Here is a 54,543-nt window from a genome sequence, read left to right as displayed (position 1 = left end):
TGCGCGCCGCGCGCCGTCGTCCCCGCATCGGGTCGAGGAGCCGCTCCGCCAGGACGAGGACGCCCTCCACGGTCAGGGCGAGCACGGCCACCAGCAGTGCGCCCGCGACGACTTGAGCGGTGTCGTAGTTGCCGAAGCCGGCGGTGATGATCCGGCCCAGGCCTCCGCCGCCGGCCAGCGCGGCCAGCGTCGCGGTCGCCACCACCTGCACCGTGGCCGACCGCAGACCGGTCATGATCAGCGGATAGGCGAGCGGTATCTCGACCCGCAGCAGGAGCTGCGGCCCCGACATGCCCATCCCGCGTGCCGCCTCGACCACATCGCGGTCCGCCTCCCGCATGCCCAGATAGGCGTTGGTCAGCAGTGGCGGCACCGCGAACAGCACCAGCGCGATGATCGTCGGCCAGTCGCCCCGGGTGCCCAGCGGGCTGAGCGTCAGCAGCACCAGGACCGCGAACGTCGGTACCGCGCGCCCCACGTTGGAGAGATTGACGGCCAGTGCCCCGCCCTTGCCGAGGTGCCCCAGCCAGAGCGCCACCGGCAGGGCTATCAGGCAGGAGAGGGCCAGACACAGCCCGCTGAGCCAGAGATGCTCGGCCAGCCGGTGCCCCACCCCCTTCTCCCCGGCCCAGTGGGCGGCCGTCGTCAGCCACTGCCATGCGCCCGCGATCGCCCCCATCGCTCAGCCCCCCGCCTTCGCCACACGGGCGCCGCGCCGCGCACGGGCCGCCGCCCGCCCCTGCGCCCTCGTCCAGGGCGTCAGCAGCCGCTGCAGCCCCATCAGCAGCAGATCGGCGAGCAGTGCCAGCAGCACACACAGCACCGAGGCCGTCAGCACCTCCGCCTTGAAGAAGCCCGCCATACCGCTGGCTATCAGATTGCCCAGTCCCCCGTAGCCGACGACGGAGCCGATGGTCGTCATCGCCACCGTCGAGACCGTGGCGATCCGCAGCCCGGCCACCAACGCGGGCAGCGCGAGCGGGACTTCCACCTCGCACAGCAGCCGCGCCGGGCCGTACCCCATCCCCCGGGCGGCCTCCCGCACCTCGGCGGGCACGGCCTGCAGACCGGCGAGGATGTTGCGCACCAGGATCGTCAGCGAATACAGCACCAGGCCCGTCACGACCACGGCCGCCGAGACCCCGAAGACCGGGGTCAGCAGGGCGAACATCGCGAGCGAGGGGATCGTGTAGAGGACCGTCGTGAGCCCCAGGACCGGTCCGGCGGCGCCCCGCCACCTCCGGGCCACCAGCGCCAGCGGAAAGGCGATCAGCAGGCCGATCGCCACGGACACGGCCGTGATGCCGAGATGCTGGACCGTCGCGTCCACCAATTCCTGGCTGCGGGTGCGCAGATACTCACCGCAGATCCAGTCGTTCGTCTCCAGGCAGCTCGGCCCGGCAGCACTGCCCCGCATGGCCCGTCACCCCCCGCCCCGGTCGCTCACCGATCCGGTGACTGTCTGCGACCCTAAACCCGGCCACTGACAATCGGCCCGCTCCCGCAGCTCACCGGCCACTTCGCCATCCACCCGCAACACCGCGTTCACGACCGCCCGGCCACAATGGGCCGTACACCACTGGGGGGAAGCATGATCCGGTTCGAGCACGTCACCAAGAGCTACCCCGACGGCACGACGGCCGTGGACGACCTCACCTTCGAGGTCGCCGAGGGCGAACTCGTCACGCTCGTCGGGCCGTCGGGCTGCGGCAAGACCACGACGATGAAGATGGTCAACCGGCTCATCGAGCCCACCAGCGGCCGCATCCTCCTCGACGGCGAGGACATATCCGGCCTCGACCCCGTCCAGCTGCGGCGCCGTATCGGCTATGTCATCCAGCAGGTCGGCCTGTTCCCCCACAAGACCGTCCTGGACAACACCGCCACCGTCCCGCACCTCCTCGGCCGGCCGCGCCGGGAAGCAAGGGCACGCGCCGCCGAACTCCTCGACCTGGTCGGCCTGGACCCGTCCACCTATGGCGACCGCTACCCCGAGCAGCTCTCCGGCGGCCAGCGCCAGCGGGTCGGGGTGGCCCGTGCGCTCGCCGCCGATCCGCCCGTCCTGCTGATGGACGAGCCGTTCGGCGCGGTCGACCCGGTCGTGCGCGAGCACCTCCAGAACGAGTTCCTGCGGCTGCAGTCCACGCTCCGCAAGACGGTCCTCTTCGTCACCCACGACATCGAGGAGGCCGTGCGGCTCGGCGACCGGATCGCCGTCTACGGGGCGGGGCGCATCGAGCAGTTCGACACCCCCGCGACGGTGCTGGGCGCCCCCGCGACCCCGTACACCGCGGAGTTCGTCGGCGCCGACCGGGGCCTGAAGCGGCTCTCCGTCACGCCCGTCGAGCCCGGCGACCTGGAACAGCCCCCGGTCGTCCGCCTCGACGACCCCGCGGACCGCGCCGCCGGCCGGCTCTCCGCCGACGGTGCCTCCTGGGCGGTCGTCCTGGACGCCGACGGTGCGCTGCACGGCTGGGTCCCGGCCGCGGCGCTCACGGGCGCCCCCGCGGCGCCAGCGGACGGCACCGGGCCGGGTCTGAGGAAGCGCGCCCCGCAGGGCGCCACCGTCCGCGATCACGCCCGGCGGATGGATGCCCGGCTGCCGCTCGGCGCCCCGCTCAGGCAGGCGCTCAGCACGATGCTGCAGCACGATGCGGGCTGGGTGGCGGTCCAGGACGGCGACCGTTTCCTGGGGGTCCTCACCCCCGCGCGGCTGCACACCGCGCTGCGCCGTGCCACCACCGCGGACGCCGCGAACGTCGCGCGCGATGAGGTGTCGCTCGATACGGTCCCGGGCCCCGGCGTCCCGGCCCCGGGCCCGGCCGGCTGACCGGGGCGGCGGCGGCCCGCTGCGGCGCCCGGCCCACCAGGGCACCGCGGCCCGCCACAGCGCCACAGCCCGCGCTGCGGGCCCGGACCGCGGGCCCGGACCGGCGTCAGACCGCCGCGTCCACCCCGCCGTTGCCGTCATCGTCCGGCAGCTTGCACACCCGCTCCAGGAAGATCGCCGCGGCGACCACCGCCGCTCCGGCGAGCACGGACAGCCCGGCGTAGATCGCCTGGTCCCGGCGCGCCGTGACCTCCAGCCCGGCGGTCAGCAAAAAGACGCCGACACCGCCGTACAGCCCGGCCACCAGCGACGCGACCAGCGCGCTGGCCTGCCCGAAGACCACCGCGCGGGCGGCCACCAGCGGATCGACGCCCTTGGCGCCCGGCCGGCGCTCGCGCTGTGCGCGCAGCCGCGACCGGAGCGAGAACGCGGTGGCGGCGAGCACCGCGGCGATCAGCGCCAGCACGATCGGGGCGGCCACCGGAACGCTGGGCAGGGTGCCGAACGAGTCCCACAGCCGGGCGCCGCCCCAGGCGAGCACCCCGGCCGCCAGAAACAGCCCGACCAGCACCTTGATGTGTAGCTGCTTCACCGAGCGATCGCCCCTCGCGCCGTCATACCCTTCTCTGCCGTCACAACCATCCTTGTCGTCATGGCCGCCGTGTCCGTTCCGTACGGATGCATCCCGCAGGGAGCCGGCCCGCAACCCTAACGACTACTCCGGCAGCCGCAGTTCCAGGTCCGCCCGCGGTTCCACACCGTCGCGGCCGACCGCGGACAGGAGCTCGGCCACCGCGCCCCGCCCGGGGACCACGGCCTCCGGGTCGATGTCGTGCCACGGCACCAGCACGAACGCCCGCTCGTGGGCGCGCGGGTGCGGCAGCGTCAGCCGCGGGTCGTCGGAGATCACGTCCTGATACGCCAGGATGTCGACGTCGATCGTACGGGGGCCCCAGCGCTCGTCGCGGACCCGCTCGAAGGCCTCCTCGATCGCCTGCCCGCGCTCCAGGAGGGAGTCCGGCGGCAGCGTCGTCTTGATCAGCACCACGGCGTTGAAGTACGACGGCTGGGAGCCGGGGTCCACGCCCCACGGCACGGTCTCGTAGACCGGGGAGACCGCCTTGACCCGCAGACCGGGGGTGTCCTCCAGCGCGTCGACGGCGCCCTGGAGGGTCTCCAGGCGGTTGCCGAGATTGCTGCCGAGGGAGATCACGGCGCGTTTGGGGTTGGAGAGCGTCACATCGGCGGCGTCCACCTGCTCCACTACGGAGGCGGGCACCGGCTGCACGGTCGGGTCACCCAGGCCGGGGCGGTGCGCGGCGGCGCCGTGCGGGGTGGCGGTCGGGTGGCGGGTGGGCTTCATACTCGGCTCCGAGTGATGGTGATGGTCACGTCGTCAAAGGGGACGGTGATCGGTGCGTCCGGCTTGTGCACCACCACCTCCACCTCCTGCACGCCCTCGTGCTTGAGGCACTGGTCGGCGATGCGCTCGGCCAGGGTCTCGATGAGGTCGACGGGCTCGCCCTCCACGACGGCCACCACCTCCTCGGCCACGACGCCGTAGTGCACGGTCTTCGCGAGATCGTCGCTGGCCGCTGCCTGGCGGGTGTCCAGACCGAGCGCCAGGTCGACGATGAAGGTCTGGCCTTCCTCGCGCTCCCGGGGGAACACCCCGTGGTGGCCTCGGGCCTTCAGCCCACGCAGCGCGACACGATCCACGCGAATCACTCCCACTGGTCCACGGCACCTCTGGCGCCACTGTTCGTCGGATCCGGGCAGCCGCCGGAGCGATCCGGCAACACTGCCCCGCCGTCGAATCTACCTTCGAGTACCGACAGTCCTCGCCCACGGGGGCTATGGACAAGACCCCGTCCTGCTGCTAAGCGCTGCCCCGTGGGACAGCAGCCAGCGGGCCGGGAGATCGTCCGCGCGGCCCTCTTACCCCCCTGCCCACGCCCCACCCCTACCCGTGCCGCACTTGGCTCGAACGGGTGCGCCCTCACCCAAATGGCTGACGCCGACCACTGACGGTGGCGCAGCCCCTGGCTCCGGATGCAAGGGCGCGTGGCCATGGCAAGGCTCACACCCCGCCCGCGCCCGGATCCGCCCCCGTCCGGCGCCCGCCTCCCGGAAGGCGCTCAGAGGGCCTCCTCGCCGCCCTCGCCGGCTCCCCCGTTCCCGTCGTCCTCGTCCTCGTCCTCGCGGTCCGCCAGCACCGGCGAGCCGTGGTGCGACCACACCCGCCAGCCGTCCTCCGTACGCCGGAAGACATTGGTCGCCACGACCAGCTGGCCGATCAGCGGCCCCACCGAGCCGTCGTCCTCGGCGGGCCCGCCGCTGAGGATGTTCTCTGTGCAGGTCACCAGCGCGGTGTCCCCGATGACGTCGATCTCCACGTCCGTGAGGAAGAACTGGATGTACTCGGTGTTCGCCATGATCAGGGCGTACGAGCGCAGCACCTCGCCGCGCCCCCGCAACACCGGCCACCCCGGGTGGACCACGCTCACCTGGCCGTCCAGCCACAATTCGGACAGCGCCTCGTGATCACCGCGCTCGATGGTCTCGTACAGGGTGGTGTTCGCCTGCTCGACCAGCTCGATGTCCGTCCGTGGGCCCAAGCCGCTCACACCGTTCCCGTCGTCTTCGCCGTCGTCCCGTTCGCCTCACTGCCGGCGGCCGTCACCGCCGTGCCACTACTGCCGGCCGCTGCCGCGCACTCCACGGCACGGGCCACCCGTACCGCATCCGCGCTCGCCCTGACCTCGTGCACCCGCACCGCCCAGGCCCCCTCTCGCGCCACGATCGCCGACACCGCCGCCGTCGCGGCATCCCGCTCCCGGGCCGGCGGTGGGGCGGCTCCCTCGCCACCTGCCAGCACCCTGCCCAGGAACCGTTTCCTCGATGCGGCCACCAGCAGCGGCCGGCCCAGCGCCCGCAGCCGCGCCAGCTGGGCGACCAGGGCGAGATCGTGCCCGGCCTCCTTGGCGAAGCCCAGGCCGGGGTCGATGACGATCCGGTCCGGGTCGATCCCGCCGGACACCGCGCGCTCCATGCTCCGCCCGAGCTCGTCGACGACCTCGGCGACCACGTCCCCGTAGACGGCGCGGTTGTTCATGTCGATGGACTGGCCGCGCCAGTGCATCACGACGAACGGCACGTGGTGCGCGGCCACCGCCGGCACCATCGCCGGGTCGGCGGCGCCCCCGCTGACGTCGTTGACCAGCCGCGCACCGGCCGCCACGGCCTGCTCGGCGACCGAGGCCCGCATGGTGTCCACGGAGACCGTGACACCGGCGGCGGCCAGCTCCCGGACGACCGGGACGACCCGGCGCAGCTCCTCGGCCTCGTCCACCCGCGCCGCGCCCGGCCGGGTCGATTCACCGCCCACGTCCACCATGTCGGCGCCCTGCGCCACCAGGTCGAGACCGTGTTTGACGGCGAGTTCGGTATCGAACCAGTCGCCGCCGTCGGAGAACGAATCGGGCGTCACATTGACGACGCCCATCACCGCGCAGCGTTCCCAGTCCGGCAGTCCGGCCACCCGGCCACGCAAGGTACTCATGGCACCAGCGTAGGCCGTGTGCCGACCGGCCGGATTGCGGCCACCGCATGCGGGGACGTCAGGGGCGACGGCCCGCCGGACGCCGTACGGGACGGTCTGCCCGCGCGGCCGTCCGGGCCTTCGTCAGGCGGCCCGCTCGACCGCGCCCTGCGAGGTGACCGGCCGCGGCACATGCGCGCACGGCCGGGGCTCCACGGCCTTCCTGCGCCGCAGTACGCGCGGCAGGCCCAGCTCCAGATAGCCCTCGGCCTGCAGCGCCGCCAGGCCGATCCGGGGGATGTCGCGGCTGTTGCGGAAGACCACGAAGCGGGGCTCCCAGCGCGGCCGGAACTTGTCGTTGAACTTGTACAGCGACTCGATCTGGTACCAGCGGGACAGGAAGATCAGCATCCCGCGCCAGACCCGGATGACCGGCCCCGCACCGAGCTTCTCGCCGCGCTCCAGGGAGGAGCGGAAGACCGCGAAGTTCAGCGACACCTGCTTGATCCCGAGGTCCGGGGCGGCCTGCAGCGCGGCGACGATCAGCAGCTCGTTCATGCCGGGGTCGGCGCTGCGGTCGCGCCGCATCAGCTCCAGGGAGATCCCGCTGTCGCCCCACGGGACGAAGTGCTGCATCGCCTTGAGGTCGCCGTACGGGCCCGGCTCCTCGCCCTCGGCCGCCGGCAGATGCGCGGTGGCGATCACCGCGTCGCCGTCGGCCACCGCGTCGATCCGGCCCAGCGCCATGGAGAAGCCGCGCTCGGTGTCGGTGTCCCGCCAGGCGTCCGCGGCCTTCTGGAGCTGGGCCAGCTCGTCCGGCGCCAGATCGCGCACCCGCCGCACCCGGGTCTCGTAACCGTTGCGCTCAATGCGCTTGACCATCTGCCGTACGTTGCGCATCGCGCGGCCGGTGAGGGTGAAGTCGGCGACGTCCACGATCGCCTCGTCGCCGAGCTCCAGCGCGTCCATACCGGTCTCCCGGGTCCACACCTGGCCGCCGGTCTCGCTGCAGCCGGTGACCGCCGGGGTCCAGGAGTGCGCCTTCGCCTCCGCCATGAAGCGCTCGATGGCGCCCGGCCAGGCCTCCACATCGCCGATCGGGTCGCCGCTGGCGAGCATCACACCGGAGATCACCCGGTAGCAGACCGCGGCCTTGCCAGTCGGGGAGAAGACCACGCCCTTGTCACGGCGCAGCGCGAAGTAGCCGAGCGAGTCCCGGGCGCCGTGCCGCTCCAGCAGCGCCCGCAGCTGCTGCTCGTCGTCGTCGGTCAGCCGGGCCGCCGGGTGCTCGGGGCGGAAGGCGAGGTACGCGGTGGTGGCGACGGTCAGCAGGCCGAGCGCGCCGAGCGAGTAGCCGACGGTGTAGTCGACGTGGTGGGTGTAGCCGACCGGGCCCTCGAAGCCGAACAGGCCCCACAGGACGTGCTGGGCGCGCTCCCAGACGGAGGGCGAGCCGATGGTCTTGTGGGGGTGGGAGCTGACGATGACCATGCCGATGGCGAAGCTGACCCCGCCGAGGACGACGAGGTTGGCCACGGCCTTCCAGCGGCTGCGCGGGTCGGGCAGCGCGGCGAACTCGCGCCGGTGCCACACCAGGTACACCAGGAGCGCCAGCGAGAGCACCGCTCCGAAGACGGAGTGGCGGTACACGAGCTGGGCGGCGATCCCCACCGGAAGCAGCGCCACGGCCGCTCCCCAGGCCCGCCGCTTACGCCGCTTGAGCCCGTGGGCCAGAAGGAGCAGCAGGATGCCGACGACGATGGAGGCGGCGGCCGCCAAGGGGCTCACCGCGCCCGGCAGCACCTCCGCCAGGGCGTGCATCCGGCTGTGCCGGAACCGCGGGAACACCCCTGCCGCCAGGTTCAGCAGGCCGACGACCGCGCCTGCCGTACCGACGACCGCCGGCACCGCTTCGGGCCGCGGGCCGCGGAGCCAGCGTGGTGTTCGCCACGCAACCGTCTCCGAGTTTTCGCCATCTAGCCTGTCAGACATCACTTTCCCGTCGCCCCGGTCGAGAGAACGTGCGAGCCTTGTCGCAGCATCTGGACTTTTTGCGCCCTGTATGACGGCGTTTCAGGGCTCGGGGTTCCACTAGCGGTACGGATGGCCCGGCCGCCCGGAAGAAAGCACCACATGGGTCTCACCAGTAAGAAAGTGCTGCTTCTTGCCGTCCTCGTCGCGGTGGCACTGTTCGTCCTCACCATTTGGCTCTGGCCGCGCCTGTCCAAGAAGAACTGGCGCGCCGTTCTCGGCCGTATCGGGCTCCTGGTGGCGACACAGCTCTCCCTCTTCGCCACGATCGGTCTGTACGCCAACAATTCCTTCGGTTTCTACGCGTCCTGGGCCGACCTCTTCGGTCAGGAGCAGGAGCCGGGCGTGGTCACCGAATACCAGACCGGTCCGGGCGGCACCAAGCTGCGGATGCTGGGTACCCAGCGGGTCAGCGTCCAGAACGGCGCCCGGCCGGCGGCCGGCGGCCGCATCGACAAGGTGCTGGTCCGCGGCGAACACTCGCAGATCGCCAGCCCCGCGTATGTCTATCTGCCGCCGCAGTACTTCCAGAAGAAATACGCCCACCAGAAATTCCCGGCGGCCCTGGTGCTCACCGGTTACCCCGGCACCGCCGAGGCGCTCTACAAAAAGCTGCATTTCCCGCAGACCCAGCACGAACTGCTCAAGCAGCGCAAGATGCGGCCGACCGTCCTGGTGATGATGCGCCCGACCGTCGCACCGCCGCGCGACACCGAGTGCATGGACATACCGAACGGCCCGCAGACCGAGACCTTCTTCACCAAGGACCTGCGCGCGGATATCTCCGAGCACTACCGAATAGGCCGCGAAGCGAAGAGCTGGGGTGTCATCGGTGACTCCACGGGCGGCTACTGCGCGCTGAAGATGACGATGCGGCACCCCGAGGCGTACTCCAGCGCCGTCGCCCTCTCCGGCGCCTACAAGGCCCCGCGCGACGCCACCACCGGCGACCTCTTCGGCGGCGACCGGCAGCTGGAGCGCGAGAACAACCTGCTGTGGCGTCAGCGGAATCTGCCCGCGCCCCCGGTGAACCTGCTGGTCACCAGCAGCAAGCAGGGTGAGGGGAATTACCAGCAGACGCTGCGGTTCATCGAGCAGACGAAGTCGCCGAGCCGGGTCTCGTCGATCATCCTCGACAGCGGCGGCCACAACTTCAACACCTGGCGCCGGGAGATCCCCGCCGCCCTGGAGTGGCTGGGCAACCACCTCAAGGCCTGACGGGCCGGCGCCCGCCCCCACAGACACGGCAGCGGCCGGGTCCCTCCTACGAGGGGCCCGGCCGTCCGGTTTACGCGTGCGGGGCCGGCCGTCCGAGGGCGCTCGACGGGCCGGCCGTACGGGCCTGGGCCCGGTGCCTCAGCGGGCCAGTATCAGGCTCATCGCCTCGGCGCGGGTGGCGGCGTCCCGCAGCTGGCCGCGCACGGCCGAGGTCGTCGTCTTGGCGCCCGGCTTGCGCACCCCGCGCATGGTCATGCACATGTGCTCGCACTCGATGACGACGATCACGCCGCGCGGCTCCAGGATCTCCATCAGCGAGTCCGCGATCTGCGTGGTCAGCCGCTCCTGGACCTGCGGGCGCCGGGCGTACACATCGACCAGCCGGGCCAGCTTGGACAGGCCGGTGATCTTGCCGTCGGTGGACGGGATGTAGCCGACATGGGCCACACCCACGAACGGCACCAGGTGATGCTCGCAGCTGGAGACCAGCTCGATGTCCTTGACCAGCACCATCTCGTCATGACCCAGGTCGAAGGTGGTCGTCAGCACGTCCTCCGGCTTCTGCCACAGGCCGGCGAAGATCTCCTTGTACGCCCGTGCCACCCGTGCCGGCGTCTCCAGCAGCCCCTCACGGTCCGGGTCCTCGCCCACCGCGATGAGCAGCTCGCGGACGGCGTTCTCGGCGCGCTTCTCGTCGAATGTGCCGATCTTGCCGCCGACGTCCAGCGTCACAGGGTCCGTCATGTGGTGCCTCGTTCCTTCTGCGCCCGCTCGAATTCGCGGTGGAATCGCGGAATGCCGCGCCCCCCAGGCTAAACCTGGGGGGCGCGGCATTTATTCCGGGGCCCCGGGGGACCGCCGGGATCAGCTCTCGGGGCGCTGCTCCTCGGGTGCTTCCGCCTTCTCCGTGGAGACGGTGGCGGTCGTGGTCACCGAGCCGTTGGCCGGGGCCAGCTCCTTCGGCGACAGCACCGGCGGGCGGCTGGAGGGCGTACGGCGCGACGAGCCGGTCCAGGCCGGGCGGGCCGGGCGCTTGACCACGTGCTTGAAGAGCTCGGCGATCTCCTCCTTGTTGAGGGTCTCCTTCTCCAGCAGCGTCAGCACCAGGTTGTCGAGCACATCGCGGTTCTCGACCAGGATCTCCCACGCCTCGTTGTGCGCGGTCTCGATGAGCCTCTTGACTTCCTCATCGACCAGCGCGGCGACCTCTTCCGAGTAGTCGCGCTGGTGACCCATCTCACGGCCCAGGAAGGGCTCGGAGTTGTCGGTGCCGAACTTGATCGCACCGAGCCGCTCGGTCATGCCGTACTGCGTGACCATCGCGCGGGCCGTGGCGGTGGCCTTCTCGATGTCGTTCGCGGCGCCCGTGGTCGGGTCGTGGAAGACCAGCTCCTCCGCCGCGCGGCCGCCCAGCATGTACGCCAGCTGGTCGAGCATCTCGTTGCGGGTGGTGGAGTACTTGTCCTCGTCGGGCAGGACCATGGTGTAGCCCAGGGCCCGGCCGCGGGACAGGATCGTGATCTTGTGCACCGGGTCGGAGTTCGGTGAGGCCGCCGCGACCAGGGCGTGTCCGCCCTCGTGGTACGCGGTGATCTTCTTCTCCTTCTCGGACATGATCCGGGTCCGCTTCTGCGGGCCGGCCACGACGCGGTCGATCGCCTCGTCCAGGAAGTGGTTGTTGATCAGCTTCTCGTCGCTCCGGGCCGTCAGCAGCGCGGCCTCGTTGAGGACGTTGGACAGATCGGCACCGGTGAAGCCGGGGGTGCGCTTGGCGACGGCCGAGAGGTCGACGTCCGGGGCGACCGGCTTGCCCTTCTGGTGGACCTTGAGGATCTCCAGACGGCCCTGCAGGTCCGGACGGTCGACGGCGATCTGCCGGTCGAAACGGCCGGGGCGCAGCAGCGCCGGGTCGAGGATGTCCGGGCGGTTCGTGGCGGCGATCAGGATCACGCCGCCCTTCACGTCGAAGCCGTCCATCTCGACCAGCAGCTGGTTGAGGGTCTGCTCACGCTCGTCGTGGCCACCGCCGAGGCCCGCACCGCGGTGCCGGCCGACGGCGTCGATCTCGTCGACGAAGACGATCGCCGGGGCGTTCGCCTTGGCCTGCTCGAAGAGGTCACGGACCCGGGAGGCACCGACACCGACGAACATCTCGACGAAGTCGGAACCGGAGATCGAGTAGAACGGGACGCCCGCCTCGCCGGCGACGGCACGCGCCAGCAGCGTCTTGCCCGTACCGGGCGGGCCGTACAGCAGCACACCCTTGGGAATCTTGGCGCCGACGGCCTGGAACTTCGCCGGCTCCTGGAGGAACTCCTTGATCTCGTGGAGCTCCTCGACCGCCTCGTCCGACCCCGCGACGTCCGTGAAGGTCGTCTTGGGGGTGTCCTTGGTGATCAGCTTCGCCTTCGACTTCCCGAAGTTCATCACCCGGGAGCCGCCGCCCTGCATCTGGTTCATCAGGAACAGGAAGACGACCACGATGAGGACGAAGGGGAGCAGCGAGAGCAGCACACCGACGAACGGGTTCTGCTTCGACGGGGAGACGGTGTACCCGTCCTTGATCTCGCCGGTCTGGTACTTGGCCTGCAGGTTCTTGGCCACGTCGACGCCCTGGTCGCCGATGTAGCTCGCCTGGAGCTTGTTGGAGCCGTCGATCTTGTAGGAGCCCGACAGCTCAATCTTGATCTTGTTCTCGTCACCGGTCGTCAGCTCGGCGGATTTCACCTTGTTGTCAGCGATCGCCTTGACGACCTGACCGGTGTCCACCGTCTTGTAGCCGCCGGACGAGCCGACGACCTGCATCAACACGACCACGGCGAGGACGGCCAGCACGATCCACATGACCGGCCCACGGAAGTATCGCTTCACGTCCATCCATACGGAGCCGCTGAGGCCCCGTCCCTCCTGCCACAGTGAGGCACAACGCCCTTGGGAGGGCTGGTCGTGCGTACGGTGTATTACTGGCCCGAAAAAGAACTGCCTTCGGACGGTACCCCAGCATTGTCACCCGGCGCCTGCGCCGACGGTGAACATGCAGCCGAGGATTCCGTTCTCCCTGCTCCAACGGCGGGCGGCCCCGAAGGGTTCCCGCCGGGCCGCAGCGGACGGTCCGAGGCTCGCCCGGCCACACCGGCCGGACGAGCGCGGGGACGCCCTCAGCCGCCGTAGACGTGCGGCGCGAGAGTACCGACGAACGGCAGATTGCGGTACTTCTCCGCGAAGTCGAGTCCGTACCCGACGACGAACTCGTTGGGAATGTCGAAGCCGATCCACTTCACGTCGATGGCGACCTTGGCCGCGTCCGGCTTGCGCAGCAGCGTGCAGACCTCCAGCGAGGCCGGCTCGCGCGAGCCGAGGTTCGACAGCAGCCAGGACAGCGTCAGACCGGAGTCGATGATGTCCTCGACGATCAGGACGTGCTTGCCCTTGATGTCGGTGTCGAGGTCCTTGAGGATGCGGACCACACCGGAGGACTGGGTGCCCGCGCCGTACGACGACACGGCCATCCAGTCCATCGTGACGGGGGTGGACAGCGCGCGCGCCAGGTCCGCCATCACCATCACGGCGCCCTTGAGGACACCGACGATGAGCAGGTCCTTGCCCGCGTACTCCGCGTCGATCTTCGCGGCCAGCTCCGCCAGCTTCGCGTCGATCTCTTCCTTGCTGATGAGTACCGACTGAAGGTCGGAACCCATGTCCTTGTCGTCCACCCGTGCCACTCTCGCTCTGTTCGGTGTTCGCGTCAGTCGTGAGACTTCGGATGCGGGGCAGCGTCTGCGGCTCAGCCCTGCCGAATCACCAGTCTGCCACCCTGCCGTCGCACACCCACTCGCCCGGGGAGGTTGATGGCCCCCTGCCCCCTCCAGGCGGTGATCAGCCGGTCCACTTCTTCGATGTGGCGGGCGAAGAGCGAACCGGCCGGGGAGCCGGCGCCGATGACGGCCCGGCGCAGCACCCGGCGGCGCACCGCGGGGGGCAGCGCGAACAGGGCGGCGATATCGAGGGAGCCGCTGTCGTCGAGCACCGAGCCCTCGGCGTCGGCGGCCCAGGCGTCCAGGGCGTCGGCGTCGTCGCGGGAGAGCTGGGCGGTACGGGCCAGCGCCTCGACGACGCCCTTGCCGAGCGCCTTCTCCAGGGCGGGCAGGCCTTCGTGGCGCAGCCGTGAGCGGGTGTAGGCGGGGTCGGCGTTGTGCGGGTCGTCCCAGACGGGCAGCGCCTGGATCAGACAGGCCTTACGGGCGGTCTGGCGGTCCACGTCGAGGAAGGGCCGGCGATAGCGCCCGTCCCGGCCGCTGGTCGCGGCCATACCGGAGAGCGAGCGGGTCCCGGAGCCGCGGGCGAGACCGAGCAGCACCGTTTCCGCCTGGTCGTCGCGGGTGTGGCCGAGGAGGACCGCGGTGGCGCCATGCCGCTCGGCGACGGCGTCCAGGGCGGCGTAGCGGGCGTCACGGGCGGCGGCTTCCGGGCCGCCGGCCGGGCGGCTGCCGCTCCCCCGGTACGCGGTGCCGTGCGCCACCTTGTTCGGTTCGCCCACGTCGACGGCGACGGCCTCTACGGGATCCAGCCCCAGGGCCCGCAGCCGCAGGGCGACCTCGGCGGCGCGGAGGTCCGAGCCCTCCTGGAGGCCGTGGTCGATGGTGACGCCCCCGGCACGGACCCCCAGCTTGGGGGCCTCGAAGGCGAGGGCGGAGGCGAGCGCCATGGAATCGGCGCCGCCGGAGCACGCGACGAGCACGAGCGGGGGCTCGTGCCGGTCCTGCGCGCAGTGGTGGTTGAGCACGTCGTGGAGTACGCGGCGGACCGCCAGGCGTATCGCGGCGACCGCTGGATGGGGACCCATGTCCGTTTCCAATCGTTCAGCTGGGGAGCCTCGGGCCGTGGACGGCACTTCGTCACACAGAGTGCCTAGATGGTGACAGAGGCGAGCGGTTCCCCGAGCATTGCACGCCTATCCATCGGTAACGGTCCCTCAGACGGGTGATTGAAGGGGCGCTCTACTGCCACGTGGCGTGCCCAGCTCACGCCGTTCGCTTACGGTGCCCCGTCCGCCTTGCGGTGCACCCGCGCGATCCAGTCCGCCGGTTTGGCGATCTCTTGTTTGGTCGGGAGGGTGTTCGGTGACGTCCAGACCCGGTTGAAGCCGTCCATGCCGACCTCCTCGACGACCGCGCTGACGAACCGCTCGCCGTCGCGGTACTGCCGCAGCTTGGCGTCCAGGCCGAGCAGCTTGCGCAGCGCCTGGTCCAGCCGGCCCGCACCACTGGCCCGGCGCTTCTGGAACTTCTCCCGGATCTCGGCGACCGACGGCACGACATCGGGCCCCACGCCGTCCATCACATAATCCGCGTGCCCCTCCAGCAGGGACATCACCGCGGTCAGCCGGCCGAGGATCTCGCGCTGCGCGGGCGTCTGGACGAGATCGACGAGGGAGCGGCCCTCGTCCTCGCCCTCCTCGCCCTCGGGCTTGGCGCCGGCCAGCGACTGGGCGGCCTCGCGCAGCCGCTCCAGGAGGGTGCCCGGGTCGATGTCCGTCTCACCGAGGAACGACTGGATCTCGCCCTCGATGTGGTCCCGCAGCCACGGGACGGCGGTGAACTGGGTGCGGTGGGTCTCCTCGTGGAGGCACACCCACAGCCGGAAGTCGTGCGGGGCCACTTCGAGCTCGCGCTCCACGTGCACGATGTTCGGCGCGACGAGCAGCAGCCGGCCGCCCTGTGCGGCGGCCGGCAGATCGCGGGAGGCCGGCGCGAACGTCTCGTACTGGCCGAGGACCCGCGAGGCCAGGAACGACAGCAGCATGCCCAGCTCCACGCCGGTCACCTTGCCGCCGACCGCCCCGAGCACCGCGCCACCGGGGACCGTCGAGCGGCGGTCCTCCATCTTGGCCAGCAGCGGCTTGAGCACGGCCCGGAACCCGGCGACGTTCGCCTTGATCCAGCCGGGCCGGTCCACGACGAGGACCGGCGTGTCATGCGGCGCCTCGCCCGTCGCGTCGGGCTGCGCCATCCGCGTGAACGCGCGCACATGCGCCTCGGAGGACTTGGCGTGCTTGCGCAGCTCGGCGACGATCGCGCGCGCCTCGTCCCGGCTCACCTCTGGGCCCGGCCGCACGAACCGGGTCGCGGTCGCGACCGCGAGGTTCCAGTCGACCATCTCGGTTCCACCGATGCTCGTCATGAGTTCACCGTACGTGGGCGTTTGGCGTGGGGGTAGCCGGTTCGCTGCGCTTTGCCGTTGTCCCGCGTGTTCGGCTGGCCCGCCGTGGGGGCTTCTCGTTGTTGCGGGTCCGCTGCGCGGAGCTTGGGGGCGGGTGATGCTTGTGGGTTTCCCGTCGTTGCGCCGTGCGCTGCGCTTTGCCTTCGGGCCGCGTTTTCGGCTTTCCCGCCGTGGTGGTTTCCCGCCGTTGCGCCTGCGGCGAGCGGTCCGCTGCGCGGGGCTGTCGGGGTGCGGTGACGGGCCTCCGGGGCAGGGGTGTGGGACTGCTTCGCTTTACGTCCCACACCCCTGCCCCTCCGGCCCGTCCCCTCCCGTGGGTGGGTGGGAAAAGAGGGGTGGGTGGGGGCGGTTGGTGGGCGGGCGAAAGGTTGGGGGTGGGAAACCCCTCAGGGCCGGGGGGCTTGTCGGTGGGCCTTGGGGGTCGGTGGTCGGTGGGGGCTCGGGGGTTAGCGGCAGCCGCAGTTGGCTACTGCTGAGGCGAGTTTGTCCAGGGCGGTCTGGGCGCCTTGGGGGTCGGTGGTGCCGGTGGTCATGAAGGAGAAGGCGAGGAGGCGGCCGTCGGCGTCGACGACGGTGCCGGCCAGGGTGTTCACGCCCGTGAGGGTGCCGGTTTTGGCGCGTACGGCGCCGGCGCCTGCGCTCTGGCCCCGGTAGCGGTTGCTGAGGGTGCCGGTGAAGGCGGCCACCGGGAGGCCGGTGACGACGGGGCGCAGGGCCGGGTGGTCGGGCGACGAGGCGTGCAGCAGGAGGCGGGAGAGCAGGGCGGCGGTGACCTTGTCGTCGCGGTCCAGGCCGCTGCCGTCCTCGAAGACGGCGCCGGACAGCGGGAGGTGCTCCCGCTGGAGGGCGGTGCGCACGGCCTTGCCGGCACCGGCGAAGCTGGCCGGCTGGCGGGTGGCGAGGGCGGTCTGGCGGGCCAGCGCCTCGGCGATGTCGTTGTCGCTGTGGGTCAGCATCCGCTCGACGAGCGCGGACAGCGGCAGGGAGTGGACGGCGGCGATCCGGTCGGGCTTCTTGGGGGCCTTGGCGCCTCCGGGGTCGCCGTCGACGGTGATGCCGCGGTCGTGGAGCAGATCGGCGAAGGTGCCGGCCGCCGTGCGGGCCGGGTCCGCGTCGCGTGGGGCGGTGCCGTGGTCGGAGTCGTCGAGGCGGGCCTCGTCGGTCATCAGCGCGGTGACGGGGGCGATGTTCTCGTTCGGGCCGATGGGGTGCTGGACGGGGCCCGAGTAGGCGCTGGCGTCGTAGCCCAGGCTGATCTTGGTGAGGTGGCGCTTCTTGAGGGCGCGGGCGGTGGCGTCGGCGAGGGTGCGCAGATTCGCGGGCTGTTCCTCGGCGCCGTGCCGCGGGGCGCGGGCGGTCAGGGTGGGGTCGCCGCCGCCGACCAGGACGATGCGCTTCTTGCCGGCCAGGACGACGGTGGTGTCGATGCGGTGGTCGGGGCCGAGCGCGGAGAGCGCGGCGACGGCGGTGGCGAGCTTGACGGTGGAGGCGGGGGTGGCGGCCTTGCCCTGGCCTTCGCCGAAGACCTCGCGGCCCGCGGCCACGTCCAGGACGGAAGCCGTCCGCAGCGGGCCGAGCGCCGGGTCCTTCAGCAGCGGTTCCAGGGCGTCGGCCAGGCCCGCGTCAGTGGGTGCGGGGGCCGCGCCACGGCCCGCGGCGCCGGGCGCGCGGCCGCCGAGCGCGGGCAGCACGGGCGGTGCGCTGGGCGCCGGCCGGGAGTCCGGGGCGTGATGCTCGCCACTGGCACCGTCCATGGCGGCCGCCTCCGCACGCTCGGCCGTACGCTGACCCGAGTCCCACGGCCCGGACGCCGCCACCGCGACGATCGCGACCGCCAGGCCGGTGGCTGCGGAGACCGCCGTCAGCCGCCAGGTCTGCTGGGTATGGCGCGGTGTGGCGTGCCATACCTGCTGCGTGGTCGCGACCGCCGTCTGCGCCGACCGGACCGCCGCGCGCGTCGCCGACCGCGCGGACCGTGCCGCCGACTGCCATCTGACCTGCCACTTTCCGGTCTCCGGCATCTCGGACCAGCCCCTTTCGCCACCACACACCTGCGTGGGGGACACTTAATCACCAGACGTATGTGTTGATCATGGAGGAGCCACCCGTGGAGTTCGACGTCACCATCGAGATCCCGAAGGGTTCGCGGAACAAGTACGAGGTGGACCACGAGACCGGTCGGATCCGCCTGGACCGTCGACTCTTCACCTCGACCAGCTACCCGGCCGACTACGGCTTTGTCGAGAACACCCTGGGAGAGGACGGCGACCCGCTGGACGCGCTGGTCATCCTGGACGAGCCGACCTTCCCCGGCTGCCTCATCAAGTGCCGCGCCATCGGCATGTTCCGCATGACGGACGAGGCCGGCGGCGACGACAAGCTGCTGTGCGTGCCGGCGTCCGACCCGCGAGTGGAGCACCTGCGGGACATCCACCACGTGTCGGAGTTCGACCGCCTGGAGATCCAGCACTTCTTCGAGGTCTACAAGGACCTGGAGCCCGGCAAGTCCGTCGAGGGCGCCAACTGGGTCGGCCGCACCGAGGCCGAGGCGGAGATCGAGGCCTCGTTCAAGCGCCTCGAGGCTCAGGGCGGCGCGCACTGACGCAGCGTCGTCGGCCCGGCGTCCGGCGGGGTTTCCCTGACCGCGGCGCCCGGGCCAGCGCGCGCTGATTTTCGTACGCGAACGGGCGGCACCCAGTCGGGTTGCCGCCCGTTCGTGCGTGTCGGGGCCGGGCCACGGCCCCGACACGACCGTCTAGAAGCCGCGGGTGCGCTTGGCGGCCCGGCGTGCGCCGGCCTCCTCGACTCCGGGGGCGCGCAGGAACAGCCGGGCGACCTCGGCACCGAGGTTGACTCCCACGGCGATGGCGAGCGCCAGCGAGGCGGCCTGTACCAGGGAGGTGAGGCCCTCCGGCAGATGGCCCTGGGCGAAGTTGAGCAGCCCGAAGTACGTGGCGCTACCGGGCAGCAGCGGGCCGATGGCCGCGGTGACGTACGGCAGGGCCGACGCATAGCGGTAGCGGGAGAGCAACTGGCCGAAGAGGCCGACCAGTCCGGCCCCGATCGCGGTGGCGGGCACCGGGTTTATCTCGGCGACGTAGTGGAGGGCGCCGTAGACGACCCAGGCGACACCGCCGTTCAGGGTCGCAAACGCCACGGTGTGACGTTCCTGCTGGAGCAGCACACAGAACGCCAGCGCCAGCAGCATCGACGCGGTGATCTGGACCACCGGCTCGTTGTACGCCCCCAGCGCCTCCTCGGGGTTGAGCCGCCGCAGGCCGGGGTTCAGCTGGAGTCCGATGTAGAGCACGCTGAGGACGCCGACGACGATGCCGACGATGAGGTAGCCGACCTCCAGCAGACGGGCGGCGGCGGTGATGTAGTAGCCGGTCAGCCCGTCGTGGACGCCGGCGACCAGGGCCCGCCCCGGGATCAGCGCGAACAGCCCACCGGTGATCACCGCGGACGCCTGCACATTGGCGTGGGCCAGACCGAAGGCGACGCCCACCGCCGCCGGCGGCATCGCCGCGACCACGAACTGGTAGAACTCCGGCAGCCCGCGCCCGGACGCGAGCCAGGCCAGCCGGTCGCCGAGCATCGAGCCCAGCGCGGCCGCGAGGAACACCAGCAATTCGCCGCCGACCAGCATCGAAGCGGCACCGGAGAGCAGCCCGGACGCGACCGTCAGGGCCCAGCTCGGGTAGGGGTGGCGGTTACGGCGGATCTCGGCGAGGCCGCGGTAGGCCTCTTCGAGGGTGATGCCCTCGGAGGCGATGTCGTCGACGAGCCGGAAGACCGCGGACAGCCGGGTGTAGTCGACACCGCGGCGCCGTACCGTCCGGCTGGCCGTGACGGGGTCGTCGACCAGCGACGGCTGGTAGGAGATCGACAGCAGGGTGAAGGTGACGGTCGGCTCGACCCGCTCCAGCCCGTAGGCGTGCGCGACACCGAACATCGCGGCCTCGACGTCCTCCGCGCCCTCACCGCCGGCGAGCAGGATCTCGCCGATACGGAGCGTCAGGTCGAGTACGCGGGGGACGGCCGGGCCGGTGTCCTCGTCGCCGCGCTCCGGGCGCTCGGGGACCGGGCGCTCGTGGACCGGCATCCGGAGCATGGTCCGCATCCGGTCCTGCCAGGGAGCTTCCTTGGTGAGGCTGACGGCGGGGATGCCGTGCGGCGGGGTGAAGGCGCTCATCGCCGTGGCGCCCACGGGGGCGGGCAGCGGGGTCTGGCCGGTGGTACTGCTCGGCTGGCTGAAGGCCGAGCCCTCCTGCTCGGCCGGCGTCTCCGGACGCAGGCCCGCGGGCAGCGCGAACTCGGAGGTGGGGTGCTCGTCCTCGGGAAGCGGCGGGTAGGGCACGCCCAGTGGCGGGGTGAAGGCGCTGTGGGCCTCGTCCGACTGGGGCTTGCGGTCCTCGGCACCGGTCTGATCCGAGGCACCGCCGCCGCTGCTGCCGTTCGTGCCGCGCTGGCCGCGCTGGCCGCGCTGTGGGTCCGACGCCACGGGTCTTCGCTCTCCTCGTAAGCCTCCTGACGGATGTCAAGGACACGATGCCTGATGAGGGTGCGGGACGCGTGCACGGGGGCGTTGTTTTCGGGCGGCCGTCGCCGTCGCCTCGCGTGGTGGGTGCGGGTGGAGTTGGGGGGAGTGGGTGCGCGCGGTCTTCTTCCGCCTGGTGTCAGCGCTTGGCGTGGCGGCCGCGGCGGGCGTCGGCGGGGGCGCCCTGCGGGCGGTCCGCGGGGTGGGGCGGGGCGGACTGGGCCTTCTTCGACTTGCCGCGGGCGCGGAAGTACTCGATGGCGATCGGCACGACGGAGATCAGCACGATCGCGACCAGGATCAGCTCGATGTGCTTGTGGACGAACTCGACCTTCCCCAGCGAGGCCCCGAGCAGGGTGACACCCGCGCCCCACAGGGCGCCGCCGATGACGTTGAAGGTGATGAAGGAGCGGTAGTTCATCCGGCTCACACCGGCGATGATCGGCGTGAACGTACGCACGATCGGGACGAAGCGGGCCAGGATCAGCGACTTGGGGCCGTGCTTCTCGAAGAACTCATGCGCCTTCTCGACGTTCTCCTGCTTGAAGAGGCGGGAGTCGGGGCGCTTGAAGAGCGAGGGGCCGACCTTACGGCCGAAGAGATAGCCGGCCTGGTCGCCGAGGACGGCGGCCAGGACGATCAGGGAGCACACCATCCACAGCGGCCGGTCGAGCTTGTTCGTCGTCACCAGCAGACCGGTGGTGAACAGGAGCGAGTCGCCCGGCAGGAAGAAGCCGATCAGCAGGCCGGACTCCGCGAAGACGATGACCAGGACGCCGATCAGGCCGAATGTCGCGATCAGGTAGTCCGGGTCCAGCCACTGGGGGCCGAGCGCGAGAGTATTCACGGGGTGAAGGCTCCTGGGTCGAGGGCGCCGGATCGTGCGGTGCGACGGGCGAAGCGACGGGATACAGGCGCGTGTGCGGCCAAAACTATCAACGCCGAGCGACCCGCCATGGTTCCAGGCGGCCCCCGGGCCCCCACCCGACGGCCCCCGACCGCTGGCCGCCCCCACGGGGCCGGGTGATGCTGGCCGCAAGGAGGTGTGCGCCATGGGCATCGAAGAATACGGCGGCGGGCAGCGGGCGCAGTCCGACGTCCTGGTGGTGACGACCAACGACGTCCCGGGGTTTCACGTGGAACGGGTGATCGGCGAGGTCTTCGGCCTGACGGTGCGCTCACGGCACCTCGGCAGCCAGATCGGCGCGGGCCTGAAGTCGATGATCGGCGGCGAGCTGCGGGGCCTGACCAAGACCCTGGTCGAGACCCGTAACCAGGCGATGGAACGGCTGGTGGAGCAGGCCCGCTCGCGCGGTGCGAACGCGGTGCTGATGTTCCGCTTCGATGTCACGGAGGCCGCCGACGTGGGCACCGAGGTGTGTGCCTACGGGACGGCCGTGGTGCTCTCGCCGCAGGGCTGACCCCGGGCAGGGCTCCGTACGGGCCAGGGGCGCGCTCCCCGGCCCGTACGGATCACACGTGGCGGACCGCGTTGGCCAGAATCGCGTCCCGCATGTAGACGGCGAGGCCGGGCCTGATCGCCTCGTAGGTGGCGGTGAAGCGCTCATCGGTGACATACATCTCGCCGAGGCAGGTGTGCATCTCGGGGGAGCAGTCGTAGTACGCACCGCAGATGAACTGCCGGTGCTCCTCGGCGACATCCATGGCCGCCGCGGAATCCGCCGCAGCCCCTTGCGCGAGCAGGTCCGCCATCTTGCGGTGGACGGCGTCGAGCCCCTCCGTCACCCGCTTCCAGTCCTCCTTGGTGTACGCGGCCGTCCTGCGCTGCGACTCCTTGTAGGCCTCGGTGTGGCCCCAGCGCTCCTCGACCTCCGCCGCGTGCTCGTCGGGGTCGAAGTCCCCGAAGACCTCGAACTTCTCCTCCGGTGTGAGCCGTACGTTCATCCTGCGTGCCTCCATCGCGTGTTCGACGGCGGCGGCCATCTTCTGGAGCTTGTCGATCCGTGCGGTCAGCAGGTCGTGCTGGCGCCGCAGATGCTGCTGCGGGTCCGTGTGCGGATCGTCCAGGAGGGCCGCGACCTCGTCGAGCGGAAAGCCGAGCTCCCGGTAGAACAGGATCTGCTGCAGCCGGTCCAGGTCGTCATCGCCGTAGCGCCGGTGACCTGCGTGGTTGCGCTCGCCGGGCTGGAGCAGCCCGATCTCGTCGTAATGGTGCAAGGTGCGCACCGTCACACCGGCGAACGCCGCTACCTGCCCTACCGAATGGCTCACTTCCGCTCCCTTGTGGGTACGCACTCCACGATGAGACCTCACGCCGCGTGAGGTGCAAGTCCGCATCCTGAAAACCCGGTGAGGCGGCGGATCGGGGGGTGAGATCCTGCCGCACATGCTGGGGATAACGGATCTGTCCACGTATCTGGTGGGGCTCGCGCTGATCATTCTGCTGCCCGGGCCGAATTCGCTGTACGTCGTGTCGGTGGCGGCCCGGCGCGGCCCGCGGGTGGCGTACCGGGCGGCGGCCGGGGTGCTGTGCGGTGACACGGTGCTGATGACGCTGTCGGCGGGCGGGGTGGCCTCGCTGCTGCAGACCACTCCGGTGCTGTTCACCGTCGTCAAGTTCGCCGGTGCGGGCTATCTGACGTGGCTGGCGGTCGGGATGCTGCGCGGCGCCTGGGCGCTGTGGCGCGGCCGGGAGGCCCGCCGGGCCGAGCGGGGCGACGGGGCGTCCGAGGTGCCGAAGGAGGCCGTGGAGCGGCCGTTCCGCAGGGCGCTGGTGGTCAGTCTGCTCAACCCGAAGGCGATCCTGTTCTTCATCTCCTTCTTCGTGCAGTTCGTGGATCCTTCCTACGCCCACCCGGTGCTGTCGTTCCTGACGCTGGGCGCTTGGGCGCAGCTGTTCAGCTTCACGTATCTGTCGGTCCTGATCTTCAGCGGGACGTTCCTGGCGGCGACCTTCCGCCGCCGCAGGCGGCTGACGGCCGGGCTGTCCGCGGGCGCCGGCGCGGCGTTCCTCGGCTTCGCCGCGAAGCTGTCGCTGGCCAGCGCGAGCTGACGGGAGCCCGGCGGCAGGAGCTGGCCTACGGGCGGGTGGCGGTCCTTCGGGGCGGCCGCCCGCCCGTTGCGCTTCCACTGGGTGAACCCTGGAGGCCACGTACCCCCTATGCCCTTATTGTCGGGTTCGAGGAGGTACGCCGATGCCCGTGCATGACGTCCATGTCGCCGTCATCTACTACTCGTCGACCGGTACCGTCGCCGAGCTCGCACGGCTGATCGCGGACGCCGCCGAGCACGCCGGGGCCGATGTCCGGCTGCGCCGGGCCGCGGAACTCGCCCCGCAGACCGCGATCGACGCCAACCCGGCCTGGGCGGCCAACGCCGCGGCCACGGCGGACATCATGGAGGCCACCCACGAGGACATGCTCTGGGCGGACGCGGTGATCTTCGGGACCCCCACCCGCTTCGGCAATGTGACCTCTCAGCTCAAGCAGTATCTCGACACCCTGGGCGGCCTCTGGCAGCAGGGCAGGCTGGCCGACAAGGTCTACAGCGGCTTCACCGCGAGCGCCACCAAGCACGGCGGCCAGGAGTCCACGCTGCTCGCGCTCTACCAGACCGTCCACCACTTCGGCGGCATCCTCGTGGCGCCGGGCTACACCGACCCGGCGAAGTTCACCGACGGCAATCCCTACGGCACCTCCCATGTCGGCGGCCCCGATACCCCGCTCGACGACGAAGCCCGCACCGCCGCCCGCATCCAGGCGGAGCGCGTGGTGAAGTTCACCAAAGCCATCAAACACGGCCTTTCTCCAGCCAGTTGACGGGTAGGCGCGACAGATGACTCTGCACAAAGGCGCATCGCCTTCCGACCGTAAGCAGACCGGCCACCCGGTCAATCCCTTCTACGGCGAGGCCGACCCGGTCGCCGGTATGGAGTCCGCCCCACCGCGGCACACCCTGCCCGATGGCCCCGTCTCCCCACGTACCGCCTACCAGTTCGTGCACGACGAGCTGATGCTGGACGGCAACTCCCGGCTGAATCTGGCGACGTTCGTCACGACCTGGATGGAGCCGCAGGCCGGCGTCCTGATGGCGGACTGCCGGGACAAGAACATGATCGACAAGGATGAGTACCCGCGCACCGCCGAACTGGAGAAGCGGTGTGTGGCGATGCTCGCCGACCTATGGCACGCCCCCGACCCGGCGGCCGCCGTCGGCTGCTCCACCACCGGGTCGAGCGAGGCCTGCATGCTCGCCGGGATGGCCCTCAAGCGCCGCTGGATGCAGCGCAACCAGGAGCGGTATCCGGGGCAGGCCCGGCCGAACCTCATCATGGGCGCCAACGTCCAGGTCTGCTGGGAGAAGTTCTGCAACTTCTGGGAGGTCGAGGCGCGCTTGGTCCCGATGGAGGGCGACCGCTTCCATCTGGACGCCGCCTCCGCCGCCGCGCTGTGCGACGAGAACACCATCGGCGTGGTGGCGATCCTCGGCTCGACCTTCGACGGGTCGTACGAGCCGGTGGCCGAGATCTGCGCGGCGCTCGACGAGGTCCACCGGCAGCACGGCTGGGACATCCCGGTCCATGTGGACGGCGCGTCCGGCGCCATGATCGCCCCGTTCCTCGACCCGGAGCTGGTCTGGGACTTCCGGCTCCCCCGGGTCGCCTCCATCAACACCTCGGGGCACAAGTACGGCCTGGTCTACCCGGGCGTCGGCTGGGCGCTGTGGCGCGATACGGAGGCGCTGCCCGAGGAGCTGGTCTTCCGGGTCAACTACCTGGGCGGCGACATGCCGACCTTCGCCCTCAACTTCTCCCGCCCCGGCGCCCAGGTCGCCGCGCAGTACTACACCTTTCTGCGGCTCGGCCGGGCCGGCTTCCGCGCCGTCCAGCAGGCCACCCGTGACGTGGCCCGCTCGATGGCCGAACGGATCGGCGCGCTGGACGACTTCAGGCTGCTGACCGAGGGCGACCAGCTGCCGGTCTTCGCCTTCACCACCGCGGACCATGTCACCGCCTTCGACGTCTTCGACGTCTCCCGGCGGATGAAGGAGCGCGGCTGGCTGATCCCCGCGTACACCTTCCCGGAGAACCGCGAGGACCTCTCCGTCCTACGGGTGGTCTGCCGCAATGGCTTCTCCCTGGACCTGGCGGACCTGTTCCTCATGGACCTGGAACAGCTGCTGCCCGAACTCCGCGACCAGCCCGGCCCGATGCAGCGCCCGGAGAGCGTCGCCACGGCGTTCCATCACTGACGGGCGCCGGGCCCGGTCCGCCTGGCAGGCCCCAGTCGGCCCCGGTCAGCGCGCTTCCGTGGCGGCCCCGCCGTCGCCCGCGCCGCCGCTCCCGCCCCCGCCCGGACCTTCCGCGTCCCGCTTCTCCGCGTCCGTCGTCGCGTACGGGTTCTCCTGCCCGTCCGCCAGGACCCCGACGAACGGCTCCCCCTCACCGGCGAAGACATACGCCCCGCCCTCGATCCGCTCGATCAGTCCCTGCGTCCACTCGGCACCGCTGTCCGCGGAGTGCACCCACATGTGCATGATCTCGCCGATGTGGCCGAGCTGCCCGGTCCCGCCCTCGGGGGTGTAGTACCCGGTGACCGTGCCGCGCCACTCCTGCAGCGCCCGCACCCGCTCCTTGAGCAGCGCCACCGCTTCGGCCCGCGGCAGATCGACGAGGAAGCCGATGCCCGCGCTGAGCATGTCGACCTTCTGGTCGTGCTGCGAGAGCGCGGCGCGCAGCAGCGCGAAATACTCGGCCTCGCCCGCCGCGGTCAGCTCGTACTCGGTACGCGGCGGGCCGCCGGCGGTGCTGGGCGCGATGTCATGGGCGCGCAGCAGCCCTTGCTTGGCCATCTGCTTGAGCGCGTGGTAGATCGAGCCGGGTTTGGCGTTGGACCACTCATGGGCGCCCCAGTACTCCAGGTCGTTGCGCACCTGGTAGCCGTGCGCCCTGCCGTGCTGCCGCACGGCGCCCAGTACCAACAGCCGGATCGCCGACATCGTCTCCTCAATTCCTCGCGCGCCCCTTCCGCCAGCCTAGAGCGCGCGAGGACCCCGCCCGCTACCCCTCCCGGGCCGCGCGCTCCTCGTCCACCAGCTCGAAGGCCGTCTTGCCGTCGAGGGACTCGCGGAGGATGTCGGCGTGGCCGGCGTGCCGGGCCGTCTCCTCGATCAGATGCAGCAGCAGCCAGCGCATCGACTGCCGGGCCTCCGGCGGGAACCACGGCGCCGGGGGCAGCGGGAAGGTGTCGTTCAGGCTGGGCACGGAGCGGATGAACTCCTCCGTCCGCTTCGCCACGCCGTCCCAGAACGCCAGCACCTCGGCCAGGGTCTCGCCGTCCTCCATCTGGAAGCTCAGATGCCAGGTGTCCTGGGTCCGCTCGATGGAGTGCGGCAGCTCCTGCGCGGTCTCGACCCAGCCCTGCTCGGTCTCCGCGACATGCTTGACCAGTCCGGCCAGCGACAGCTCACTGGCGCTCGGCCGCTGGGTCGCCCGGTCGTCGGTCAGCCCCAGGACCGCCCGGCGCAGCCCGCCGCGCTGGGCCTCCAGGAAGGCCAGCAGCGCACCGGTCTCGTCGCCGTGGGCCTCGGCAAGAACGTGAGTGGGCATGGGGTCCACCTTTCGTGACGTCCTCGGCGGCCGGCCCTTTCGCCGTCCGCCTTCCGACACCACTCAACGTAGGAGCCCTTGCGGTCAGCTTCTGTCCGCAACTCGCGAGGGATCGTCCCGGACCCGTCCGCCGAGAGGCGCAGAAGCCCAGAAGCTCAGAAGCTCAGAACGGGAACTGCGACCGCCCGTGCTGGATGGAGATCCACTTGGTCGTGGTGAAGGCCTCCACCATCGCGTCGCCGTTGAGCCGCCCCACCCCGGAGCTCTTCTCCCCGCCGAAGGGCACGATCGGCTCGTCGTGCACGGTGGCGTCGTTGACGTGGAACATCCCGGTGTCGATGCGCTTGGCGAACCGCACCCCGCGCTCGATGTTCCCGGTGTGCACGGCACCGCTGAGCCCGAACGAGGTCGCATTGGTCAGCCGCACCGCCTCCTCGTCACCGTCGAACGGCACCAGCAGCACGACCGGCCCGAAGATCTCCTGCCGCAGCAGCGGGGAGTCCTCCGGCAGACCGCTCAGCACGCTCGGCGCGACCAGCGTGCCGCGGGTCTCGCCGTGCAGCAGCGCCGTGGCGCCGTCCTCGACCGCGCGGTCCACCAGCGCGGAGATCGCCTCGGCCTGGCCCTCGTTGATCAGCGGACCGATGTGCGTCTGCGGATCGGTGGGGTCGCCGACCTTCAGCGAGGCGACCTTGGCGACGAACTTCTCGGTGAACTCCCGCTCCACGGCGCGGTCGACGAGCACCCGGTTGGCGGCCATACAGACCTGGCCCTGGTGGACGAAGCGGCTGAAGACGGCGGCGTCCACCGCGTAGTCGATGTCCGCGTCGTCCAGGACGACCAGGGCGCTGTTGCCGCCCAGCTCCAGCACGGTGTGCTTGAAATTGGCGGCGGCGACCGTCGCGACATGCCGGCCGACCTTCTCGGAGCCGGTGAAGGAGATGGTCTTGGGCACCGGGTGCTCGATGAGCGCGTCGCCGATCTCGGCGATGTCCGTGACGACGACGTTCAGCAACCCCGCCGGCAGCCCGGCCTCCTCGAAGATCCTGGCGACCAGACCGCCGCCGCAGACCGGGGTGTTCTGGTGCGGCTTGAGGACGACGGCGTTGCCGAGCGCGAGGGCCGGCGCGACGGACTTGAGCGACAGCAGGAAGGGGAAGTTGAAGGGGCTGATGACCCCGACGACACCGACCGGCAGCCGGTAGAGGCGGTTCTCCTTGCCGTCGATGGGCGAGGGCAGGATGCGGCCCTCGGCGCGCAGCGCCAGCTGAATGGCCTCGCGCAGGAACTCCCTGGCCAGATGGAGCTCGAAGCCCACCTTGGCGAGCGTGCCGCCGACCTCCGCGGCGATCGCCTCGCCGAGCTCCGCCTCGCGGTCGTCGATGATCCGCAGCACGCGCTCGAAGACGAGCCGCCGGGTGTACGGATTGGTGGCGCCCCACTCCCGCTGGGCGCGCTCGGCGGCACGGTAGGCCTGGTCGACCTCCTCTACCGTAGCGACGGGTATGGAGGTCAGTTTCTCGCCGTTGTACGGATTGAAATCGACGATGTCCCACGAGCCGCTGCCGGACCGCCACTCACCGTCGATGAACTGATACGCCAACTCGTCGAAGTAGGACATGCCATCCCGATCTGGAGAACAGGGCGCTCAGGGCGCCGCATTGGGGGGTGCTGACTCCTGATGGTGCGCCATCCTACCGACGCGTCACATCAGTTGGAGCAGACCACGCAACAGGTCCCTGGTCTCGGCCGGATTCGGCCCCTCCTCCTGGAGGCGGTCCATCACCCGTGCGTACTGGGCCACTTCCTCGGGCTTGTCCACATACAGCGCACTCGTCAGCTGCTCCAGATAGACGACGTCCGGCAGACCCGACTCCTGGAAGCCGAGCATGGTGAAGGCACCGCTCTCGCCCGCGTGCCCGCCCAGACTGAAGGGCATCACCTGGAGCCGCACATTGGGCCGCTCCGACACCTCGATCAGATGCTTCAACTGCTCGCGCATCACCGCGCGTTCGCCGTACGGGCGCCGTAGCGCGGCCTCGTCCAGCACACAGTGGAACTGCGCCGACCGCTCGGCCACCAGCAGCTTCTGGCGCTCCATGCGCAGCGCGACCCGTCTCTCGATCTCCGCGGGCCCGGCGTCGGGCATGCCCCGTCTGACGACGGCCTGCGCATAGCTCTCCGTCTGCAACAGCCCGTGGACGAACTGGACTTCGTAGACCCGGAGAAGAGAAGTGGCGCCTTCCAGCCCCACATACGTCTGGAACCACCCGGGCAGCACATCGCTGTAGCTGTGCCACCAGCCGGCGACGTTCGCCTCCCGCGCCAGAGAGAGCAGCGCCTCGCGCTCCTGGGCGTCACCGACCCCGTACAGGGTGAGCAGGTCCTCCACATCCCGTGCCTTGAAGCTCACGCGGCCCAACTCCATGCGGCTGATCTTCGATTCGGACGCACGGATCGAGTAGCCGGCCGCCTCGCGGGTTATCCCGCGCGATTCACGCAGCCGACGGAGCTGCGACCCGAGCAGGATTCGCCGCACCACCGACCCGCTCGACTCACTTGCGGACACCTCTCAGACCCTCCTGTGACCCCACCCCGTCCAACAGTGGGCCGCAGTCTGCCATGTTCGGGCTTCGTTGAGTGCTCATCCGGTTACTGATACGTGCGGCCCCCGCAAGCCCTCCACAAGATGCCGCAGGAAGAATCACCAGCAAATCCGTGTACACAAGGGCAATTACGGCACGTGCACGTGCATCTGCCCTTGCATCTGTCTCGCACATTGGGAACCATAGGCGTCGCACGCATGCACGCTCGTGAAAGATCCGCCAGATCCGGCTGACCGGCCAGGGTCATGACGTCCGCGAACGCCAGGAGTGCCTCGCATGGGGACCAAGGTTTTGACCATGCTCGAGCCGTTATGGCAGGGCTTTCCTCCCGTCGACCCCCTGGCTGTCTCCGGATCCGCATCCCGCACGCTCCCACCGCGCTATGAATCGGTGCGCTGCGCACGGGCGTTCACCCGCGAGACCCTGCAGGGCTGGGAGCTGGACGAGCTCTTCGACTCGGTCGCCCTGGTGGTCTCCGAACTCGTCACCAACGCTCTGCGGCACGCGATCCTCGCCGCCCCGGAGCACGGCGACGCCACTCCGCCCGCCCGGCTGCATCTGATGCGCTGGTCCTCCCGGCTGGTCTGCGCCGTACGGGACCCGAGCGATGACTCACCGGTCGCCGGTGAGGCGGATTCCGCCGCGGAATCGGGGCGCGGGCTGTATCTCGTGGACTCCTTCAGCGACAGCTGGGGCTGGCATCCGCTGGCCGGTGCCGCGCACGGCAAGATCGTGTGGGCTCTCTTCCGGCTGCCGTAGCCGTTCCGTACACCGGGCGCACCGTGACACGCGGGCGCCCGGTCGTCCTGTGCGGGCGCTTCACTTCACCGCCTACGGGCGCGCACTCCCCCGCAACCGCCGGGTCCCCTACGGGCACTCAGTCCCGGACGAGATGGTCGAACTCTCCGTCCTTGATGCCGAGCAGCATCGCCTGCACCTCGGCCGGCGTGTAGATGAGCGCCGGGCCGTCCGGGAAACGGGAGTTGCGCACCGCGATGTCTCCCCCGGGCAGCTTGGCGAACTCCACACAGGAGCCCTGGGAGTTGCTGTGCCTGCTCTTCTGCCATGCCACATCACGGAGATCTGTGGCGGCCATGCCGTTGTATGCGTGGGGCACAGGGGTCTCCCGGTGATAAATGGTGTCAACTGCCCGGGATCATAGCTGCGTTCACATGCGGATGCATGCGCAGATGCACGTGCACGACACCGGGTGCCGACGCCGTCACAGCTCGTCGAGCACCGTCACCGGCCCCTCACACACGGTCGCCGGCCGACCGTCTCCCCCGGCGCGATACGCCGTCACCTGGTACGGATCGACGGGGCCTCTGCGCTCATGGCAAAGGAAAGACGTGTGCCACGCCCTCCGGGTTCCGTCTCCGGCTGCCCCGCCCGCCCGGCACGAGGGCCCTGCCCCTGCGCACACCCCCGGACAAACGACGGAGGTTCCCTACGCGTCAGACGTAGGGAACCTCCTGCCCGTCACCGGACGGCGGCCGTCACCGGGACGCGTAGGGCAGCAGTGCCATCTCCCGCGCGTTCTTGATCGCGCGGGCCAGCTGCCGCTGCTGCTGCGCGGTGACGTGGGTGACCCGGCGGCTGCGGATCTTGCCGCGGTCCGAGATGAACTTCCGCAGCAGATCGGTGTCCTTGTAGTCGATGTAGGTGATGCCCGCCACGTCCAGCGGGTTGCGGCGGGGCTTGGACGGGCGGCGCGGGTCGTGCCGTCGGGGCATGGGGAGCTTCCTTGTACGTACTGAGGGGGCCGGTTCCGTGCGTACGGACGCGGCCTGTCTTACGAAACGGGGTCGAGGAGGGCGTCGAAGGCGGGCGGCAGGCTCTTCCAGGCCGGCGGGCCGCCCGCGTACTCGGCGTCGGTGAGCAGACAGGAGTCCAGCAGGGACCGCAGGCCCTCGCGGTCCAGGCCCGGCGAGGTGAAGACCAGATGCTGGGTGCGGTCCCCGTTCTCGGGGTGCCAGTCCAGCGCGGCGGCGGCCCGGCGCATCGGCGGCACCATCTCCCAGGCGGCGTCCGGCAGCGAGGCCAGCCACGGCCCGGCGTTCTCCACACACAGCGCACCGCCGGCCGCGTCCCAGGACAGCAGGGTGTCCGGACGGTCGGCCAGCCAGAAGCGGCCCCGGCTGCGCGCGGCCGCACAGGTCAGGTCCTCCAGCGCGGCGTAGAGCCGCTCGGGGTGGAAGGGCCGGCTGTGCCGCCAGACGAGCGTGGAGACGCCCTCCGCTTCGGCCTCCTGCGGCAGCAGCGCACAGGCCGGGTGCTGGCGGTCCGCGGCCGCGGCCACGTCGAAGCCGGCCGTCGCGGCGGCCGCCAACTCCTCCGATTCCACCGGGACCTGGTGCGCCATCGGGTGCAGCTGGCCGAGCAGCGCCAGGTCGGCCGGCTCCGCCGGCTCCTCCCCCGTCGCGATCGCCAGCACCGGCGCGTACTCCAGCTGCCGGGCCCAGGTGTCGGCGACCGTGCGCTGGTCGGAGGCCGCGGCGGCGAGGCCCGCCTCCGCGAGGTCGTCGCCGCAGCCGAGGTACGGCAGCAGCAGCGCGGGGTCGACGGCGGTGAGCACACCGGTCAGCGCGAGGTTCTCGCTGCCGCAGGCGGTGACCACCTCGGCCATCGCCTTGGGCTCGACCGAGTCCCACAGTTCGACGATCGCCAGCCGGCAGGTCCGGCCGGCGGCCAGCCGCTCCAGCTCGGGCACCAGATCCTCGCGCAGCGCACAGCAGGCGCAGTCGTTGACCAGCGGCGCTTCCCCGGTGTCGAGCGTGCCGCCCGCGTCACGGACGGTGCGCCGCACCGTGCCGTCGGTCGCCGAGGCGAGGTCGTGATGGAGGGCGACGCTGCCGGGGACGGTCCGCAGCAGCCGCTCGACGGCGGCCCGCCGCGCGTCCGTGTGCAGGCCGCCCACCAGCACGACGTTGAGCCGCTCCATCAGCGGGTCCCGCGCGCGCCGTAGCGGCGCTCGAACCGCTCGACGCGGCCCGCGGTGTCCAGCACCCGGGCGGTGCCCGTGTAGAAGGGGTGGCTCGCCGAGGAGATCTCGACGTCGATGACGGGATAGGTGTTCCCGTCCTCCCACTCCACCGTCTTCTCGCTGGTGGCGGTCGAGCGGGTCAGGAAGGCGAAGTCGGCGGCCCGGTCGCGGAAGACGACCGGCCCGTAGGCGGGGTGGATTCCAGGCTTCACGGTGCTCAGCGCTCCTCTCGGAAAGCGACGTGCCGTCCGGCCACCGGGTCGTACTTGCGCAGTTCCAGGCGGTCGGGGTCGTTACGGCGGTTCTTGCGGGTCACGTAGGTGTAGCCGGTGCCGGCGGTGGACCGGAGCTTGACGACCGGGCGTAGTTCGTTGCGGGCCATGCGGTTAGTATACGGAAATGGTTTCCATTTTCAATAGGCCCTCACCGGGGCCGACGACCGAAGGGATCACCCTGTGTCCGCCCACTGCCAGCTGACCGGCCGCACGCCGGGCTTCGGCAAGTCCGTCTCCCACTCACACCGCCGCACCCCGCGCCGCTTCGACCCCAACATCCAGCGCAAGCGCTACTGGCTGGAGAGCGAGGGCCGGCACATCCGGCTCACGTTGAGCGCCAAGGGCATCAAGACCGTGGACACGATCGGGATCGAGGCGGCCGTCGCCCGCATCCGCGCACGAGGAGGAAAGGTCTGATGGCCAAGCAGAGCAAGATCGCCAAGAACGAGAAGCGCCGCGCGACGGTCGCCCGCTACGCGGCCCGGCGCGCCGTCCTCAAGGCCCTGATCCGCAGCCCGCACACACCGGAGGAGGAGCGCACCGCCGCCCGGCGCGAGCTGTCCCGCCAGCCGCGGGACGCCAGCGCCACCCGGGTGCGCAACCGCGACAGCGTCGACGGCCGCCCGCGCGGCTACTTCCGCACCTTCGGCCTGTCCCGCGTACGGCTGCGCGAACAGGCCCACGCGGGCTATCTGCCGGGCGTCCGCAAGTCCAGCTGGTAGCCGCACCGCCGGCCGTCCGGCCCGGGCACCCCCTGGACCGGACGGCCGGACCCTTCGGGTAATACTGGACAGAACGTCCGGCCCCCCGACGAAAGCGAGCGCACCATGCTCCGCAACGCGTTCGAGCCCTGGCACCTGATCCTGATCCTCGCGGTGCTGGTACTGCTCTTCGGCTCGAAGAAGCTGCCCGACATGGCGCGCGGCCTGGGCCGCTCGATGCGCATGCTCAAAGCCGAGGCGCGGGCCGTCAAGGACGACGAGCCGGCCGAGGAGCCCCGCCGGGAGTCCGCAGCCCACCACTGACGCCGGGGCACCGGGCCCTCAGTGGTCGCCGCCCTCGTCGATCAGCCGCCGCACCTCGCGGTCGATCAGCCCCAGCCGGGCCTCGGCGACCAGCGGCACCGCACGGCGCTGCCGCCGCGCCTCGGCGAGATCGATCTCCACGGCGACCAGCGCGGGCTCCCACTTGGGCGCCTGCGCCACCACGGCACCGCGCGGGTCCACCACCCGCGAGCCGCCCCAGAACGCCGCCCCGTGCTCATTGCCCACCCGGTTCACGAAGACCACCCAGCACTGCAGCATCTTCGCCGTATAGGACAGCAGGGTGTCCCAGTACAGGCCGGTGTCCATCGCTTCCGGGTCCAGGCTCGCCGCGCTGTTGGTCGGGATGAACAGCACCTCGGCGCCGTCCTGCACCGCCAGCCACGGCAGCGCCGGCTGCCAGGCGTCATTGCACACCAGCGTGGCCCCCCGGCCGCCGCTCCTGGCCCGCTTCAGCTCGTAGGCCCGCAGCGACTGCCCCGGGCTGACGTGCTTACGCTCCTCCCAGGCCAGGTAGTTGGGGAGATACAGCTTGCGGTGCGCATGCACCAGCTCACCGCCCGAGTAGTGCGCCGCGGTGTTGTACGCCCGCAGACTGGTGTGCTCGTGGAAGCCGACCAGCACATCCGGGCCGTGGATGCTGAGCTCCAGCAGCCGGGGATCGTTCCCCTCCAGGGACTTGTCGCGCTTGAGGGCGCCCAAGTGATAGCCGTGCAGGCTCAGTTCGGGGAACACCACGACATCCACGCCCTGCGCCGCCGCCTGCTCGATCTGCTCGCGGGCGATGACGAGGTTCTCCTCGACGTCACCCAGCACACAGTCGGTCTGCGCCAGCGCAATGAGCATGTCCCCACCTCATCGACTCATCACTTTTGCGGCTTTCACCCCAATTTTGCCAGAGCCTGGAGACAGCGGCACGGCCCGGCGGAGCTAACGGTTCCGCCCCGTTTCAAACACCCGGAAGACCGGTCCCCACCAATGAGCGAAAGAACGATCCTTCCCGTGCCGGACACGGGTTTCACCCGTTGATCCGCACGATCCGCCGTACACCCCGCAGGGCCGCTTCCAGCCGCAGCTCAGCCCGGCGGCAGCGGTACGACGGTCCGCGGTCGAGTCGTCCGGCGATGCCGACGGCCGGCTCGACCGGGCGGCTCCGGCCGAGCGGCCCGCCGGACCCGCTCGGCCGGACGGCCGGCCCCCGGTAGCTCCAGGGGCCGCCCGGCCGCCCGTGCGCGGCCCGTCCGCTCATCGGCGCCGGGTATGCGCCCGGCGCAGCAGCAGCGCCCCGCCCACCAGCAGCCCGCCGCCCACCGCGGCCACCGCGGCCAGCTCGTCCGCCCCGGTGGCCGCCAGCAGCGCGGAGCCCGCCGAGGCCCCGGCCCGTGCCACCGCATCCACCCGCGCCTCCTGCGCCGGCCGCGGGGCGGGCGGCCTGGGGGCGGTGTGCTCCACCGGCGCCGTGACCGGGCGCCCGTCCCGTTCCGGGGCCGCTCGCCGCTCCGGGGCCGGTCGCCGCTCCGGCTGCGCGCGCTGCTCCGGCTCCGGGGCCGTCCAGCGCACCCCCGGGGCATGCTCCGCCCCGGGAGGCAGCCGGTCCGCCGGGGGACGCTGCGCCGGCGGCGGTTGCCGGAAGGCCGGCGCTCCGTTCCCGCACGACGCCCCCATGGCCGGGTTGAGCGCCGCGCCCCCGTCGACCGAGTTGCCACAGGCGTTGACCGGGGTGTCCACGGTCACCTGGATGCTGTTCCCGGACAGCACTCCGGGAGAGTTCGTCGCGCTCCCCCCGGCACCGGCATCCGCGTACGCCGCACTGCCGCTCGCACCGAGCACGCCCGACGCCGCCGCCACGAACACGCACGCCTTCAGGCTCTGTCGCATCTGTCATCCCTCATCTGCAGTCGAGGCGTACGGACCGCCGCCCGCACCCCTCCCCCGTGCTGCTCGCACGGCCGGGCGGCCGGCAGCGCATACGCGGCGCCGACCGCCCGGGGCACAAGCGGTGGAACGGCCGAGGCCGTTGGTCGTCAGTGGTTGGCAACCCCGTTGCCGGACAGCACCGCGATGTCGTCCAGGATGTGCGACAGCGCCTCGTCGCCCTTCGCCTGGCTGGAGTTCTCGACGCACTGCTGGTTCTGCGGCGACGACAGCACGTTGATGTCCTGGGCGACCGCCGCGATGTTGACCTTCGGAAGGCCCAGGCAGAGGTCGTTCAGGGAGCCCTGCACGAGCCCGAGCTGGGTGCTCAGATTGCCGTGCGTGGTGGAGTTGCCGTAAATCGACTTGGAGCCATTGCCGTTGACCGTGGACGTGCCGTGATCGTTGCCGATCGCCATGGCCTGCGGCGCGGCCGCCGCGGTCATTCCCACGAGCGACGCCGCAATCGCCGCGCCCGCCATCATCTTCTTCATCGCGCAAACCCTTCAGGAGAAGGAACTCCCGGCACGGGAGCCCTGTTTGAATAACCCGTCGCAGCCGCACGAGTTCCGCATCATCACCCGAACAGATGGCGATGCATTTCCCGAAAGATGTCCTGCGCTTCAACGGGCCTCATATCCTCCGCGCGAGCCTCCCCCCTGGACTCTCCGGACGGACGGTATGACAAAGGGCCTACATCGCCGGTAAACGGCTCAGCAGGCCCTGTCCTGTGTTTCCGGCCGGCGTGCCAATGCCCCGGCAACCCCATCAATCACACAAGGGCATTGGCACGCTTCCCTCCACACATCATTCTTAACGATCCGGCGCACCGCGTATCGGTCACAGGCGAATAACAAATCGCTTACCGGAGGCCGCGGTTTCCGCACCAATCCCGGCTTCGCCGGGCGAAGGCAGCAAAAACCCGGGCCGCCCAGAAGAAGGAGGACTGGGCAGCCCGGGCCTTACTCAGCCGCTCAGCGGTTGCCGGCGCCGTTGGCGGAGAGCAGCGCGATGTCGTCCAGGATGTGCGACAGCGGCTCGTCGCCCTTGGCCTGGGTCGAGTTCTCGGTGCACTGCTGGTTCTGCGGCGACGACAGCACGTTGATGTCCTGGAGGCCCGCCAAGCCGTTGATCTTGGGCAGGGCGAGGCACGGCTTGTTGAGAGAGCCCTGGATCAAGCCGATCTGTGGGCTCATGTAGCCGTACGTGGTGGAGTTGCCGTAAATCTGCCGGGCACCGTTGCCATTGACGGTGGAGGTGCCCTGGTCGTTACCGGTGGCCATCGCCTGCGGGGCGGCAGCGACGGCAATGCCGACAATGGACACAGCCGCAGCCGCGGTCGCCAGCGTCTTCTTGATCATTGCTAGTCCTTCGTGTTTCGGGTTGCCCTTGGGACGGACAAGCTGCCCAACTCGAAAGAATTGAGTTGGGTTGTGCTGATTCACTCCAATGAGCTTTCCCCTGATCAGTCGTACCGAGCAGGGGAAGCGCCTCGGAGATACGGGCGGGAGTCATTCGGTGGGCCACCGCACCCCGCCCGGGGATTTCGGCCGGGCCTGTGAAGCATTCGGCAGCTGCGGTATCGCCGGAAACGATGAACTGCGAATATCCACGCCGCGGCCGGCGGGCGGGCCCGCGCGCCCGGGAATTACTTACCGAGCGGCAGACCACCGAGCAGCGGCTTCTTGGTGGCTCCGGCGACGCTCCCGAGAAGATTCTTCGCGCTGGTCGACTTGACCTTGTCCTTCGTGGTCTTGACCATTTTGACCAGCGGTGCGATCTGGTGGCCGTCCAGCTGCTTGCTGTGCAGCGCGTCCGTCAGAGCGCCGTTGAGGCTCATGGTCGGAGCGCCGGGCTGGGCGGCGAAAGCGGGCACGGCCGCACCCAGCGCCATGACGGAACCAACAGCAACTGCGGCAGACTTCGCGTACTTCACTTTCAACTGTCCCTTCTCGGGCGGTGCTTGAAGGTCCCGCGGCACAAGTGCCGCGTGAGCACTCACTTCGCTGCTCGGATCACCGCATTCCCCCTGACTAACGAGTGCCACCGCACGGAGAAACTCTGAAGTTCCACCTTCTTGACAACGCCATCCTAAAGATGCGGGCCTTTGCGATTACGGCGGTCGATTGCGGCGGCCGGGGCCGAACACCGACCGGCCCCGGTGCGCAGCGTCCGCGCACCGGGGCCGGATCAAATGTCACGGCTCGAATTCTCTTCGAGTCAGTGGTTCAGGCAGGTGTTGCCGAACGCCGGGTTCAGCAGGGCGACGATGTTGATGGTGTTGCCGCACAGGTTGATCGGAATGTGGATCGGAACCTGGATGGCGTTTCCGGAGAGAACACCAGGGGAGTTCTTGGCACCGCCCGCGGCACCCGCGTCGGCGAACGCCGGCGCAGCCGAGCCCACCGCCATGAGGGTTCCGGCAGTGACTGCTGCGACCTTTGCGTACTTCACTTTCAGCCCTTCCTGCAGCGGGTCCGTAGCGAACACGACCGTCGTGTCGCTCGGGCGCTGATCTGCTCGCCCGTAACGCCGCTGCCGATATTGGTAACGATTTCTCCTCGTGGACGAAACTCTTCCCGAGAAGTTTTCGGAGGAATCGCCCAAATGATGCAAGACCGTTTCAGGAGATTGCCACCGCGCATACGACGCGGAAAAAACACCGGAGTTCGAACGTACGAGGTATCCGCCGAATACGAATTCCTACCGAACGAGCCGCGAAAATCTTCGGCTTCACGGTTCGTAGGGGGGGTGTCGCGGGCCCGGACCGCTCAGGAAGAGAGAGCCTGCGGCCGGGCCTGCGACCGATGGCCGGTTCAGCGGTTGCCGACACCGTTGGCGGAGAGCACCGCGATGTCGTCCAGGATGTGCGACAGCGGCTCGTCGCCCTTGGCCTGGCTCGAGTTCTCGACGCACTGCTGGTTCTGCGGCGACGACAGGATGTTGATGTCCTGGGCGAACGCCGCGAGGTTGACCTTGGGCAGGGCCAGGCACAGCTTGTTCAGCGAGCCCTGAATCAGCTCCAGCTGCGGGCTCATGCTGCCGCGGGTGGTGGAGTTACCGAACGCCGACGTGGCGCCGTTGCCGTTGACCGTGGAGGTGCCCTTGTCGTTGCCGGTAGCCATCGCCTGGGGTGCGGCCGCCGCCGAAATGCCGACGACGGACGCGGCTACAGCCGTCGTGGCGAGGACCTTCTTGATCACGATTTACCCTTCTCGAAGCGGAGTGCCCGTATCCGGAGCGCCCTGGTCAACTCCCTTCTGGGGGTGCGGTTTCGCCGTTTCACCCGAATGCCACGAAACCATAGATACATATCACTGCGGTGGGACAACATTGCGGCCCGCAGCGCGCTTTGCGCGGCAAAGGCCGGTACGAATTCTTCGTACCGGCCTTTGCCGCGGAGCGGGCCGACCGAATGCGGCCGGGGCTCAAGAGCTATACGTTCATCAGACGTTGAGGCAGGTGTTGCCGAACGCCGGGTTCAGCAGGGCGATGAAGTTGAGGGTGTTGCCACAGACGTTGACCGGCACATCGACCGGGACCTGGATGAGGTTGCCGGAGACAACGCCGGGGGAGTTCTGGGCAACTCCCGCCGCGCCGGCGCCGCCATGCGCACTGGCCACTCCGGCTCCGCCCACAACGGCGAAACCCGCGGCAGCAGACAGGACGGCGGCCTTGGAAACAAACTTCACGGTGAACCTCTTCACTGAGCAGCAAGCAGAAATCTGTACGCGCCGCTTAGAGCGACAAGCTGCTCAACTCACCAGCCAGGGCAGAAGTAGCGGTTCATTCGGGTGAATGCGTGGGCCGATGAGCCCGGCGGCGGCCATTGGCGAAAGGGATATACATATTGGCAGCTGACAGCCAACCCGCCTTCGGTCAGAGCGGATTGTCAGCGACGTCGTGCGCAATGGCCCCATGAAGGTGACCCATGCGCAGGTGGTGCCCTGGCGGTTGCGGCAGCAGAGTCTTGTGCCGTGGACGGACGCCCCGGTCGAGGAGCTCGTCGCGCGGCTGGCGGGGGTGCAGGCCCAGGTCGGCTCCGCATCCGAACTCGCGCTCGCGGTGCGGCAGAAGACGCCGCGGGCCGGGGTCGTGCCGTCGGCGCTCGCCGCGCGTGCGCTGGTCAGGACCTGGGCGATGCGGGGCACGCTGCATCTGCTGCCGGCCGAGGAGATGGCGGCGTATCTGGCGCTGCTGGGAGCGGCGCGTACATGGGAAAAGCCCTCCTGGCAGCGGGCGTTGGGACACATGGGCTGGCGACGCCCGCCGCGCTCGACGCCTGGCTGCTGCGCGGGGCGACCCGTAAGGCCGTGCTGCGCGGCTGGTTCGCGGCGCTCGGCGACCGGCTGACGCCGGGGTATGGGAGTTCACCGAGGAGTCGGTGGCGGTGACGCTGTTCGCGGAGCACGGCGAGGTGCTGCGGGCGGGCCTGGGGGCGGAGGCCGGCCATCTCGCCCGCTGTACGGGGCGCGAGCGGCCGCTCGTCGTGCGCACGGCTTAGGGGTGTGGCCTCTCGGGCGCCGGCTCCGCGTCGTCCCTGTCGTCCGCGTCGTCCGTGCTGGTCAGGGCGATTGTCAGACCCTGGTGCAAGACTCAAGGGCATGAGATGGGCGGTGGTGGAGACGGGCGACGGGGGTGCTCGTCTCTGCCCGCTCGCCCAGGACGGGCGACCCGCCGGGCCGGTGGTGCAGGAGTCTTCGCTGGCGGCGGCGGTGCGCTCCCGGCCCGAGGTCGAGCGGTGGGTGTGGCGGTCCACCGCGGAGATCTACCGGCGGCTGCAGGCGGCGGGGGTGCGGGTCGAGCGCTGCTATGACGTGGAGGCCGCGGAGGCGCTGCTGATCGGCCATGAGGAGGGCCAGTCGGGCCAGCCGCGTTCGCTGGCCGCCGCCTGGGCGCGGCTGCACGGCCTGCCCGTCCCCGAGGACGCGCCCGTCCGTACGGCCGAGACCCAGCCGTCGCTGTTCGAGCCGGGTCCGGTGCCGCTGCCGCCCGGCACGGACGAGCTGACGGCCCTGCTGGAGGTCTACGCCGGCCAGGTGGCGCGCGCCGAGAAGGCCGAACACCCGGACCGGATGCGGCTGCTGCTGGCCTCGGAGTCCGCGGGCATGCTGGTCGCCACGGAGATGGGGCGGGCCGGGGTGCCCTGGCGGGCGGATGTGCACCGCGCGCTGCTCGACGGGCTGCTGGGCGGGCGCTATCCGGGCGGGCTGGAGCCGCGCCGGATGGCGGAGCTGGCCGATGAGGTGTCCCGGGCCTTCGGGACGGGTGCGCGGGTGCGCCCGGATCTGCCGAACGACATCATCAAGGCCTTCGCCCGCGCCGGGATTTCCCTCACCTCGACCCGCAAATGGGAGCTGCAGCAGATCGACCATCCGGCGGTGGCGCCGCTGCTGGAGTACAAGAAGCTCTACCGTCTGCACACCGCCCATGGGTGGTCCTGGCTGCAGCAGTGGGTGCACGACGGCCGCTTCCGCCCCGAGTACCTGCCCGGTGGCACGGTCTCCGGGCGCTGGACCGCCAACGGCGGCGGCGCGCTGCAGATCCCCAAGGTGATCCGGCAGGCCGTGCGCGCCGATCCGGGGTGGCGCCTGGTGGTCGCCGACGCCGATCAGATGGAGCCGCGGGTGCTGGCGGCCGTCTCCCGTGACCGGGGACTGATGGAGGTGGCCGGCAGCGGCGAGGATCTGTACGCGGACCTGGCGGCCCGTGCCTTCGGCGGGGACCGTGCCCAAGCCAAGCTCGGTCTGCTGGGCGCCATTTACGGGCAGACGTCCGGCGACGCCCTCAAGCACATGGCCGATCTGCGACGGCGCTATCCGGCCGCGGTGGCGTATGTGGACGAGGCGGCGCGTGCGGGCGAGGAGGGCCGGCTGGTGCGCACGTGGATGGGCCGCACCTGTCCGCCCGCGTCCGTGGTGCCGCCCGACGAGGCGGGGCTGCCCCAGGAGGAGCCCGCGGCGTACGGCGGCAGCTCGGCGGCCGCCCGTGCCCGCGGCCGGTTCACCCGCAACTTCGTCGTCCAGGGCAGCGCCGCCGACTGGGCGTTGCTGATGCTGGCCGCGTTGCGTCACTCACTGTGGGCGGGCGGACTCCGCGCCGAGCTGGTGTTCTTCCAGCACGACGAGGTGATCGTGCACTGCCCCGCGCAGGAAGCGGCGGCGGTCTCCGAGGCGATCACGGCGGCGGCCGATACGGCGGGGCGGATCGCTTTCGGGCAGACGCCGGTCCGTTTCCCGTTCACCACGGCGGTGGTGGAGTGCTATGCGGAGGCGAAGTGAGGGCGGGGCGGGTGCCGGGCGGCGTGGCGCGAAAAACCCCCGCGACAGCGGCGGTGCGGGCGTGCAGAGTGAAGATCGTGAGCAGAAGGCGTAGTACGTCCGTCCCGAACGAGGAGTGCCCCGTATGAGCGTCCCGCCCGAGATGCAGCTCCGGTCCGCGATGCAGGTGCATCCCGAACTCGTCCCGGCCTTCGAGTCGTTGCCGCCGTCCTCCGATCCGTACGCGGACATCGAGGCCGCCCGCGAGGGGGTCCACAAGATGCTGGCCGCGTTTCCGGCCGACCGTACGGGCGTGAGCAGCGAGCGGTTCGAGATCCCGCGGGCGGACGGCAGTGCGCTGACGGTCGAGGTCTACCGCCCGGAGGGCGGGGCGGACACCGGTACGGGACAGGACGCGCGGGGAGCCGCCCCCGAGGGGGCCGGACGCGCCCTGCCCGCCGTGCTGCACTTCCACGGTGGCGGGTTCGCCCTCGGCCGGTCGCTGCCGGGGCAGGACCGCGCGGCGATCGCGCTCTGCCGTGAGCTGCCCGCCGTCGTCCTCACCGTCGAATACCGCCTCGCCCCCGAACACCGCTATCCGGCCGGGGTGGAGGACTGCTACCGCGCCCTGGAGTGGGCGGCGGAGCGAGCCGCCGACCTGGGGATCGATCCCGCGCGGATCGCCCTCACCGGCAGGTCGGCGGGTGGTGGGCTCAGCGCCGCGGTCGCCCTGATGGCCCGGGACCGCGGCGGCCCGGCGATCGTCCACCAGTCGCTGTACGTCCCGGATGTGGACGACCGGGTCGGGGCGGACGAGGCGGCGTCGGATGCCGAGGAGGACGTGGAGACGCGGGTGACCACCGCGCGGGACATCCAGAGGGCGTGGCGGCACTATCTGCCGGAGGGGACGGCCGAGGCGGAGGCGTATGCCGCGGCGGCCCGCGCCACCGACCTGTCGGGGCTGCCGCCGGCCTATGTGCTGGTCTGCGATCTCGATCCGCTGCGCGACGCGGGGCTGGCGTATGCCCGGCGGCTGATGGACGCGGGGGTGCCGGTCACGGTCCGCAATGTGCCCGGTGCCTGGCACGGCTTCGAGCTGTTCGCGCCGGACACCCGGGTGGCGAAGGAGATGACGGCGCACTGGACGGGGCAGTTGAGGGAGGCGCTGTATCCGGTGGGGGGATGACGGTGGCGGGCTGATGGTGGCGGGCTGACGGGGCCGGGCTGACGGGGGCTGACCGTGGCGGGCTGACTCTTGAGCCGGGCCGGGTGCCGGCCGTCCCGCCCGGGGCGCCGGGGCTCCGTCCGCGCCGCCCAGGCCGCCGGCTCTCAGTCCGTGCCGCCCGCAGCGCCGGAGGGGGAAGCTCCGCTCGGGCCCGGGGCGTCCGGGGTCCCGGTGCTCGTGGCGTCCGGCATCTCGGCGTTCGGGCCCTCGGCGTTCGGGCCCTCGGCGTTCGGGCCCTTGACGGTGGAGATCAGGCCACGGGTGATCCGCGTCATCGTGGCGACCAGCAACTCGCGTGGCTGCTCGGGGCGGTCCAGCCACCACAGGGCGAGCCCGTACAGCGCGCTGCGGATCGCCTCGCCGAGGGGCTCCAGCTCGGCCTCGGGGAGACCGGGCACGAACTCGCGGAGCAGCGCCATGTCCGTCTCGCGCTGCCGGCGCTGCAGCTCACGGTGGAAGGCCTGCACCTGAGCGTCCCCGGTGGTGTCCCGGAACATCATCCGCCAGGTGTACGGGTGGCTCTCCACATACCCGAACCAGGCGTCGTACATCGCCGTCATCCGGGTGTCCAGATCGCCCTCGCCGTGCAGGAGTTCGCGGACCGGGGCGGCGGCCAGCTCGTCGCGGTGCCGCTCCAGCAGGGCGAGGTGCAGCTCCTGCTTGGAGTCGAAGTGGCGGTAGAGCATCGGCTTGCTCAGGCCCGCCTCGGCGGCGATCTCCCCGATGGTCGTGCCCGCGAAGCCGCGCTCGGCGAACAGCCGGGCCGCGACCTCCTCGATACGGGTCCTGGCCTCGGCGCGCGCGGTGCGGCTCCGGTCGATCTCGCTCATCTCGTCCCCTCCCTGCGATCTGGCTCAATCCAGTGGTGAATTCGGCTCGCCATGGCCGTGCGATTGAAGGATACTGGGTCGTGTACCGCTTGGTATACGCAGTAGTAAGTTCGAGATGCGGGGGCTCATCGTGATCGTTTCCGTACACATCGCCGACATCGGCGTCCGCGCGGTGCGCGCCGTGCTCCGCGAGCGCCCACGGCCGGGCGAGACCCCCGGCCTCCGGTATGCCGAGACCACGCTCACCGGCGCCATCGCTGCCGGGCCGCCCAAGGTGCGCCCCGGCCGCGCCGCGCTGCTCGCCTCGTGGGACGAGGATGCCGCGCTCGACCGCTTTCTCGCCGAGGACCCGCTGCCGCAGCGGCTGGCCGGTGGCTGGCATGTGCGGCTGCGGCCGCTCCGGTTCTCCGGCTCATGGGGTCCAATGCCGGTCGAGATCGGCCCCGGCGCCGCGGAGGACGAGGAAGGCGAGGAGGACGGGCCGGTCGCGGTCCTCACTCTCGGGCAGCTGCGGCTGCGCCGCGCCCTGCCGTTCCTTCGCGCCAACTCCCGGGCCGCCGGCCGGGCCGCCGCCGATCCCGCGATGGCCGCTTCGGTCGCCCTGGCCAGACCGCCCCGCTTCGTCGGCACCTTCTCCCTGTGGCAGAGCGCGTCGGCGATGCGCCGCTACGCCTACGGATCCGCACAGCCCGAGCACAAGGAGGTGGTCAGGGAGCACCAGGCGAAGCCGTTCCACCACGAGGCCGGGTTCCTGCGGTGCCGGCCGTACGGCGCCCAGGGCACGCTGGACGGCCAGGAGCCGGTGGCGGCGGCTGCCCTGGCCCCGCGCATACCCTGAGCCGCGCCGCGGTCCGCACGGGTCCCACGGGGGTGGGCCTGTGCGGCCCGCGTGCCCGTCTGCCCGCGTGCCCTTGACCCGCGAGGCCCGCCCTTGACCCGCGACGCCTGCTCTTGCCCGTGCCGCGGGCCCGCGACCGCCCCGGCCGTGCAGAGCGGGGCAGGACAAGACAGGGCGGTGCCATCACGGCTGTGCCATGCCGTCCCGGCCGTGAAGGGCAGGGCAGGGCAGCGCCACCCACGGCCATGCCCTTCCCGTCCGTGCCACGTCCTCCCGTCCGCGCCATACCGTCCCGGCCGTGCCGTGCCCTCCCGGCCGTGCTGTGCCATGCCCGCCCCGCAGCCCCTGGCGATCCGTCCGCTACGCCCTAAACTCGCCGAGAGGTGCCAGCGCCGAGCGACGGTCGGCGTCGGCAGTCGGCAGTCGGCAGTCGGCAGTCGGCAGTCGGCAGTCGGCAGGGTGAGTCTCCGCGCCGGAAGGGGCCCTGAGGGGACCGGGCCCGTGCGGGTGCTCGTTCGCTCCGGTGCGGGGCTTCCGCAGGAGGAACGGAACGCGCTTCAATCCCTGGACGGGCGAGAAGAGTTGGCGGCGGAGGGAGTCGGCCGGATGAGTGCCGGGACCGGAACGAGCGCTGGATCGGAGCGGCCTGCCGAGCACGGCGCGGACGCAGGCGCGGACGCAGGCGCGGACGCGGACGCAGGCGCGCACACAGGCACAAGCGCGGAGCCGGACGCGGAGGCAACGGCAGAAGCGAAGGCAATGGCAGGCGCGGAAGCAGAGCCAGGCGCGGAGGCAGAGGCAGAGGCAGGCGCGGGCGGTGGTGGGCTGGAGCGCGTCAATCCGGCGCATCTCGCGCCGCCGACCGGATTCAGTCATGCGGTGCGCGCCGCCCCGGGCACCCTGGTGTTTCTCGCGGGACAGACCGCTCTCGACGGCTCGGGCAGGATCGTCGGTGACGGCATCGTCGAGCAGTTCGAGCGGGCGCTGACGAATCTCCTGGACGTCGCGGCGGCGTCCGGCGCCGGTCCGTCCGACCTCGCCAAGCTCACCGTCTTCGCCGTCGATGTCGCGGACTACCGCCTGCATGCCCGCGAGATCGGCCGGGTGTGGAAGCGCCTGGCCGGCAGCGACTATCCGGCGATGGCCGTGATCGGTGCCACCCGCCTGTGGGACGAGACCGCGCTGGTCGAGATCGAAGGCATCGCCGTCGTCCGCTAGCGAAGGGGATTTCGGTGGTTCCCGGGTTCCGGCCGCGACGGCAGTCCCGGCCACGCCGGCCGCGTCGGCCTCGCCGGCCACCGCTCCGCACACACCAGGGGCGCCCGCCCCGCCGGTCTCCCGGCGGGGCGGGCGCCCCTGGTGCTGTTCCGGACGTACGCCCCGTCCTGTACGCGCTGCCGCGTCACCCCGTTCGGTGCGGAGGGCGGCCGCTCAGTTGCGGCTGCGCGCCATCCCCACCGGGTCCTTCTTGAACGCCCAGGTCATCTTGGGCTCCATCGCCCAGCGGAAGGCCCGCTGCACGGGCGGTGTGCACAACACCGTGACCACGGTGCCCGCGATCAGGGTCAGCAGCACCGCACCCCACGGCGTGTGCATCCACGGGTTGTCGTACCAGTCCCAGAAGCGCGACCCCTTGGCGAGGAAGCCGTGCAGCAGATAGCCGTAGAGGGTGCCCGCGCCCAGCGCCGTGCACCACATCGTGCGGCCCGGAATCCAGGCGAAGAAGCAGGCCACCAGCACGAGGGAACAGCCGAACATCGCCAGCGTCATCACCGCACCGCTCCACCACGGAGCGGCGAGCTCCTGTGCGGCGTCACGGTGGTAGAACCAGGCGGCGTTCATCCGCGGTGCCGCCCAGTAGGCGAAGACCAGCGCGGCCGCGAAGACCGGTACGGCCAGGATCCGCGCCTTCTTGCGGCGTACGAGCTTGAAGTGCTCCGGCCGCAGCGACAGCCCGATCACGAAGAACGGCAGGAACTGCAGCACCCGTTGGAGGTCCATGTCGTCGCCGATGTCCGGGGACAGCGACGCGAGGACGGCGATGGACAGCGCCAGGGGGACCGGCCAGCGCACGATCTTCCACAGCGGAGTGGTCAGCCGCCAGACGAACAGCGCCAGCAGGAACCACGTCAGATACCAGGGGTCCGTCAGGCTTATCGGGTAACCCGGATCGTCGTCCGCCCACTTCTTGAAGAGCGTGTAGGCGACTTCGAAGAGGATGTACGGGACGGCGACTCCGGTAATCAGCCGCTGCAGCCGGTCCTTGCGCATATCGAAACTGCGCGAGAAATAACCGGAGATGATGATGAACGCCGGCATGTGGAAGGCGTAGACGGTGATGTAGAGCGCCGCCGCGGAGCGGCTGCCGTCGCGCAGCGGCTCCCAGGAGTGCCCCATCGCCACCAGCACGATGGCCAGGTACTTCGCGTTGTCGAAGAAGGCATCGCGCGGCTTCGCCTTGGCATCGGCCTTGGCGTCGGTCTTGGCATCAGCCTTGGCGCCGGTCTTCGCACGGTCCTTGCCCCGGCCCTTGGCATGGCTTCTGGGCCCGGTGTGCGTGTGCGCACCGCCGGCCGTCGCCGCACCGGGCGCGGCCGCCGTCGCCGTCTCCGGTGCCAGCGTGGCCGTCGCCGTGGCCCCGCCGGTCTGCGGCGGCGCCGGTGTGTGCGTCCGGCTCAGCGTGTCGTGCGACATCTGCCGTGGCGGGGGAAGCGGCACCCGCCGTTCACCGTACGCCGGAAATTCGTTGTTCAAGGAGCCTCCCGAAAGGATCCCAGGGGAGGAGCTGGACGCTGGCCCGCGCCGGGCCGCAAATCGGAACCCAAAAGCCAAATCCTGCGTCTTAGTTCTTTTACGGGGAGTGTGGCGGCGTCGAACATCTCAGGCACCTTAGCCCCGCGGCGGGAATCACGTAAATCCCCGCCGGTCGCGGCCACACACGGCGCATCCGCCCTCCACAGCTCCTTCACGCACCGCGGGCGGCAGGGCGGGCCGCGGTGCGGCCCGGCACCCCGGGAGATCTGGACAATGCTGCCTCAATCTCCGGCCGTTGCCCGCTATTCAATAACACCTTCGACCCCTCTGGCCCGCACGGACCGGGCGGTCGTGTTCTTCGCCACGTCCCACGCATAGACCTCCAACCGGCGGCCGTGCGGCCCGCGCAGCCGGTGCACGGCCGCCAGCCAGCGTGAACTGAGCGCGGATACACGGGGGTTGATCTGATCGGCGAACCGCGCATAGCGCGCCAGTTTGCGCACATCGGGTGCCCCGAGAATCCCGGTACGCACCTGTGGCGCCAACTCATGGACGGTTTTTACGCACATCACACAGAAGCTCTGGACCACCAGCCGGCTCCGGACATGGGCGCGATCCAGCCACCCCTTGGCGCGTAGTTCACGGAGGACCTGTGCCTCGATTCCCGGATACTTCTCGGGGGCCTTGATCTCCAGCAAAAGACGCTGCCCGTTATGGTCCAGACGGCGCAAGAAGTCGGCAAGCGTGGGTATCCGCTCCCCCTTGAACCGCTTGCCGAACCAGCTCCCGGCGTCCAGCCGCGCGAGCTCCGCGGCGGTGAAATCCCCCACCCGCCACGGCGCCCGCCCGGGAAACACCCTGGCGGCGTCCGTCGTCCGCCGCAGCGTGGTGTCGTGCAGCACCACCAGCCGGCCGTCCTTGCTCCGCTGCACATCGTTCTCGACCCAGATGTAGCCGCGGCGGTGTGCGGCGTCGACGGCGGCGAGGGTGTTCTCGGGCGCGTGACGGGAGGCGCCGCGGTGGGCGATCACCCGGGTCGCCGCGGTGCCGGGTCCGGCCCGTGTCCCGCTGCTCACGGCGACATCCGCGAACTCGTCCGGCCCGGACGCCATCGCGGACGACGCCACCGCGGCCGTCATCAGATAGGCGACGCCGGCAGCGGGGATCCGCAGTGATCTCCGAACCATGCGGCAGCCTCCTGGTCCGCTCGCCCGACGGCGCCGGCCGCGTCGGGCATGCCCCCTGGGGCCCTTCCTCCCGTCCAGGAATGCCGCTGTCTGCTCAACATGCCCGCATCCCTCGTCGCCCGCCACGCGAGCACCGGCCGGACCGCTCCGCGCCCCCTGCCCCGGCAGTCGCTTTGTCGCAGGTCAGCAGGGTCGGGCCGGGGTGCGGAGCGGGTGGTCGGCGCTTTCCCTGGCGGCCCGCCATCCGGGCGGTCCGTCCGGTCGGCCGGGCGTTCCGGACGGCCCTCGGTCCGTGCGGGCGGCGAAAAGGCGAGGGCCCGCCCCCCGCCCGTACGGCAGAATCCCTGCCCGTGACGATTCGCTTATTGATCGCCGACGACCAGGAGATGGTCCGCCGGGGAATACGCCGCATCGTGGAGAGCCAGCCCGACATGGAAGTGGTCGGTGAGGCGGCGAACGGCGTGGACGCCGTGGCGATGGGGCGCGCGCTGAAGCCGGATGTGGCTCTGGTGGACATCCGGATGCCGCGGATGGACGGCCTGGAGGTGACCCGCCGGCTGGCCGACCCCGCGATGGCCGACCCGGTCCGGATCGTCATCGTGACCACGTTCGACCTCGACGAATACGTCTATCCCGCGCTGCGCTTCGGCGCCTCGGGGTTTCTGCTCAAGCGCTCGGGGCCGACGCTGCTGGTCGAGGCGGTCCGGGCGGCGATGGCCGGCGACAGTCTGATCAGCCCCTCGGTCACCGTCCGGCTGCTGCAGCATGTCACCGGCCCCACAGCCGGCCGCCGCCCCCGTCGCCGCGACGCGGTGCTGACCGAGCGGGAGGTGGAGATCGCCGGGAAGGTCGCCGAGGGGAAGACCAATGCCGATATCGCCCGGGAGTTGTTCATCTCGGCGGGCACCGTGAAGACCCATGTCGCCAGCATTCAGCGCAAGCTGCAGGTCCGTAACCGGGTCGGAGTCGCCGTACGGGCCTGGGAGTTGGGGTATGCCACGGGTCGGACACCGGGGTGACGGGCTCCGGGAGGGACACCGGGCCGGACACGGGCGCCCTGCGCGGCCTCACCGGCATGAAGGACGACGTTCCGGTGCGGCGCAGGCGGCGCCGAGGGTGGTGCGGTGCGGCCGCGGCGGCGATGCTCCTCCCCGCCCTCCTCTCGCCTCCCGGCGCCTGCCTGCCGGCGGTCATGGCCGCGCTGTCCCTGGTCGTGGCGCTCTCGGTGTGGCCGGTGGGCCGGGTCTCGCTCGCGCGGGCGGCGGCCGGGACCGCGGTGCTCTCCCTCGCCGCGGACACCGTCTCCTTCGGGAAGGCCGGACTGGCGCTGCTCTGGCTCCCGTTCGAGGCGGTCGCCCTGCTCGTCCTCCTGGAGCGGGTGGTCCGCCATGTGCCCGGCTCCCGCGTGGGCCTGGTCGGCGGGCTGACCGGTGCCGCCGCGGTCCTGCTGCCGCTGCGCTTCACCCTGCACGCCCCGCAGACCGGGATCAAGGAGTCGGTCTTCCTGGCCGCGCTGGCCTTCGTCCCGGCCGCCGGTGCGACGGGCGTCGGGCTCTACCTCCGGTCGCTGGACCGCCGCCGGGCGCATGCCGTGGCGCTGGCCCGGCGTGAGCAGCGGCTCGAAGTCGCCCGCGATCTGCATGACTTCGTGGCCCATGAGGTGACCGGCATCGTGCTGGAGGCCCAGGCGGCCCAGCTGGACGGGGACGGCGGCCCCGGGGAGCACCGCGCGCTGCTGCACCGCATCGAGCAGGCCGGGCTGCGGGCGCTGGACTCCATGGACCGGACGGTGGCGACGCTCCGCGAGGCGGACGGCCGCACCTGGGAGGAGCCGCCGCCCACCCGGCTGCACGGTCTGGCCGATCTGCCCGAACTCATCGGCCGCTTCGCCGCCATGACGGCGGCCGAGGTGACGCTGTCCCTGGAGGACGAGGTGGCCGGCGCGCTCTCACGGGAGGCCGAGGACTCCGCGTACCGCGTGGTGCTGGAGGCGCTGACCAACGTACGGCGGCATGCGCCGCGGGCCGGGCGGGTCGAGGTGTGCGCCGCCCGGAGCGCCGACGGGGCCGTGGAGCTGTCGGTCGCCGACGACGCGGGGCCCGGCGCGTCCACCGGCGCCCTCCCCCGCGCTCTCCGGGAGCAGGGGGGACGCCCGGGCGGCGGCACCGGTCTTGCGGGTCTCGCCGAGCGGGTCGGCGCCGTCGGGGGCGCTCTGGAGGCGGGCCCGTACGCCCAGGGGTGGCGGGTCAGTTGCCGGCTGCCGGTGGCCGCCGTCCGGTGACCCGATCTCTGCCGATCGGCAGATGTGCCGCCCGTCCGGGGCCGGGATCCTCCTGGGAGTGCACCACCCGTACCTCTGGAGGAACCGATGTTCTCAGGCGCCGGACCGAAGCGGCCGCTGTCTCCCGTCGTCGCGGCGACGGTCGTTGCCGCCGCGCTCGGCCTCACCGGATGCTCGGTGGACGCCTCGACGGCGGAACCCGAGTCGAAGAGCTTCGCGTACGCGGGCAGCTCCCTGAAACTGACGACGCATGAGGTGGCCACCGAACTGGTCGCCGCCGACCGCAAGGACATCAAGGTCACCCGATGGTTCGACCACGCCGCGGGCAGCGAGCATCTGACCTGGACCCTCAAGGGCGACACCCTCGACATCGACGCCGGGTGCAGCGGAATCGCCTTCTGTGACGCCAAGTTCAAGGTCGAGGTGCCCAGGGGCGTCGCGGTGATCAGGGACGGCAGGGCAACCGATCCGCCGGGCGCGACGGGCCCGGGCGAGCGCCGGCCCGCAACCCCCTGACCTGGCCTTTCTCTTGGCCGGGCGGCTCCGCTGCCGGCGCTCACCCCCGTATGTAGATCAGGTTACAAAGGTCGATGGATGGCTGTTACACAGCTGTCAGAGCACCGAGAAACGTCGCTCATAGCTTCGGTTGTGCCCCAATGATCAACACGATGGAGCGAGAACCATGAAGCGCACCACGAGCATCGCCCGGCGCCACAAGACGGCCCTCGGCGCGGCACTGGCCTGTGTCGCCGTCCTCGGTACGGTCGCCACCGCCACGGGGGCGCAGGCCGCCACGGCCTCGGAGCACACCGCGAGCGTCGCCCGCACCAGCAGCACCCCCTACGTCATGAACCACATCGGCGAGGAGCACGCGGACAAGGGCAAGGCCGAGCGCAGCCCCGAGGCGCTGGTGCTCACCGAGCACACCTCGGCGAGCAACCTCGACTGGAAGGAGTGGGGCACGAAGAAGGCCGTCGCCACCGGCGAGATCACCGGCATGTGGTGCCTCGAAACCTGCCAGGACAAGCCGCTGAAGGGGACCCTCACGCTCTCCGACCCCAAGACCGTGAACGGCAAGAAGGTCTTCTCGTCCTTCACCCTGAAGCTGGCCGGCGGTAATGGTTCGTACGATGTCGAGGACCTCAAGGGCAAGCAGCACCTCGCCACCACCTGACGGAGAAGGCTCCCGATGAACAAGCCCACGGCCCTGGCCAGCGTCTTCGTACTGGTGCTGGCGGCCGTGGGCTGCTCGGGGTGCGGCAGTCCCGAACAGCCCCATGTCGAGGGCCCCGCCCCCAGCCCCTCCCAGGTCTCGGGCCCGGTCTATGTCTCCGACACCCTGGGCCACCCGCTGACCCGCCCCACGGGGTTCGGCCTCACCGAGTTCTCCTCGGTCAACCGGCTGAGCTGGCGCTCCTGGGGACAGGAGAAGGCCGTGGCCACCGGCAGGCTGCGGGGCATGTGGTGCATCCCCCACTGCCCCCGCAACGGCTATCCGGCCACCGTCGAACTCAGCCGTCTGCAGCGCCGTGAGAACGTCTCGTACTACACCTTCGCCACCGTACGGTCCTCCCACCTCCCGCCCGCCGATACCGACGACCTGAGCAAGGTGCGGCTGCCCTTCCCCGAGCCCTAGGAACCACCGATGACCGACGTGCTGCTCGTGGAGGACGACTCCCTGTTGCGGGAGGCCACCCAACTGTCCCTGGAACGCTACGGATACCAGGTGCGCTCCGCCTCCGACGGGCAGGCCGGTCTGGCGGCGTTCCGTGACCGGGTGCCCGATGTCGCCGTGCTGGACGTGATGCTGCCCCGCCTCGACGGGGTCGGTCTGGTGCGTCTCATCCGTGCGGAGAGCCGGCTGCCGGTGCTGATGGTGTCGGCGCGTACCGACCCGGTGGATGTCGTCCTCGGCCTGGAGGCGGGTGCCGATGACTACCTCACCAAGCCGTACGACATCCCGGTGCTGGTCGCCCGGATACGCGCGGCGCTGCGGCGCGCCACGGACACCGCGCCGAGCGAGCCGCGCGAGGACGACACGGTGCTGCGGTTCGGCGACCTCAGTGTGAACACCGCCTCCATGGATGTCCGCCGGGCGGGCCGGCTGCTCGACCTCACCCCCACCGAGCGGCGGCTGCTGCTGGAGTTCGCGGCCGAGCCCGGGGTGGTGCTGTCGCGGATCACGCTGCTGGAGCGGGTGTGGGACTACGCCTGCGGCGGCGACACCCGGGTCGTCGACGTCCATGTGCTCCGCCTGCGCGCCAAGATCGGCCACGAGCGCATCAGGACCGTTCGCGGCTTCGGCTACAAGCTCGTGCCCTGACCGCCATGGGACTCCGCACCAAGACCGCCCTGGTCATCGCCGCGACCGCCGCGCTCGTCGCCACGCTCATCGGGCTGCTGGTGCATCAACTCACCGCCGAGGACCAGCGGAAGAACGCAGCGCATGTGGTCGACGCCCAGCTCCTTGAGGCGGTGAACGAATACGCCTCCGGCATCGACAACGGTGCCCTGGTGAATCCCCGGGGGCTGCCCGCCGCGCTCCGCAGGGCCGTCACCGACCGGCCCGTGCGGGCCACCTGTCTGCAGCACACCGCCGGTTCCGCCCCGGTGCTGTGGGCCGCCACCCGCAGCGGGCGGGACATCGTCGCGGTCCGGCGCTCCTACGCGCCACAGGTGCGTGCCCTCGCCGATCTCGACCGGGTGCTGATCGGCTCCGGCGCGGCCGTCACCGCGCTCGGCTGTGTGCTGGGCGTCGTCGCGGCGGCCGGTGCGGGGCGGCGGATCACCGCTTCCGCGCGCACCGCCCAGCGGATCGCGGACGGCGATCTGACGGACCGGGTCCGGCCCCGGGGCAAGGACGAGATCGCCCGGCTCGGTGCCGCCGTCAACACCATGGCCGACGCCCTCAGCGCCCGCCTGGAGGCCGAGCGACGGGTCACCGCCGATATCGCCCATGAGCTCCGCACCCCGGTGGCCGGGCTGGTGACCGCCGTCGGACTGCTGCCGCCCGGCCGCCCGGCCGAGCTGGTCAGCGGCGGTGTGGACACGCTGCGCAGCGTGGTGGAGAACGTCCTGGAGGTGGCCCGGCTCGATGTGCCGGGCGTCGAGCAGGCGCAGTGCGAGGAGGTGCTCCCGAGCGCGCTGGCGCACCGGGCGGCCGCCCTGGCGGGCGGGGACGTCGAGGTGCTCGTGCACGACGAGACCGTCGTGGCGACCGATCACCGCCGGGTCGAACGGATCCTGGCCAACCTGGTCACCAACGCCCGGCTCCACGGCGGCCCGCCGGTGACCCTGGAGGTGGCGGGGTCGGCGGTGCGGGTACGCGACCTGGGCCCCGGCTTCCCCGCCGAGCTGCTGACGCACGGCCCCCAGCGCTTCCGCACCGGTGCCCGCGAGC

At 71.0% G+C, this 54,543-nt stretch carries 61 protein-coding genes (2 of these 61 only partly in view); 23 read left to right on the top strand and 38 right to left on the bottom strand.

Translation table 11 applies throughout. The features are described 5' to 3' along the window. Positions 1-679, bottom strand: the 5' portion of a protein-coding gene (locus NUT86_RS23555) for an ABC transporter permease (RefSeq protein ID WP_274737479.1). 74 nt of this gene lie to the left of the window's left edge; the window shows 679 of its 753 coding nt (coding positions 1-679); its start codon is at positions 677-679; its stop codon lies off the left edge, out of view. A 3-nt stretch (positions 680-682) separates the two neighbouring features. Next, complete coding sequence (locus NUT86_RS23550) at positions 683-1,417, bottom strand: ABC transporter permease (RefSeq protein ID WP_159486933.1); 735 nt, start codon at positions 1,415-1,417, stop codon at positions 683-685. A gap of 174 nt (positions 1,418-1,591) precedes the next feature. Between NUT86_RS23550 and NUT86_RS23545 the strand changes: the two genes are divergently transcribed. After that, on the top strand, positions 1,592-2,830 hold the full coding sequence (locus NUT86_RS23545; protein ID WP_274737478.1) for an ABC transporter ATP-binding protein: 1,239 nt from the start codon (positions 1,592-1,594) through the stop codon (positions 2,828-2,830). A gap of 106 nt (positions 2,831-2,936) precedes the next feature. On the opposite strand, the gene NUT86_RS23540 is transcribed toward NUT86_RS23545, so the two are convergent. From NUT86_RS23540 to NUT86_RS23515, 6 genes are all read right to left on the bottom strand, one after another. Next, on the bottom strand, positions 2,937-3,422 hold the full coding sequence (locus tag NUT86_RS23540) for a DUF3180 domain-containing protein (RefSeq protein WP_127152387.1): 486 nt from the start codon (positions 3,420-3,422) through the stop codon (positions 2,937-2,939). A 123-nt stretch (positions 3,423-3,545) separates the two neighbouring features. Further along, positions 3,546-4,193 (bottom strand): 2-amino-4-hydroxy-6-hydroxymethyldihydropteridine diphosphokinase, encoded by a 648-nt coding sequence (gene folK, locus NUT86_RS23535; RefSeq protein WP_018092962.1) that lies wholly within the window; start codon positions 4,191-4,193, stop codon positions 3,546-3,548. After that, positions 4,190-4,549 carry a dihydroneopterin aldolase gene (gene folB / locus NUT86_RS23530; protein ID WP_018092961.1) on the bottom strand — a complete coding sequence of 120 codons (360 nt, stop codon included), beginning with the start codon at positions 4,547-4,549 and terminating at the stop codon, positions 4,190-4,192. The genes folK and folB overlap by 4 nt, the downstream gene beginning before the upstream one ends. Positions 4,550-4,968: 419 nt before the next feature. Then, positions 4,969-5,448, bottom strand: a complete 480-nt coding sequence (locus tag NUT86_RS23525) for a nuclear transport factor 2 family protein (protein ID WP_109896352.1) — start codon at positions 5,446-5,448, stop codon at positions 4,969-4,971. Positions 5,449-5,453: 5 nt separating this feature from the next. After that, the gene (gene folP / locus NUT86_RS23520) at positions 5,454-6,392 is read right to left on the bottom strand and encodes a dihydropteroate synthase (protein ID WP_202466671.1); all 939 of its coding nucleotides are present in this window, start codon (positions 6,390-6,392) and stop codon (positions 5,454-5,456) included. Between the two features lie 123 nt (positions 6,393-6,515). After that, complete coding sequence (locus NUT86_RS23515; protein WP_274737477.1) at positions 6,516-8,363, bottom strand: phosphatidylglycerol lysyltransferase domain-containing protein; 1,848 nt, start codon at positions 8,361-8,363, stop codon at positions 6,516-6,518. A gap of 141 nt (positions 8,364-8,504) precedes the next feature. On the opposite strand from NUT86_RS23515, the gene NUT86_RS23510 reads away from it, so the two are divergent. Next, on the top strand, positions 8,505-9,620 hold the full coding sequence (locus tag NUT86_RS23510; RefSeq protein ID WP_274737476.1) for an alpha/beta hydrolase: 1,116 nt from the start codon (positions 8,505-8,507) through the stop codon (positions 9,618-9,620). Between the two features lie 138 nt (positions 9,621-9,758). Here the strand turns inward: NUT86_RS23510 and folE are convergent, their stop codons facing one another. The 6 genes from folE to dacB all read right to left on the bottom strand — a co-directional run bounded on the left by folE (position 9,759) and on the right by dacB (position 17,860). Further along, on the bottom strand, positions 9,759-10,364 hold the full coding sequence (folE, locus tag NUT86_RS23505) for a GTP cyclohydrolase I FolE (RefSeq protein WP_018092956.1): 606 nt from the start codon (positions 10,362-10,364) through the stop codon (positions 9,759-9,761). Positions 10,365-10,484: 120 nt separating this feature from the next. Then, positions 10,485-12,497: an ATP-dependent zinc metalloprotease FtsH gene (gene ftsH / locus NUT86_RS23500; protein ID WP_018092955.1), complete on the bottom strand. Its 2,013-nt coding sequence runs from the start codon at positions 12,495-12,497 to the stop codon at positions 10,485-10,487. 281 nt (positions 12,498-12,778) lie between these two features. Further along, positions 12,779-13,318, bottom strand: coding sequence for a hypoxanthine phosphoribosyltransferase (gene hpt / locus NUT86_RS23495; RefSeq protein ID WP_030077134.1), 540 nt, complete (start codon positions 13,316-13,318; stop codon positions 12,779-12,781). Positions 13,319-13,404: 86 nt separating this feature from the next. Next, complete coding sequence (gene tilS / locus NUT86_RS23490; RefSeq protein WP_274737475.1) at positions 13,405-14,463, bottom strand: tRNA lysidine(34) synthetase TilS; 1,059 nt, start codon at positions 14,461-14,463, stop codon at positions 13,405-13,407. 191 nt (positions 14,464-14,654) lie between these two features. Further along, positions 14,655-15,800 (bottom strand): zinc-dependent metalloprotease, encoded by a 1,146-nt coding sequence (locus NUT86_RS23485; RefSeq protein WP_018092952.1) that lies wholly within the window; start codon positions 15,798-15,800, stop codon positions 14,655-14,657. A 485-nt stretch (positions 15,801-16,285) separates the two neighbouring features. Further along, on the bottom strand, positions 16,286-17,860 hold the full coding sequence (dacB, locus tag NUT86_RS23480) for a D-alanyl-D-alanine carboxypeptidase/D-alanyl-D-alanine endopeptidase (protein ID WP_274737474.1): 1,575 nt from the start codon (positions 17,858-17,860) through the stop codon (positions 16,286-16,288). An 86-nt stretch (positions 17,861-17,946) separates the two neighbouring features. Here dacB and NUT86_RS23475 point away from each other — a divergent pair, with 86 nt between their 5' ends. Next, positions 17,947-18,441 (top strand): inorganic diphosphatase, encoded by a 495-nt coding sequence (locus NUT86_RS23475; protein WP_018090094.1) that lies wholly within the window; start codon positions 17,947-17,949, stop codon positions 18,439-18,441. Between the two features lie 153 nt (positions 18,442-18,594). Here the strand turns inward: NUT86_RS23475 and NUT86_RS23470 are convergent, their stop codons facing one another. Both NUT86_RS23470 and NUT86_RS23465 read right to left on the bottom strand, forming a co-directional pair. Then, a complete protein-coding gene (locus NUT86_RS23470) occupies positions 18,595-20,343 on the bottom strand; it encodes a threonine/serine ThrE exporter family protein (protein WP_159486944.1) in 1,749 nt (582 codons plus the stop codon). 175 nt (positions 20,344-20,518) lie between these two features. Next, positions 20,519-21,226, bottom strand: a complete 708-nt coding sequence (locus NUT86_RS23465; RefSeq protein ID WP_274737473.1) for a DedA family protein — start codon at positions 21,224-21,226, stop codon at positions 20,519-20,521. A 205-nt stretch (positions 21,227-21,431) separates the two neighbouring features. Between NUT86_RS23465 and NUT86_RS23460 the strand changes: the two genes are divergently transcribed. Beyond that, the gene (locus NUT86_RS23460; RefSeq protein WP_018090091.1) at positions 21,432-21,800 is read left to right on the top strand and encodes a YbjQ family protein; all 369 of its coding nucleotides are present in this window, start codon (positions 21,432-21,434) and stop codon (positions 21,798-21,800) included. 52 nt (positions 21,801-21,852) lie between these two features. On the opposite strand, the gene NUT86_RS23455 is transcribed toward NUT86_RS23460, so the two are convergent. Then, positions 21,853-22,611: a MerR family transcriptional regulator gene (locus tag NUT86_RS23455; protein ID WP_020397733.1), complete on the bottom strand. Its 759-nt coding sequence runs from the start codon at positions 22,609-22,611 to the stop codon at positions 21,853-21,855. Between the two features lie 115 nt (positions 22,612-22,726). On the opposite strand from NUT86_RS23455, the gene leuE reads away from it, so the two are divergent. From leuE to NUT86_RS23440, 3 genes are all read left to right on the top strand, one after another. Continuing rightward, positions 22,727-23,392: a leucine efflux protein LeuE gene (gene leuE, locus NUT86_RS23450; RefSeq protein WP_274737472.1), complete on the top strand. Its 666-nt coding sequence runs from the start codon at positions 22,727-22,729 to the stop codon at positions 23,390-23,392. A gap of 142 nt (positions 23,393-23,534) precedes the next feature. After that, positions 23,535-24,158: an NAD(P)H:quinone oxidoreductase gene (gene wrbA / locus NUT86_RS23445; protein WP_274737471.1), complete on the top strand. Its 624-nt coding sequence runs from the start codon at positions 23,535-23,537 to the stop codon at positions 24,156-24,158. Between the two features lie 16 nt (positions 24,159-24,174). After that, entirely contained in the window at positions 24,175-25,590 is a 1,416-nt protein-coding gene (locus NUT86_RS23440) for a glutamate decarboxylase (RefSeq protein WP_274737470.1), read from the top strand. Between the two features lie 45 nt (positions 25,591-25,635). Here the strand turns inward: NUT86_RS23440 and NUT86_RS23435 are convergent, their stop codons facing one another. The 4 genes from NUT86_RS23435 to NUT86_RS23420 all read right to left on the bottom strand — a co-directional run bounded on the left by NUT86_RS23435 (position 25,636) and on the right by NUT86_RS23420 (position 29,516). Then, on the bottom strand, positions 25,636-26,337 hold the full coding sequence (locus NUT86_RS23435) for a PadR family transcriptional regulator (protein WP_159486950.1): 702 nt from the start codon (positions 26,335-26,337) through the stop codon (positions 25,636-25,638). Between the two features lie 61 nt (positions 26,338-26,398). After that, the gene (locus NUT86_RS23430; protein ID WP_018090085.1) at positions 26,399-26,947 is read right to left on the bottom strand and encodes a DinB family protein; all 549 of its coding nucleotides are present in this window, start codon (positions 26,945-26,947) and stop codon (positions 26,399-26,401) included. A 163-nt stretch (positions 26,948-27,110) separates the two neighbouring features. Continuing rightward, positions 27,111-28,568, bottom strand: a complete 1,458-nt coding sequence (locus NUT86_RS23425) for an aldehyde dehydrogenase family protein (RefSeq protein ID WP_266440386.1) — start codon at positions 28,566-28,568, stop codon at positions 27,111-27,113. Positions 28,569-28,652: 84 nt separating this feature from the next. Continuing rightward, the gene (locus NUT86_RS23420) at positions 28,653-29,516 is read right to left on the bottom strand and encodes a helix-turn-helix domain-containing protein (RefSeq protein WP_109891670.1); all 864 of its coding nucleotides are present in this window, start codon (positions 29,514-29,516) and stop codon (positions 28,653-28,655) included. A gap of 313 nt (positions 29,517-29,829) precedes the next feature. Between NUT86_RS23420 and NUT86_RS23415 the strand changes: the two genes are divergently transcribed. Next, positions 29,830-30,312: an ATP-binding protein gene (locus NUT86_RS23415; RefSeq protein WP_078518639.1), complete on the top strand. Its 483-nt coding sequence runs from the start codon at positions 29,830-29,832 to the stop codon at positions 30,310-30,312. Between the two features lie 118 nt (positions 30,313-30,430). Here the strand turns inward: NUT86_RS23415 and NUT86_RS23410 are convergent, their stop codons facing one another. The 5 genes from NUT86_RS23410 to rpmG form a co-directional block, all read right to left on the bottom strand. Beyond that, positions 30,431-30,670, bottom strand: a complete 240-nt coding sequence (locus NUT86_RS23410; protein ID WP_018090081.1) for a DUF397 domain-containing protein — start codon at positions 30,668-30,670, stop codon at positions 30,431-30,433. Between the two features lie 379 nt (positions 30,671-31,049). Then, the gene (gene rpsR, locus NUT86_RS23405) at positions 31,050-31,286 is read right to left on the bottom strand and encodes a 30S ribosomal protein S18 (protein WP_109891666.1); all 237 of its coding nucleotides are present in this window, start codon (positions 31,284-31,286) and stop codon (positions 31,050-31,052) included. A gap of 59 nt (positions 31,287-31,345) precedes the next feature. Continuing rightward, entirely contained in the window at positions 31,346-32,494 is a 1,149-nt protein-coding gene (locus NUT86_RS23400) for a CobW family GTP-binding protein (RefSeq protein ID WP_159486952.1), read from the bottom strand. Next, positions 32,494-32,748, bottom strand: a complete 255-nt coding sequence (locus NUT86_RS23395) for a type B 50S ribosomal protein L31 (RefSeq protein ID WP_018090078.1) — start codon at positions 32,746-32,748, stop codon at positions 32,494-32,496. The genes NUT86_RS23400 and NUT86_RS23395 overlap by 1 nt, the downstream gene beginning before the upstream one ends. Before the next feature lie 5 nt (positions 32,749-32,753). After that, positions 32,754-32,918, bottom strand: coding sequence for a 50S ribosomal protein L33 (rpmG, locus tag NUT86_RS23390; protein WP_006604069.1), 165 nt, complete (start codon positions 32,916-32,918; stop codon positions 32,754-32,756). Positions 32,919-32,991: 73 nt separating this feature from the next. Here rpmG and rpmB point away from each other — a divergent pair, with 73 nt between their 5' ends. The 3 genes from rpmB to tatA all read left to right on the top strand — a co-directional run bounded on the left by rpmB (position 32,992) and on the right by tatA (position 33,836). After that, positions 32,992-33,228 carry a 50S ribosomal protein L28 gene (gene rpmB / locus NUT86_RS23385; RefSeq protein ID WP_018090077.1) on the top strand — a complete coding sequence of 79 codons (237 nt, stop codon included), beginning with the start codon at positions 32,992-32,994 and terminating at the stop codon, positions 33,226-33,228. Further along, positions 33,228-33,533: a 30S ribosomal protein S14 gene (gene rpsN, locus NUT86_RS23380; RefSeq protein ID WP_018090076.1), complete on the top strand. Its 306-nt coding sequence runs from the start codon at positions 33,228-33,230 to the stop codon at positions 33,531-33,533. Before rpmB ends, rpsN begins: the two co-directional genes overlap by 1 nt. A 105-nt stretch (positions 33,534-33,638) precedes the next feature. Continuing rightward, positions 33,639-33,836, top strand: coding sequence for a Sec-independent protein translocase subunit TatA (gene tatA / locus NUT86_RS23375; RefSeq protein WP_274737467.1), 198 nt, complete (start codon positions 33,639-33,641; stop codon positions 33,834-33,836). 18 nt (positions 33,837-33,854) lie between these two features. Here the strand turns inward: tatA and NUT86_RS23370 are convergent, their stop codons facing one another. From NUT86_RS23370 to NUT86_RS23330, 9 genes are all read right to left on the bottom strand, one after another. After that, a complete protein-coding gene (locus NUT86_RS23370; RefSeq protein WP_159486958.1) occupies positions 33,855-34,700 on the bottom strand; it encodes a nitrilase-related carbon-nitrogen hydrolase in 846 nt (281 codons plus the stop codon). 172 nt (positions 34,701-34,872) lie between these two features. Then, positions 34,873-35,103 (bottom strand): hypothetical protein, encoded by a 231-nt coding sequence (locus NUT86_RS23365; protein WP_274737465.1) that lies wholly within the window; start codon positions 35,101-35,103, stop codon positions 34,873-34,875. After that, positions 35,100-35,732 (bottom strand): chaplin, encoded by a 633-nt coding sequence (locus NUT86_RS23360; protein ID WP_274737463.1) that lies wholly within the window; start codon positions 35,730-35,732, stop codon positions 35,100-35,102. The genes NUT86_RS23365 and NUT86_RS23360 overlap by 4 nt, the downstream gene beginning before the upstream one ends. A gap of 146 nt (positions 35,733-35,878) precedes the next feature. Continuing rightward, positions 35,879-36,262 carry a rodlin gene (locus NUT86_RS23355; protein ID WP_018090071.1) on the bottom strand — a complete coding sequence of 128 codons (384 nt, stop codon included), beginning with the start codon at positions 36,260-36,262 and terminating at the stop codon, positions 35,879-35,881. A gap of 480 nt (positions 36,263-36,742) precedes the next feature. Beyond that, complete coding sequence (locus NUT86_RS23350; RefSeq protein ID WP_018090070.1) at positions 36,743-37,129, bottom strand: rodlin; 387 nt, start codon at positions 37,127-37,129, stop codon at positions 36,743-36,745. A 287-nt stretch (positions 37,130-37,416) separates the two neighbouring features. Beyond that, entirely contained in the window at positions 37,417-37,704 is a 288-nt protein-coding gene (locus NUT86_RS23345) for a hypothetical protein (RefSeq protein ID WP_026169720.1), read from the bottom strand. 284 nt (positions 37,705-37,988) lie between these two features. Continuing rightward, the gene (locus NUT86_RS23340; RefSeq protein ID WP_026169719.1) at positions 37,989-38,222 is read right to left on the bottom strand and encodes a chaplin; all 234 of its coding nucleotides are present in this window, start codon (positions 38,220-38,222) and stop codon (positions 37,989-37,991) included. Between the two features lie 362 nt (positions 38,223-38,584). After that, on the bottom strand, positions 38,585-38,971 hold the full coding sequence (locus tag NUT86_RS23335; RefSeq protein ID WP_159486962.1) for a rodlin: 387 nt from the start codon (positions 38,969-38,971) through the stop codon (positions 38,585-38,587). 243 nt (positions 38,972-39,214) lie between these two features. Then, positions 39,215-39,460, bottom strand: coding sequence for a chaplin (locus NUT86_RS23330; protein WP_026169718.1), 246 nt, complete (start codon positions 39,458-39,460; stop codon positions 39,215-39,217). Between the two features lie 226 nt (positions 39,461-39,686). Between NUT86_RS23330 and NUT86_RS23325 the strand changes: the two genes are divergently transcribed. The 3 genes from NUT86_RS23325 to NUT86_RS23315 all read left to right on the top strand — a co-directional run bounded on the left by NUT86_RS23325 (position 39,687) and on the right by NUT86_RS23315 (position 43,214). Next, entirely contained in the window at positions 39,687-40,121 is a 435-nt protein-coding gene (locus NUT86_RS23325) for a DNA glycosylase AlkZ-like family protein (protein WP_274737459.1), read from the top strand. A gap of 251 nt (positions 40,122-40,372) precedes the next feature. After that, positions 40,373-42,049 carry a bifunctional 3'-5' exonuclease/DNA polymerase gene (locus NUT86_RS23320; protein WP_274737457.1) on the top strand — a complete coding sequence of 559 codons (1,677 nt, stop codon included), beginning with the start codon at positions 40,373-40,375 and terminating at the stop codon, positions 42,047-42,049. Between the two features lie 124 nt (positions 42,050-42,173). After that, positions 42,174-43,214, top strand: coding sequence for an alpha/beta hydrolase (locus NUT86_RS23315; protein WP_274737456.1), 1,041 nt, complete (start codon positions 42,174-42,176; stop codon positions 43,212-43,214). A gap of 143 nt (positions 43,215-43,357) precedes the next feature. On the opposite strand, the gene NUT86_RS23310 is transcribed toward NUT86_RS23315, so the two are convergent. Next, positions 43,358-44,083, bottom strand: coding sequence for a TetR/AcrR family transcriptional regulator (locus NUT86_RS23310; RefSeq protein ID WP_274737455.1), 726 nt, complete (start codon positions 44,081-44,083; stop codon positions 43,358-43,360). A 130-nt stretch (positions 44,084-44,213) separates the two neighbouring features. On the opposite strand from NUT86_RS23310, the gene NUT86_RS23305 reads away from it, so the two are divergent. Both NUT86_RS23305 and NUT86_RS23300 read left to right on the top strand, forming a co-directional pair. Continuing rightward, the gene (locus NUT86_RS23305) at positions 44,214-44,921 is read left to right on the top strand and encodes a spheroidene monooxygenase (RefSeq protein ID WP_274737453.1); all 708 of its coding nucleotides are present in this window, start codon (positions 44,214-44,216) and stop codon (positions 44,919-44,921) included. A gap of 759 nt (positions 44,922-45,680) precedes the next feature. Beyond that, a complete protein-coding gene (locus tag NUT86_RS23300; RefSeq protein WP_274737451.1) occupies positions 45,681-46,139 on the top strand; it encodes a RidA family protein in 459 nt (152 codons plus the stop codon). A gap of 213 nt (positions 46,140-46,352) precedes the next feature. Here NUT86_RS23300 and NUT86_RS23295 read toward each other — a convergent pair whose 3' ends face one another. Continuing rightward, positions 46,353-47,675, bottom strand: a complete 1,323-nt coding sequence (locus NUT86_RS23295) for an acyltransferase family protein (protein ID WP_167540531.1) — start codon at positions 47,673-47,675, stop codon at positions 46,353-46,355. Positions 47,676-47,977: 302 nt separating this feature from the next. Further along, positions 47,978-48,862 carry a glycerophosphodiester phosphodiesterase gene (locus tag NUT86_RS23290; protein ID WP_159486974.1) on the bottom strand — a complete coding sequence of 295 codons (885 nt, stop codon included), beginning with the start codon at positions 48,860-48,862 and terminating at the stop codon, positions 47,978-47,980. A 350-nt stretch (positions 48,863-49,212) separates the two neighbouring features. On the opposite strand from NUT86_RS23290, the gene NUT86_RS23285 reads away from it, so the two are divergent. The 7 genes from NUT86_RS23285 to NUT86_RS23255 form a co-directional block, all read left to right on the top strand. Beyond that, complete coding sequence (locus NUT86_RS23285) at positions 49,213-49,881, top strand: response regulator (RefSeq protein ID WP_159486976.1); 669 nt, start codon at positions 49,213-49,215, stop codon at positions 49,879-49,881. Between the two features lie 56 nt (positions 49,882-49,937). After that, entirely contained in the window at positions 49,938-51,143 is a 1,206-nt protein-coding gene (locus tag NUT86_RS23280; protein ID WP_274737449.1) for a sensor histidine kinase, read from the top strand. An 87-nt stretch (positions 51,144-51,230) separates the two neighbouring features. After that, complete coding sequence (locus NUT86_RS23275; RefSeq protein WP_018090056.1) at positions 51,231-51,659, top strand: hypothetical protein; 429 nt, start codon at positions 51,231-51,233, stop codon at positions 51,657-51,659. Between the two features lie 166 nt (positions 51,660-51,825). Beyond that, on the top strand, positions 51,826-52,317 hold the full coding sequence (locus tag NUT86_RS23270; protein ID WP_266440434.1) for a hypothetical protein: 492 nt from the start codon (positions 51,826-51,828) through the stop codon (positions 52,315-52,317). 15 nt (positions 52,318-52,332) lie between these two features. Continuing rightward, a complete protein-coding gene (locus tag NUT86_RS23265) occupies positions 52,333-52,779 on the top strand; it encodes a hypothetical protein (RefSeq protein ID WP_109891640.1) in 447 nt (148 codons plus the stop codon). A gap of 9 nt (positions 52,780-52,788) precedes the next feature. Further along, a complete protein-coding gene (cseB, locus tag NUT86_RS23260) occupies positions 52,789-53,466 on the top strand; it encodes a two-component system response regulator CseB (RefSeq protein ID WP_274737445.1) in 678 nt (225 codons plus the stop codon). Positions 53,467-53,471: 5 nt separating this feature from the next. After that, positions 53,472-54,543, top strand: partial view of a sensor histidine kinase gene (locus NUT86_RS23255; RefSeq protein WP_274737443.1) — the 5' portion only. It continues 131 nt past the right edge of the window; 1,072 of the gene's 1,203 nt are visible here — the first part of the coding sequence; it begins with the start codon at positions 53,472-53,474; its stop codon lies beyond the right edge, outside the window.

The sequence above is a fragment of the Streptomyces sp. G7(2002) genome (genome assembly GCF_028870195.1).
Lineage (GTDB): Bacteria > Actinomycetota > Actinomycetes > Streptomycetales > Streptomycetaceae > Streptomyces > Streptomyces nigrescens.
This window is presented reverse-complemented; position numbering and strand designations above follow the sequence as displayed.

What these genes read in the sequence shown, in the direction of transcription:
- NUT86_RS23550 (WP_159486933.1), bottom strand. Translation starts at nt 1,417, where the DNA reads ATGCGGGGCAGTGCTGCCGGGCCGAGCTGCCTGGAGACGAACGACTGG.
- NUT86_RS23545 (WP_274737478.1), top strand. Translation starts at nt 1,592, where the DNA reads ATGATCCGGTTCGAGCACGTCACCAAGAGCTACCCCGACGGCACGACG.
- folK (WP_018092962.1), bottom strand. Translation starts at nt 4,193, where the DNA reads ATGAAGCCCACCCGCCACCCGACCGCCACCCCGCACGGCGCCGCCGCG.
- folP (WP_202466671.1), bottom strand. Translation starts at nt 6,392, where the DNA reads ATGAGTACCTTGCGTGGCCGGGTGGCCGGACTGCCGGACTGGGAACGC.
- NUT86_RS23515 (WP_274737477.1), bottom strand. Translation starts at nt 8,363, where the DNA reads ATGTCTGACAGGCTAGATGGCGAAAACTCGGAGACGGTTGCGTGGCGA.
- NUT86_RS23510 (WP_274737476.1), top strand. Translation starts at nt 8,505, where the DNA reads ATGGGTCTCACCAGTAAGAAAGTGCTGCTTCTTGCCGTCCTCGTCGCG.
- folE (WP_018092956.1), bottom strand. Translation starts at nt 10,364, where the DNA reads ATGACGGACCCTGTGACGCTGGACGTCGGCGGCAAGATCGGCACATTC.
- ftsH (WP_018092955.1), bottom strand. Translation starts at nt 12,497, where the DNA reads ATGGACGTGAAGCGATACTTCCGTGGGCCGGTCATGTGGATCGTGCTG.
- hpt (WP_030077134.1), bottom strand. Translation starts at nt 13,318, where the DNA reads ATGGGTTCCGACCTTCAGTCGGTACTCATCAGCAAGGAAGAGATCGAC.
- tilS (WP_274737475.1), bottom strand. Translation starts at nt 14,463, where the DNA reads ATGGGTCCCCATCCAGCGGTCGCCGCGATACGCCTGGCGGTCCGCCGC.
- NUT86_RS23485 (WP_018092952.1), bottom strand. Translation starts at nt 15,800, where the DNA reads ATGACGAGCATCGGTGGAACCGAGATGGTCGACTGGAACCTCGCGGTC.
- dacB (WP_274737474.1), bottom strand. Translation starts at nt 17,860, where the DNA reads ATGCCGGAGACCGGAAAGTGGCAGGTCAGATGGCAGTCGGCGGCACGG.
- NUT86_RS23460 (WP_018090091.1), top strand. Translation starts at nt 21,432, where the DNA reads ATGGGCATCGAAGAATACGGCGGCGGGCAGCGGGCGCAGTCCGACGTC.
- leuE (WP_274737472.1), top strand. Translation starts at nt 22,727, where the DNA reads ATGCTGGGGATAACGGATCTGTCCACGTATCTGGTGGGGCTCGCGCTG.
- wrbA (WP_274737471.1), top strand. Translation starts at nt 23,535, where the DNA reads ATGCCCGTGCATGACGTCCATGTCGCCGTCATCTACTACTCGTCGACC.
- NUT86_RS23440 (WP_274737470.1), top strand. Translation starts at nt 24,175, where the DNA reads ATGACTCTGCACAAAGGCGCATCGCCTTCCGACCGTAAGCAGACCGGC.
- NUT86_RS23435 (WP_159486950.1), bottom strand. Translation starts at nt 26,337, where the DNA reads ATGTCGGCGATCCGGCTGTTGGTACTGGGCGCCGTGCGGCAGCACGGC.
- NUT86_RS23430 (WP_018090085.1), bottom strand. Translation starts at nt 26,947, where the DNA reads ATGCCCACTCACGTTCTTGCCGAGGCCCACGGCGACGAGACCGGTGCG.
- NUT86_RS23425 (WP_266440386.1), bottom strand. Translation starts at nt 28,568, where the DNA reads ATGTCCTACTTCGACGAGTTGGCGTATCAGTTCATCGACGGTGAGTGG.
- NUT86_RS23415 (WP_078518639.1), top strand. Translation starts at nt 29,830, where the DNA reads ATGGGGACCAAGGTTTTGACCATGCTCGAGCCGTTATGGCAGGGCTTT.
- rpsR (WP_109891666.1), bottom strand. Translation starts at nt 31,286, where the DNA reads ATGCCCCGACGGCACGACCCGCGCCGCCCGTCCAAGCCCCGCCGCAAC.
- NUT86_RS23400 (WP_159486952.1), bottom strand. Translation starts at nt 32,494, where the DNA reads ATGGAGCGGCTCAACGTCGTGCTGGTGGGCGGCCTGCACACGGACGCG.
- rpmG (WP_006604069.1), bottom strand. Translation starts at nt 32,918, where the DNA reads ATGGCCCGCAACGAACTACGCCCGGTCGTCAAGCTCCGGTCCACCGCC.
- rpsN (WP_018090076.1), top strand. Translation starts at nt 33,228, where the DNA reads ATGGCCAAGCAGAGCAAGATCGCCAAGAACGAGAAGCGCCGCGCGACG.
- tatA (WP_274737467.1), top strand. Translation starts at nt 33,639, where the DNA reads ATGCTCCGCAACGCGTTCGAGCCCTGGCACCTGATCCTGATCCTCGCG.
- NUT86_RS23370 (WP_159486958.1), bottom strand. Translation starts at nt 34,700, where the DNA reads ATGCTCATTGCGCTGGCGCAGACCGACTGTGTGCTGGGTGACGTCGAG.
- NUT86_RS23365 (WP_274737465.1), bottom strand. Translation starts at nt 35,103, where the DNA reads ATGAGCGGACGGGCCGCGCACGGGCGGCCGGGCGGCCCCTGGAGCTAC.
- NUT86_RS23360 (WP_274737463.1), bottom strand. Translation starts at nt 35,732, where the DNA reads ATGCGACAGAGCCTGAAGGCGTGCGTGTTCGTGGCGGCGGCGTCGGGC.
- NUT86_RS23355 (WP_018090071.1), bottom strand. Translation starts at nt 36,262, where the DNA reads ATGAAGAAGATGATGGCGGGCGCGGCGATTGCGGCGTCGCTCGTGGGA.
- NUT86_RS23350 (WP_018090070.1), bottom strand. Translation starts at nt 37,129, where the DNA reads ATGATCAAGAAGACGCTGGCGACCGCGGCTGCGGCTGTGTCCATTGTC.
- NUT86_RS23325 (WP_274737459.1), top strand. Translation starts at nt 39,687, where the DNA reads ATGAAGGTGACCCATGCGCAGGTGGTGCCCTGGCGGTTGCGGCAGCAG.
- NUT86_RS23320 (WP_274737457.1), top strand. Translation starts at nt 40,373, where the DNA reads ATGAGATGGGCGGTGGTGGAGACGGGCGACGGGGGTGCTCGTCTCTGC.
- NUT86_RS23315 (WP_274737456.1), top strand. Translation starts at nt 42,174, where the DNA reads ATGAGCGTCCCGCCCGAGATGCAGCTCCGGTCCGCGATGCAGGTGCAT.
- NUT86_RS23310 (WP_274737455.1), bottom strand. Translation starts at nt 44,083, where the DNA reads ATGAGCGAGATCGACCGGAGCCGCACCGCGCGCGCCGAGGCCAGGACC.
- NUT86_RS23300 (WP_274737451.1), top strand. Translation starts at nt 45,681, where the DNA reads ATGGCAGGCGCGGAAGCAGAGCCAGGCGCGGAGGCAGAGGCAGAGGCA.
- NUT86_RS23290 (WP_159486974.1), bottom strand. Translation starts at nt 48,862, where the DNA reads ATGGTTCGGAGATCACTGCGGATCCCCGCTGCCGGCGTCGCCTATCTG.
- NUT86_RS23280 (WP_274737449.1), top strand. Translation starts at nt 49,938, where the DNA reads ATGAAGGACGACGTTCCGGTGCGGCGCAGGCGGCGCCGAGGGTGGTGC.
- NUT86_RS23275 (WP_018090056.1), top strand. Translation starts at nt 51,231, where the DNA reads ATGTTCTCAGGCGCCGGACCGAAGCGGCCGCTGTCTCCCGTCGTCGCG.
- NUT86_RS23270 (WP_266440434.1), top strand. Translation starts at nt 51,826, where the DNA reads ATGAAGCGCACCACGAGCATCGCCCGGCGCCACAAGACGGCCCTCGGC.
- NUT86_RS23265 (WP_109891640.1), top strand. Translation starts at nt 52,333, where the DNA reads ATGAACAAGCCCACGGCCCTGGCCAGCGTCTTCGTACTGGTGCTGGCG.
- cseB (WP_274737445.1), top strand. Translation starts at nt 52,789, where the DNA reads ATGACCGACGTGCTGCTCGTGGAGGACGACTCCCTGTTGCGGGAGGCC.